Genomic DNA, 57,671 nt, shown 5'->3' with positions numbered 1-57,671 from the left:
TGGGCACAAATACGCGCGATGCGTGGTAGGTCTTTTTAACGACCGGTCGTTTGCGGAAAAGGGGCGACTTGCGCGAATTCAGCGCCCGCAAACGTTTGCGGATCCGATAATGTGATGGAAGCCGGGCGGGGTCAATCTAGGGAAAACCGCAGGACGGGAGGGCGGGAGTGGGGGGCGGTCGTCATGCCATCGCGTAAAGCGAGGGGAATACACCGCCCGGCCCAGCGTCGTGCCTTTATTGCAGACGCGCCTTCAACTGCGCGGCCATCTGCGCGATCGCCGTCTTCGTGGTCGGGTCGTTCGCGAGGAAATTCAGCAAACCGAAGTCGTGGATCGTGCCATCGTAACGGACCGTTGTCGCGTCGTTGCCGGCTGCTTCCAGCTTATGACCGTATGCTTCGCCTTCGTCACGCAGCACGTCGTATTGCGCGACCTGGATCAGCGCGGGCGGCAAGCCCTGCAACGCTGCCGAGGATGCCTGCAACGGTGACGCGTAACGTTGCTTGCGTTGCACCGGATCCTTCGTATAAGCATCCCAGAACCACTTCATCATGTCGCGCGACAGGAAATACCCATTCGGGTAGCGCGAATAGGAACCGTCCTTGAAGTTGCTGTCCGTCACCGGCCACATCAAGCCCTGGAAGCGAATCGTCGGCCCTTGCTTGTCCTTCGCCATCAAGCTCACCACCGCGGCCATATTGCCGCCGACACTATTGCCGACGACCGCCAAGCGATTTCCGTCGACACCGATCTCCTGGCCATGGGCGGCAACCCATTGCGTTGCGGCATACGCCTGATTGATCGCCACCGGATAACGGGCTTCCGGCGACGGCGTGTAGTTCACGAACACGGCCACGGCGCCGGATTGCACGACGAGATCGCGCACCAGACGCGCATGCGTTTGATAATCGCCCAGTATCCAGCCGCCACCGTGGAAGAACATGAATACCGGCAAGGTGCCACTGACGCCTTGCGGCCGTACGATCGTTAACGGCACGCTGATGCCGTCTTGCTCGATGGTCTTCGTCGATACGTCGATGCCGGACATATCCACCTTGACGCTGTTCTGCGCATCGATCAACACCTGCCGTGCCTTTTCCGGCGACAAGGTGTTGATGGCCGGTCCCTTACTGCTGTTCAGCGCGTGCAACAGTTCCGTAACGGCACGATCCGTGTTCGCCTGCTCCGGTCGTACGACGGGGTAGGCGGCCGCGGCATTCGCCGTACCGACGATTGCGGCGTTGGCGAGCAGGAGTGCGATGACGGAGAGGGTTTTGACGTTTTTCATGATGTACGGCTCCTTCGATAAGGTTGATGTTTCGGTTTGTAAATCTACTACTAGATAGATAATCGGACGCCGTAAGGCGCGTCGTCCTTTCCTGCTCCGCATTGTCTATCTATGTATAGATAGACAATGCGGTAAAAAAAAGTTCTGTTATGCCGCGCCCGCCATGCTGGACGTCGGCACCCATGTTCACGTGTTCAGCGCGGCGCTTTCACCGACGCTTCCACGTCTCCCAGTCGCGTCTTCGTCTGAAACAGGCGGCTGGCTAATACGCTGCCTTGATAGGCGGCGTAAAGGGAGCGCGCAGCGGCCTCCGGCTTGCCGTTGACGATCAGGGATTTCTCCTTCGCCCCTTGTGCCAGCACCTTCGCCAGCCAAGCTTCGTTCGATTTGAAGAAAGCCTGAACGGCTGCTCGGATCTCGGGCGGCAATGTTTCGATATCGGCCGCCAACATGCCGCATAGGCAGATCTGATCGCCGTTACCGAGAATCTTGCCGAACAACTTCGTATAGCTCGCCAGCTTGACGTCCGCCGGCAAGTCGCTATCGATGGCCTGTACCGCGCCCAGCGTATCGCGACTATATTCATGCACCGCTTCGAGCACCAAGTCGTCCTTCGCCGGGAAGTAGTAGTGGATGCTCGATGTCTTCACGCCCACCAGCGTCGATAAGTCGCGATAGCTGAAGGCGTTATAGCCCTTCAGCATGATCAGCGTGATCGCATGCTGGAGAATCTGGTCGCGGACGGGTGATGTCGTGTTCATGTGTCTAACTTTATCTACTCATAGATAGACTGTCAAGCGCAATTCTGAGAAATATCGAAAACATCGCAGGCGCCGCGTAAAGAGGCGGCATGCGGTGATCGAGGTGGGCTCGACGTCGCATCATGGCGAGCTTTTTATCGGCACCGACAATCGCCGCTCGGCGCAGCTCGGCGTCGGCGCATTCATCGGCTGGTCGCTGGCGGGCGGCAAAGTGCTGGCGAGCGGCTATGGGTCGGCGCTGGCCGGGTGTGATTCGGGCAGTCCGCGCGGCCTGGTCATTCGCACCCCCTTCGACCACACGGCCGATCCCGACCTGTCCATCGGCTGGGTCGATAACCATTCTCGAACGAATTATGGCGCTTTATCGGCATCCGGCGGCGCACGGTATGTCACGCCTGCGAACGTGAAATTCGGACCGCTGGTTTCCGCGGAAGCGGTCGTCGGTTTCTCGAAAGTGCACGCCGAGGATAAAAGCGGGTCGCGCACCGTCGATAAAATAAGCCGTAGTTTCCGCGCGGCGGTGAATGGCAGCGCGACATTGGTGGCCAGCCCCTTGCCGGTCCCGATCGGAAGTCAAGGGCCGTTCAATTCGATTTCGTTTTCAAGTGCACCCGTGGTGGGCGTCGGTACGACCTTGATGCAAACCGGGACCGGTTCGACGTTACGGCTCTACGAAGTCGATGGGCAGATCGTGCCAGAAAGAACGTTTCGCGACACCGAGTTCACCAAGATAAAAAATACCTGAAGTACCTCGACAAGCACACGGCGCAATGGGTAAAGGCGCTGGGCGGCGATGCCGCGGCGTTGAAGCTGTATCAAACCAAGGTCAAGCTGAATGCGACGCGAGGGAATCAATTTCACGGGGAGCGGCAACGTATGACGCCAGAGGCGGCAGCCGAGATCAATGCCTACCGTGGCGCCTTGCGCCTGATGGAGCGTGCCGCACAGGCGCCGAGCGACGCGGAACGACAGGAAATGCTACGCATCCGCGGCAAGATCGGGGCCTTGTTGCAGGCGCCAAAAAGTTGGCGAAGCCATGCGTTGTACTCGTACGAGACGAATGCTTCGCAACGCACGAATGGATTGTCGTATGTCTTCGCGGCGCAATCGGTGAAGCAGATCAGCGCGCAGCGCGAGCTTAGCGCCTTGCCGGCGCGTGTCTGAGGTCTTTCCCTTACTAGGCGGCGCATGGATTCGCGTCGGTCACGCGCAACGTCATTTCCACGGTCGAGGTATGCTTTATCGAGCATGTTCACGGATGGCATCAGGGTAAGCCCGGAAGCTGCCGCGCCATCGAGAAAGATCGACTCCAAAGAAGACGCTATGAAATCGCCTATCCGCATGACCGAAAGAAACGGTGTCGCCATCGCGTCGACCCCATTGCATCCCTTGCGTCGAAGCGCATTGGCGCTCGGCTTGATCGCGATGCTGTCCGGCACGACTGCCTTCGCGCAAGGTGCCGACGTGCCCAACGCTGTTGCCGGCGCTGCCGCAGGGACGTTCGATATGCTGGTGGGCACCTATACGACGACCAATACGAAAAGCAAAGGCATCTATGTTTATCGCTTTGATACGGCAACCGGGAACACCGCATTATTGAGCGTCACCGATGCGGTGAATCCGTCGTATCTGGCAGTGAGTAACGATCGACGTCATGTCTACACGGTCAGTGAGATTCCGGGCGATGCGAAGCCGGGGAGCAAAGGCGGATTCATTGCCGCCTACGACTTCGATGCGGCCAGCGGCAGCTTGCAATTCAAGAATCAGGTGTCGTCCGAAGGGAACGATCCGACTTATCTGGCCCTTGCGCCAGATGGGCGCTATATCGCTACCGCCAATTACTCGGTGGCGGCGGATCCCGGTGGCAGTTTATCGGTTTTCCCGATTGCCGCGGACGGTAGCGTTGGCCCCGCTGCGATCAATATCCATCATGAGGGAAGGGGTCCTGTGACGGGCCGTCAGGATAGCTCGCACGTGCACTCGACGGTGTTCTCGCCGGACGGCCGCTACCTGTTCGCATCGGACCTGGGGGTCGACAAGGTTTATCAATACGCGTACCAGCCGCAGCGGCAATCCGACGCCCCGGGCGATAATGGGATGGGGCCGCTGCGGCCGACGGGCAACGGCTATATCGCGATTCCAGCCGGCTCCGGTCCGCGACACCTGGTCTTCGATGCCGCGCAACGCCATGCCTATCTGACGACCGAGCTGAATGCTGCAGTGACCGTTTTCGATTACAACGACGGCGCATTGAAGCAAGTTCAAGTGGTGCCGATGACGGCACCTGGGTTCAAGGGCGCGATCGGCGGGGGCGCCATCCACTTGTCCGACGATGGTCGCTTCCTCTATACGACGAATCGCGGCGACGTCAATCAGATCGTGATCTATGCGGTGAATCGGCAATCGGGTACGTTGACTTTAGTCGACCGGGTGTCTTCGCAAGGCAAGATCCCGCGTGAATTTGCCATCGACCCGTCGGGCCGCTGGATGATCGTCGGCAATCAGGACAGCGACGACGCATTTTGGTATAGACGAGATCCGGAGACCGGAAAGCTGACGCCGACGACGATGCGCATGGATATCGGCTCACCGGTATTCTTTAAATTCCTGCCGGCGCACTAGCCTGTTTGCGGCGCTTGAACGCGCGATGCACGCCGTCTGCGTCGCGCGTTTCGATACTGGCTTAGCGCGTCGTCGCCGCGTCGCCACCGAGATGCGCCTCGCGCGACGATTCTTTGGCGTCGAGACCCGCGGGAATGTGCAAGGGCGTCGCCGGCTCGGTGATGGCCTGCCATACCGCCTCGGCCACATCCCGCGAGTAGGTTACCGGTCCCGTCCTGTTCAGGAGCGTGTCGAAGATCTGTTGAATCAAGGGCCCATACGCCGCGTCATCCATCCCCTGGATCCGATTTTTGCCATTGTCGAGGAAGCGCGTCTCGGGCGCGCGGCCCGGCAAGACGATATGCATGCGGATCCCGAATGAGGCGACTTCCAACGCCGCGGCTTCCGTGAAAGCGTTAACGGCTGCCTTGCTGGCCCGATAACTGGCCGCAAAGGGAGTGGCCTTATAGGTGATGCTCGATGTCACATTGACGACGACGCCGGATCGACGTTGCCGAAACTGCGGCAACACCGCTTGCATCATCGCGATCGTGCCGAAGGTATTCGTCTCGAAAATATCGCGAATCGTTGCCATCGGTGTCAATTCGGACGGCGAGCCGGCCCCCACGCCGGCATTGTTGACCAGTGCATCAAGCGGCCCAGCGTCTGCGACGGCCTGACGAATGCTGTCGGCGTCGGTGACATCCAGCGGGAGAATGCGAAGTCGGTCTGACTTCGGCAGCACATCGTCGCGCGGCGTTCGCATGGTGGCGACGACGTGCCATTCCTGCGCGAGGAAATGACGCGCAATCTCGAGGCCGAAGCCCGAGGAACATCCGGTGATTAAAACGGTAGGCATCTGACATCCTGAAGGTGGTGAACAGTCCCCCTACGATAGGCGTGCGGAGTTGAACTTGCTACAATCTGGAATCCGGATTTCATTAGCAGGAGTACGCCGTGGTTGATCCGCTCGCCGAGGTGGTGACGTTGCTGCAACCGCGGACGCAATTCGCAAAGGTGGTGCTCGGCGCCAGTCCCTGGCGGATTTATTCCGCTGAATTGAACGATCCGTTTTATTGCGCCATGCTCGAGGGCGGCTGCCATGTGACGGTGGAGGGGACGGAGTCCATTACGCTGATGGCGGGCGATTTCATGCTGGTGCCATCGCGGGTCAACATTTATCTGTCGAGCCTCGATGCGCTGCCCTCGGGTGTTGAATCGGCGCCGCCCTGCGCCATTGGTAGTGGTGAATATCGTCTGGGCGACGCGGACCGCTCGATCGATGCGCGCATCGCCGTGGGCCATTGCCAATTCGGATCACCGGATGCGAATCTGCTGGTGTCGCTTCTACCGAAGCTCGTACACGTACGAAACGAGCCGCGCTTGGCAACGCTCGTGCAGTTTATTCGAGATGAAACGCGCGAGAAGCGGCCGGCGCGAGAGGTGGTCCTGGCGCGCCTGATCGAGCTGTTGTTGATCGAGGCTTTGCGCTCGGGAGGCCGTAGCGCGGCTTCGCCCGGCCTGGTGCGCGGGCTGGCCGATGCCCGTCTTGCAGCGGCCATTCGCGGCATCCACGCCCGTCCGACGCACGCTTGGACGGTGGCGGCGCTCGCCAAGGAGGCGGCACTGTCCCGCACGACGTTCTTCGAACGGTTTCAGCAGGCGTTGGGCGTGACGCCGATGGATTATCTGCTGGGCTGGCGTATGGCACTGGCAAAGGACATGCTGCGCCGTCGCGAGGGGCGTGTCGCGGAGATTGCGACACGCGTCGGCTATGGCTCGGCCAGCACGTTCAGCGTGGCTTTTACGCGCTATGTCGGCGTGCCGCCTTCGCATTTCGCTCGCGACGTCGAATCGGCATCCCACGCGCTCTTGGAAGAAGCGGGGTGAACGCCTGGTTCGATGCGCCTAGCCGAACGATCAGGGCCGGGGCGGCGGCGCGCTGAATGGCCGGCGAGGCAGCGCTCTCAATACAGCTCGGGTACGATCATCGATGCGGGCACGGGCTGGCGGATGTAGTCGTCGTGATGCTCGCGCGGCGGCAGGTCGATCGTCGGATGTTCGACGCCATGATAGGGCACTTGATTCAGCAGATGCTGGATGCAATTCAACCGCGCCCGTTTTTTGTCCACCGCCTGCACCACCCACCACGGCGCCTCCGGAATATGGGAGCGCTGCAGCATCACTTCCTTCGCTTGCGTATACGCTTCCCAGCGGCGTCGGCTTTCCAAATCCATCGGACTGAGCTTCCACTGTTTCAGCGGATCGTGGATGCGCGTCTGGAAGCGAACCTCCTGCTCCTCGTCGGTGATCGAGAACCAGTATTTGACGATCTGGATGCCGCTGCGGACCAGCATCTTTTCAAATTCCGGCACCGAGCGGAAGAACTCCTCGTACTCGTCATCGGTGCAGAATCCCATGACGCGTTCGACGCCGGCGCGGTTGTACCAGCTGCGATCGAAGAGCACCATTTCGCCGCCGGCGGGCAGGTGGGTGGCATAACGTTGGAAATACCACTGCGTGCGCTCGCGGTTATTCGGCGCGGGGAGGGCCGCCACGCGGCACACGCGCGGATTCAGGCGCTGCGTGATCCGCTTGATCGCGCCGCCCTTACCGGCCGCGTCACGGCCTTCGAAAATTACGACGAGACGATGCCCAGTGGCGACGATCCAGTCTTGCAGCTTTACCAGCTCGCCTTGCAAACGGTACAGCTCGCGGAAGTAGACTTTGCGTGCCTGCCGCGTGTCGGGATCGAGGTGGGCATCGCCGTCAAGGATACGATCGTCGATTTCCATCTCGAGTTCTTCGTCGTACGCGTCGATCAAATCTTCATGAAAACGGCTGAGCCGTTCACGAAAGAAATCCGATTCGCCGGACCGGTCGCTCATGCCGTGTCTCCAAAAAGTATTTAGGTCGATTCTACGATTTTCCGCGCGCTATATGGCAGGGGCATGTACTAGCCGTCAAGTCAGGCGTATTTTCGACCACCTCGATTGCGCGGCGTCGCCTAAAAGCGCCTGGGAACGATCCCGTCCCTTCATTTTCGTTGGAATCCGCCGTTATAGTCGGTAAGCCGCTATTGTCGGCGCCTTATCTCAGAAAGATCGCATGTCGACTCCCGTTCTCTATAAGTGGATCTGCAGCCGAGGCAAGGTGACGCTTCGGGACAGTAGCGGTGCGGCGCTCCGCATGGTCGGGACGACCACGGACATCACGGCATTGCGCGAATTGGCCGCTCAGTTGCAGCAGACCAATGATCTGACGACCAATTTGACCGATCAGGTAGGGGGTCTCGTATTTCAATACCGGGAGACGGCAGCGGGTCAGGGCCGCTTTACCTACGCTAGCGCCGGTATTCGGGAGATCTACGAGCTGATGCCCAGCGACGTCTCCGACAATGTCGATGCTATCGATGCGCTGATCGATCCGCGAGACCTGCCGACGCTCCGGCGATCGTGGCGGAAATCGGCCGAAAAATTGACGCCTTGGCGTCTCGAATATCGCGTCAGGCTGCCGAAGGAAGGGTTGCGGTGGCGCACCGGCGATGCCCGTCCGCAGCGGCTGCCGGATGGGGAACCGTGCGATCATCGGGCGCCATCCGCACGACCTGCATAACACACTTTTTCTTAACAAAAGCTTAAATATTTCAGTTGGTATCTCAAACTTTCATCATTACAATTGCGAACAATTCTTGTCTTTATTCGCATTCGTAACCGTCGAAAGAAAAAATGTCTAATCGGATCACGCAGTCGGGGGCGCGGTTGCAGCGCACAGCAGTTTCCAAGGCCATCGGCCGTCTTTTGATCGGTGCGGCCGCGGTTGCCGCGGCCCCGATCCTTGCACAGGCGCAGACAGTCGATACGTCTCAAAATACCGCCACGGCGGCAAAAGTGGATTCGCAAAGTCTCCCGGCCGTGACCGTCAAAGCCGCTGCGTTGCCCGGGGAATTGCCGCGGGCCTATGCGGGCGGCCAAGTCGCGCGCGGCGGCAGCATCGGCGTGCTCGGTACGGCAAACGTGATGGACCAGCCGTTCGCCGTGACCAACTACACGTCGGACTTCATTCGCGATACGCAGGCCCGGACGATCGGCGACGTCGTCATCAACAATGCGTCGGTCCGCACCGAGCAAAGCAGCGGCGGGTTTGGCGATGCGTTCCAAATTCGCGGTTTCGATGTGTCGGCCACGGACGTTGCATTGAATGGTCTGTACGGCATGGTGTCCACGGCACGGGTGCCGGTAAACCTGCTGGAGCGTGTCGAAGTGCTGCAGGGCCCCGGCTCGCTGATGTACGGGATGGGTCCGTCGGGGAGCGTGGGCGGCGCGATCAATATCGTCACCAAGCAAGCGGACGACGTGCCATTGACCCGGCTCACCGGTTTGTATCAAAGCAAAGGCCAATTCGGAACGGAAGTCGACGTAGGACGCCGTTTCGGCAGCGATGGGCAGTGGGGCGTCCGCGTCAATGGCATGTATAAGGACGGCCAGACCGGTATCGCGCACGGCAACCAGAGCCAAGGCGATGGTTCGGTGGCCTTGGATTACCGAGGCCAGAAACTGCGGTGGTCGTTCGATGCCTATAATGCGTCGGAAAACGACGACGAGTTCCGCTCGCAGATCGGGTTCGGCAATGCCACGGCGTTGCCCAGCGCGCCGTCGGCGTACAACAATCTGTATCCGGGCAGCAAGATGCGTTTGCGTGACACGGCGGCGATGACGCGGGCCGAGTACGATGTCAACCAGTACGTGACCTTGTATGGCGCGGCGGGCGAGCATTACGGCACATCGACGCAATCCTTCCCGTCCGGATCCGTGGACAATGCGGGGAATTTCACCGTCTACAACGGGTATTACGATCAATACAATCGGACGCGAACCGTTGACGTCGGCGCGCGCTTCCACTTCAACACGTTTGGCGTCAAGCACACCTTGGTGGCGGGGCTGACCTCGTTAAATGAGGAACAAGGCTATTTCTACGCAGGTGGCAGTACCGGCGTGGCATCGAGCATCTATCAGCCGGCTTCGCTGCCGGCAGTGGGCGTAGACCGCGGTGATGCCCAGCGTAACGCCCATTTGCGCTTGTTCAGCCAGCAATTGATCGACACGCTGTCCCTCTGGGATGACCGGCTGTTGATCACTGGCGGCTTCCGTCGTCAGACGATCGGCTCCGATGCCTACGATCCGACCTCCGGAGAACGGACCGCGAGCTATTCCGAGACAGCGATCTCGCCGCTTGCCGGTATCGTCTTCAAGCCCTTGATGAACATCTCGGTGTACGGCAATTTCACGTCCGGCTTGACCGATGGGGGCAGCGCGCCGGTAGGCAGCGCCAATTTCGGTCAGGCTTTCGCGCCATACAAGTCGAATCAGTATGAAGCAGGGGTGAAAGCCGACTGGGGCCGTGTGACGACGTCTGTCTCGATATTCCAGATCACGCAGCCGAACTACGTGAAAAATCTCGTCACGAATGTCTATGGCCCGGAAGGCAATAAGCGCGTGCGTGGCTTGGAATTGTCGGCGTATGGCGAAGCGGTCCATAACCTGCGCCTGATGGCCAGCGCCACGTTCTACAACGCTAAGTTGAACGATATCAACGATGGCAGCGTGCCGAGCACGCATGCCACGAATGTGCCGTCGTACACGTTCAATTTGGGTGCGGACTACACGCTGCCGTGGGTGCAAGGTCTGGCTGTCAATGCGCGCGTCATCCACAATGGCGCGCAATACTTCAATGGCGTCTCACAGTTCCGCGTGCCGTCCTGGACGCGTTACGATATCGGCGCACGCTACAGCACGCAGATCTTGCGAAAAAACGTCGTGTTCCGCGCCAATATCGAAAACCTGTTCGGCAGCCGTTACTGGTTGCAGCAGGGCACGTATCTGACGACGGCGGCCCCGCGAACCCTGTTCCTGTCGGCGCAGGTGGATTTCTAAGCTAAGGCTCGGAGTCAGGCGCGCGACATGAGGGATGTCGCGCGGACCCGTGTCGATGCTTTATCGCTTGACGGTCGTCCACGCCGCGGCATCCTGTCCAAGCGGTCGCGCCGGTAGCGACCAATGCATCGGCGCCCCCTCGATCGCGAGCGGCGGCAACAGGCGGCGCGCCGAACCCCATTGGGTCTTCTCCAGCGATCTTGAAAAATCGCTTGGCCGCGCATTGGCTTTCGCCACCGCGGGATCATATGGCGCCGCCGCGCCCGGCGCCGATGCACCTGTCAACAGGTGCGCCGTCCGAGCGAGCGATAAGGTGGCGATGCCGCCATGACCATGCTGCTGGCGCAACGCCAATCCGCGAAGCGCGGCGGCGGCAATGAGATAGCCGGTTGCATGATCGAGTGCCTGAACCGGTAGCGGGTAGGGGCTGTCGCTGTTGCGCCAGCGCATGCCGGCATCGGCGATGCCACTGCTCATCTGCACGAGACTGTCGAAGCCGCGTCGCATCGCCCAGGGTCCGCTATGGCCATAGGCGCTTAAAGAGACATCGACGAGTCCGGGACACAGCGCCGCGTGACGCGACGCGTCATAGCCCAATGCCTCCAAGGCACCAGGGCGATAACCATGAATCAGGACATCGGCGCTCGCAAGCAGCGTTTCAAAGGTGCGCCGGTCTGCGGCACGCTGCAAGTTCAAGCGCGCGCAGTGCTTGCCGAGCGTGACGTCGGGCGCCAACGATGGCTCGTCCCAATCGGGCGGATCGATGCGCAACACGTCGGCACCGAAGCCGGCAAGAAACCGCGTTGCGACGGGGCCCGCAAGAATGCGCGTGAGGTCCAGCACGCGCAGCCCCGCGAGAGGCCGTGCCGGTGCGGTCGCCTGTGAATTGCCATGCCAGCGGCCGCGCGCACCGCCATCGACGGCAACGTCGTTCCACTGAATCAAGGATTCGCCGGCCACGGCGCGTCCCTGCGGATGGGCTGTCCATTGCGCTTGCGTCAGCATTTGCGCCGCACAGCCGCCCGCGGCGATGACATCTTCCTCCAGCGCCGCGGCGTGCCATTGCGCGACGCGCTCCTGCACCGCGTTGCGTGCCGCAGCCGGCGACGTGGCATTCGGCAGCGTGTCAGGCAATTGCAAGACATCGAGCGCGGCTCGTCGATGCGCCGGCGCATTCGTGTGAAGACGAATCCATCCGTCGGCAGTGCGGTAATCGCCGGCGATCGCGTCCCAGGCTCCTGGCAATACCCAATCGATCGGGGATATCGAGACGCCGAACCAGAGCGCGGCCAGTCGCGTATCGATCGACACCGGCAGCGGGGAGCCAGGCGTCCGCGACGCCGATAGCAATGACGACAGCGCCGCTCCGGCCGCGCCGATAGACGCCGTCGCTAAGGCCGTTACCGGAAAACGCGAAGGCAAAGGATCGGTCTCGCCGCGCGCCATTGTGTCGTCCACCGGGCGAGGATTTTCGACGTCGCGGTCTTTTGAGGCGTCTGGCACCGCGAACTGCAGCGGCGTCGACGATGGCGCGTTCGCGGCAGCGATGCCGCCGCCCATCGCGTCCAGGCTGGCCAGTATGTCGCGGCACAGCGTGTCGGCATCGCGGGACACGGTTGTAACGGTCATGGCGGCGTCCTATCGGTAGCGAATAGATGCATCTTATATTACGCGCGACAAGCGTCTTCTTGCGAATGAATCGCCGGGCTTTATGCCGCCGATCGTATCCGGGATAAATAAAACAGGCGATTACGGCGGTAACACGCCATTCTTAAGATTCCGTTAACATCCGGCCAAAAATACGCCAGCCCAGGGGAATTTATGCGGTCGCTTCGTACCATTTTCATGGCCGGTACGGTCTTGTTCACGCCGATTCTCGCGCAGGCGCAGGAGGTTAGTGCGGATCTCGGCGCGCTTCGCGGATCCGCCGGCGGTGAGAGTACCTACACCTGGAGCTTTGGATACCGACAGTCGATCTATAAGAATCTATCGCTCGGTGCGACCTGGCTCAACGAAGGGCATGTGCCCGATCATCATCGCGATGGTTCGGCATTTCAAATTTGGTACGATCAAGCGCTTTTTTCACCGCGCTTTACCGTGGGCCTTGGCGCCGGACCTTATCGTTATTACGATACATCGACGTCGCCGAATCGCTTGTACGTCAATCAGCACGGCTGGGGCGTGCTCTATTCGGTAACCGCGAATTGGGCGGCAACAGAGCATCTCCGTTTGCAATTGCGCTTCAACGAAGTGCAGGCACCGGGCAGCATACAGTCCTCTTCATTGCTCTTCGGCTTATCGTATAGCCTGCCGAAAAGTGCGCTGATACCCGATCCGAGCGATACGCGTCTACGCTTCCCGCACGGTGACGAGTTGACGGTGATGGCGGGCAAGACCGTCGTCAACAGTTTAAGTTCGCAATCGACGTTTTCGAAGAGCGTCGAATATCGCCACACCTTCAGTCAGCATATCGAAGGGACCGTGGCGTGGATCGATGAAGGCAACACGCGCTTGACGGAGCGCAACGGCGTTGCAACGCAGATCTGGCTGACCGAGCCTTTGTATCACGACAAGCTGACGATCGGGATGGGCGTGGGTCCTTATCTGGCGGCCGATACCTATCGCGTCAGTCGCGACAGCGACCGGACCGGCGCCAAACTCTCGGGGCTGTTCACGATGTCGGCCTCGTACCGCGTGACGCCGCACGTCGTCGTTCGTTTTTCATGGGATCGCGTCTTGACGACCTACAATCGCGATACGGACATCTTCCTCATCGGCGCCGGATATCGCTTCTGAAATCGAGGGAAGCTGTGCACGTTATCCAAGCGTATTGCTTGAATCATCCGGGTGCTCAGCAATAGGCAAAAGCATTAAGGTGCGCCATCCAGTAAGACGCGCCGAGTCGCAAGTCCTGTTTCAAGCAAGCGCTGCTGCGCGATCCTGCCTTGCGGCGATCCAGCGATCGACCAGCCAGGCAAGCAGTAACGTCACACCGAGCATCGGGAACACGATGCCGAGCACGCCCAGACCGATGCACCACGCGCGCATCGCCGGGGCATTGACAGGGCGCGCCGGCGCGGCGAGCCGGCCCTTTGGTCGGCGCTTGATCCACAGCCAGGCGCCGCTCGCCGCCAACAGCAGAATCGCCAGCGAGATCGCGGTACACGCCAACTGATTGGCGAGGCCGAAGACGCGCCCCATATGCAGGTCCGTGCCAAACGCGACGGCCGCACCGATGAAGCCGTACTCATGAAAACCAATGTCCTTCAGCACGCGCCCGCTGTATTGGTCGATATGCAAGGTGCGTTCCGCGCGCGGATCCGGGGCGAAATAGCTGACGGTATAGACGTCGGTCGGGCGGCGCGGCAGGACGATCTGATAGCCACTGACGACATGGCGTTCCGCGGCCAGGCCGACGACACGATCGATAGGAATAGTCGGCGCCAATTCCGCCGACGTCTCCGGCAGCGGTAAGGCGCCAACGGCCCACGGGACTTGCTTGATCGGCAGATCGTCCATGATCATGCCGGGCATCGCGTCGGCGTGGTGCGCCGGGCGTGCGGCCGCTATCGGTGCAGGGGCCCCCGGTGGAAGCGACTGCACGGTTTGCGCCGCATAGGTATCGGGCGGGAGGCCGGCGCCGGTCGTCGTCACGAGCTGTTTGAACCATTGGCCCCAGGTACTGCTCCACGGCAGGCCCGACAGAACGAAGGCCAGCGCGCCGAACACGACCCAGATGCCAAGCACGCGATGGGCATCGCGCCACCAGGCACGACCGCGTTGCCGTTTGTCCGGCCAGAAACGCGCCGGCTGTCGCTGCACGGGCCACCACATCGCGATGCCGGTGCCCAACATGACCAGTGTCCAGCAGCCGGCCAGTTCCATGACGATCTCGCCAAGCTTGCCGATAAGCAAACCGCGATGGATCATCCGCACCTGTTCCGTAAAACGATTCTCGACGCTGAGACGTCCCAATATCGCGCCGGTATAGGGATTCAGGTAGACGCTCTCATTGCCGCCGCGCGAGAGCTTGAAACGGTATTCGACCGATCGCGTTGGCGCGGATTCGATGGATACCGTTGTCGCGATGGCATCGCGCGGCTCCGCCGCCACCGCTCGCGTGAGCAGGGCCTGGTAACTGAGCCGTGGCGCCGAGGATGACGCCACGTCCAATAAAGGGCGATACAGCAGATGGTCGATCTGCGGCTGGAAACAATACAGGATGCCGGTGATCGCCAAGACGATCAGGAAGGGCATCACGAAGAGTCCTGCATAGAAGTGCCAGCGCCACAGCATCCGATAGCGGGCGGCGGCACCGACATTCGCTTCGCGCTGCAGCGGCGCGATATGGTTTGTCTGCATGTCCTTCATCTCTCAAAAAAGTCGGAGCGCTTGCGTCGCAAAAAAGACATCAGAACCGATAGTCGAGCAACAACTCGAAACGGCGGTCGTTTCCGAGCAGATATTGGGTCTCGTTGTAATACGCGCTTTGCACATAGCGTCGATTCAGCACGTTGTAGGCGCGGAACGTGATCGTGGTATCGCGTCTTGCCCGCCAGGCCAAACCGAGATCGAGCGTCGTATACGAGGCCATGCCGTCTCGATTCGCGCTATCGGCATAGCGTTTGCCGACAAACTTCAGGCCGGCAATCGCGGTCCAGGCGGGCTGAAAACGATAGCGAACCCAAACGTTGGCGAGACGCTGCGGGACGCCAGCGGGGACGTTGCCAGCCTCCGATACGAGCGCGCCATCGATATTCGCCGCGTAGTCGTCGTATTTCGCCCGCAGCAGCGAGACATTGGCGTCGATATGGAGGTCGCGGGTAAGGTCGGCGGCGACAGTCGCCTCGACGCCGCGCGATGATTGCTGGCCGATTTGTATCGTATTGTCTGGATTCGAAGGGTCCGGCGAGGTGAGGTTGTTCTTGACGATCCGATACGCGGCGAGGGTCGCTTCCGCACGACCATCGAGAAAGACCTGCTTGATCCCGACTTCGATCTGCTTGCCGGTGGCGAGCGTGTATCGCGCACTGTTCGCATTGAGCATCAGCAGCGAACTCACCGGGTCCGCCGCCTCCGCGTATTGGGCATAGAGGGCGGTTTGCGCGCTCAGATCGAAAACCGAACCCAGACGCCATCCGGTATTGGCGACTGTTTTCGAGAAACCGCCGCCATTGACGAGATCGATGCGATTGATGGCGGCATGGTCATAGCGCACGCCGCCGACGACGGACCAGCGCGACGTCAGATCCAGGCGGTCTTCGGCAAACAAGGCGTAGGCATTCGCCTGGGATCGATACTTCGGAAAAGTGCCGGGGAGATTGATGAACACGCCGGGATCGAAGTCGAGCGGATCGACGCTCGAACTACCGGAGTAGGGCGAATTGTTATCGTGCTGAAACGTCGTGTGGCTGATGTCGAAGCCGACGGACACCCGATTCGTCAATCCGCCGATGCGATGCGTCAGGCTGGCCGATGTCGTGTCGCCGATCTGCTCCTGATCGTGGCGGATCTCGGTGTAATCGCCGCGCGCGATCTGGCCGGTGGCGGGCGTGTAGCTGTAGTCCTCGACGTCGTACCAATGCCGGTTGCTTTTCATCCTGTAAAGAGTGCTGGAGACGCGCAGCGCGTCGCTGGGGCGCCATTCGGCCGCGAGCGTCGCCCAACTGTCGCGATAGGAGATCAGCGCATCGGAGACGTTGTAGTTCTTGTCGTACAGCGCACGATCCAGGCCGCCGTTGACCAACGGTATCCCGAAATACCGCATCGGATGCTGATAGCCCTGGGCATAAGAGGCGGTGATATTCAGCGTCGGCGTGATGTCGTAGCGCAGCGCGCCCGAGAACGACAAATCCTTGCTGTCGCCGCGGTCCACCCAGTTGTCCGAGCGATTGCCGCTGACGTCGAAGCGGTAGGACAGTTTGCTGTTGATCGCGCCCCCGCTGCCGAAGGCAACGCGTGCCGTTTTTTCGGTACCCACGCCTAGGCGTATCTCGTTTTGGATCGGTCCCTGCGTCGGCTTCTTTGGCACGACGTTGACGATACCGCCAATCGCCCCTTCACCGTAGATGACCGACGCCGGCCCGCGCAAGACGTCGATATGATCGACGGACCAGGTATCGAACGGGTAGGTGACGCCGATCGCGCCGTAAGGCTTCACGCCATCGAACAGTTGCGTGACCGAGCTGCTGCCGATAAAACCACGCGCGGCAAGCTCGCTGCCGCCATTGCCGGGGTGCGGCGATTCGCTGATGCCGGCGGCACGACTGACGGCGTCGGTGAGGTTCGCGTCGCCCTGCATGTTGAGCGTGCGCCGGTCGATGCGATCGATGCTGGCGGGCGTCTCGAATAGCGAGAGGCCCAGATTCGACCCGGTGTTCGTCGTCTGGTCCAGCATCGTTTGACGCGCCGCCTGCACCGCGACCGCAGGCAGCGCCGCGGTAGTCTGTTCGCGTGCGCCGCGGCTGTCGCGCGCTGTGCGGGCCGGTGCGTCTTTCGGCGTTGGTGAATCTTGAAGCGGGATGTCCTGCGCGAAGACGCCTTGCGTCGCACACAGCGCCGTGAACATGCCGACGGTGATCGGACGCAACGGGTGGCAGCGTCGCGGAAAGTGCGCCGCAGGGGACGGCGTCGTACGTCTTAAAAACATGGCATGAAAAAGGAAAGGGATGGCGCCGCTTCGTCCTCGCATCGAGTCGTCGATACGACGGGCAGCCGCGTCCGAAGCCTGTTGGAAACAGGCGATCCCATTGTCGTGTCGAGCGTTCGTGCCGACGCCGCCTTGCAAAGGCGCGAGCCGGTGCCTCCCACGCAAAAGGGTGGGCGCGCCGTTATCGCTGAAACGTCAGGACGAGCGCGAACATGCCGGGTGGATGACACACCGGCCAGGCACTGCAACGGGGGGAATTAAGCAGGAAGGCAGCCCGAAGGCGGTGCGCGGCTGAGTGGCAGCGCGAAGGGAGAGGGCGCGCCGGCGACGATCCGAACGTATCGGATGCGCAGACGCCGCACCGTCGACAGTGCGCCGACGAGCAGCAGGACCACGAACAGCGCCCCGATACCCAGCAGCAAGGCGGCACTGAATGCACAGATGTCGTTCGCATCCGCCGTCGCATGCATCGGCATGCCGTCGGGCATGACACTGGAAACGGCGCCGGTTTTGTCCTGATCGATCGTGGCGTGATCCGTCATCGGCATGGGCATGGGCATCGACATATCCATCGACATACCGGCGTCGGCCTGGCGCTCGGCGCGGCTTCCATCGGCGGCAGGAAACATCGGACCGTAGCCGGAACACATGACCAGCCCGAAATCCCCCGCCGGCGCGTCCATGTCGAACATGACGGCGCCGGACAGCAACCCGCGGCATAACAAGATCATCAGCGCGCCCATGCGAAACAGGCGCGCCCAATGACTTGTGCCACGGAGAAGGGATAGAACAGGGAACATAGCCCCGCATTCTATCCTTTTTGGGAAAGCGATTACTGACTATTTCCGGGATTACAAAGAAGGCGTGCCGCGCTCTTCGTCGGGGCGTCGGGAGAACATGCCGCGCGCGGCAATGCGTTGCAGGGCGAGCCATTGCTGCGCAATGACACCCTGTCCGTAGGATCGGCCCGGCATGCCGCCGTCCGGCAGTTGGTCGCGAATGCCGGTGGGTTCGACGGTCCGGGTCCAGACCGCGGTGCGGAATAACATGTCCCACCACGGCAGCAGCACGCCGAAATTGCAGCCGTAGTGCAGGCCTTCATGGCCATATCCGATGGCATGATGCCGCCGATGGAAAGCCGGACTGACGAGCAGGCGTTCGAGCACGCGGCCGTAAGGCAGGCGGGCATTGACGTGCTGCACGCTCTGGAAGAAATTGCTCACGGCCACCAGTACGACGAACTGCGTCGGCTCGACACCGATGAACAAGGAAATCAGCGCGAAGAAGGCCGTCTGCAACAGCGTATCGACAAAATGATTCCGATCGTCGTTCCAGAGCGACATCTGGCGCTGGCTGTGGTGCACTGCATGGAGTTCCCACCAGACGCCGAACTTATGCTGCCAGCGGTGATACCAATAACCGGCAAAATCGAGGATCACCAGGTAAAGGCAGAACGACACCAGCGGCTTGTCGGTGACGCCGGGCCACAACGTGTCGATCTCGAAATTCGGAATGCCGTACAGCGCGATCAGCGTTTGCCAATGGAAGAACAGCGGCTGAAAGATCAGGAAGAACGCCAGATTGAGCAGGCCGAGCTTCGCGATCCAGGTGTAGGCGACGTCGGCGCGTACGGACTTGCGCTCAGTCCAGCGTTCGAGCGGGCGCCAGGCTTCCAGCGGACGCAATAGCGCGAAGGTCAGCAGCACTTGAATCGCACCGACGATGACCATATACAAGGCATCGTAGGTGTCTTCGTCATAACCCATCAGCCCGAAGCGGAAGAACAGCGGCTGCACCACGTGTTCGTACAGCTCGGTCTGCAGGAAGGCGACGCCGGCATCCGCGAGGTTCAAGATCTGATCGATCATGGTGGCGGCTCTCTCAGTCCGGGTTCGGCGACAAAACCGGCGCGCGATCGGCCATGAAAATGCCGTGCGGGGAGCGGCCCACGCGGATCGTCGCGATCAGTTGCTTTGTTGCAAGATCGATGATGCCGACGTGCTTGGCGAAGCGGAACGTCACCCACAGATAGCGTCGATCCGATGTCAGATCCATATCGTCCGGCCCCGGCAGCAGGCCCGTGACGTCGCCATCGTTGGTCAAGGTGTTGTAGTCGATCACGGTGATCGTATTGGCGACGCGATTCGAGACGGCGACATGGGCGCCGTCGTCGAGATTGCGGAAATTATGCGCGCCGCGTCCGGTATGAATGCGTTTGACGACCTGCCGATTACGCCAGTCCACCACCGCCACGTCGTCTTCGCCGGTCATGCCGATCAGGAGATAACGGTCCTGCGGCGTCATCCACAGTCCGGCCGGTTGCGTGCCGACCGGCATCCGCCACAGAATGGTTTGCGTGGGCAAGTCGATCGCCGCCAGTTCGCCGGAATCCTGCAGCGTGACGAAAACGGTCTTGTTGTCGGACGCGAACGTCAAATGGCTCGGCGTGATCCCGATCGGAATGCGCTTCGCCAACGTGACGTTGCTGCCGTCATAGTGATAGATGTCGACCCGGTTCATGCGCAAGGCGGCGGTGACGAACCACTGCCGATCGGGCGAAAAACCGAGTTGGTATGGATCCTCGATATCGGGGATCGTCCGTTGCAGATCGCCGCTGTGCGGATCCACCAGCATCACGCTGTTCGACACCGAATTCGCCACCATCAGCGATTTGCCGTCCGGTGTCACCATCAAGTGGTGCGGCTCTTTGCCGGTGGGCGCCGTGCCGACGACGGTACGGGTCAGCGGGTCGATCAGCGTCAACTGTGCCTGCGCCGAGTCGAGGACGATGACGCGGTCGGCGGCACGGGCCTGTCCGGCCAGGCATACGCCGGCAACTGTCATGGCAAGGAAAGCACGGCTAACACGGTTCAGCATGGGAAATCGCATAAGGTACGGCAAGCGGTCCGGTTGACCGCTATCGAAAGATAAAACGTTGCAGGCGCGGCGGTGGTTGACGTCGCTTTTTTAATTCGAGAAAAATCGCAGCGGGATGGCCTCCGCCATGGCGCGGTAGCCGGCATCGCTTGGGTGGATATGGTCGCCGCTGTCGTAATGTCGCTGCAAGGCGGCCGGGTGCGCCGGATCCCGCAGCACGCGGTCGAAGTCGACGACACCGTCGAATCCGGGGGCCTCCCGCATCCAGTGATTGACGGCCAGGCGGATCGCCTCGCGATCGGCTGGCAGCGAGGCCGGTGTCAGCGTCGCGCCAAAAATGCGCTTGCCGGCGTGATGCGCGCGTTCGATGAGTCGGCGATATCCGGCGATCAGATCCGCCGCCGAGACCGCCGTGTGCGGGAAGTCGCAGTCGAGTCCGGCGCGCGGCGGCATCGCCTGGAAGTTGATATCGTTGATGCCGATCAGCACGATGATGTCGCGGGAGCCGGGCAGCGTCAGCGCATCGTGGTCGAAGCGGCTGGTCAACGATTCGCCGTAGCAGGCCGAGTTGCTGAGCAGGCGATTGCCGCTGATGCCTTGATTCACGACGGCGCGGCCGGCCGTCGCGGGATCGGCTTCGATCCGCTCGGCCAGTCGATCGGGCCAGCGTGCGTTCGCATTGAGCGTCGAGCGCATGCCATCGGTGATCGAGTCGCCGATCGCCACGATGACGCCCGCGGGAGGGCGCGCATCGACGAGCAACGCGTCGATGAACAGCCAGGATGTCGGCCCAACCTTGAACGGCGCGGCGTCGCGATCCATCGTCTTGTCGTCCGACGATACGTAGGACAGCTGGCTCGCGAGCTTGTGCCAGGTGTTGGGCGCGGCCGTTTTGTCGTCGATGGCGAGGCTGATGGCGAGCGGGCCAGGCCGCAACGGGGTGGTTAGCGGATCGCTCAGGCGACTTTCGCCCGGCGCCAGGCTGATCGATCTGGCACCGCCGAAGGTCAGCGCGAGCGGGGCGCCGGCCAGCGCGGCGCCCCGGCCCGCCGGCGCGAGCGAGGCGGCATCGATCGACACGGGGCGATCGCCATACCGGTTCGACAGACGAAGGCGCCACTGCGCGCCGGCGACCTGTACGCGAATGACTTGCCGGAGCGTACGGCCGCCGAGCGCGGGCGCCAGATTATAGGACGGTGCATGGGCGACGCGCGGCACCGGCTGCAAGGCGGTTGCCCATGCGGTCTGCCAGCCGTCCGTCGGTGTCGCCTGCTGTGCGGCCTGCGCCCCTTGCGATACGGCCGCCGCGAGCCCGAGGATCAAGGCGGCGCGTCGGCCGAGCCTGGCAAGACGGCAGCGGTCCGTGCGCGTGGCATGCGACGCGATGGCGTCGTTGGCGCGAATAGTGGCATCGTCGATCGGGAACGCAGACGGCAAGGCGAGGGGAACGGAGCGCATCGATGAAGTAAAGGAAAAAGGCATGCGGCGCCGCATGGCATTGTCGCGAGCGAAAGGGACGCGCCGGCGCGCGTCGGCGACAGTGTAGCGATATGACGGCGCGCTGTCTCGGATGAAAGCCCTGTGATCCGGAACAAGGGAGGGCACGCCGGAGAAAGCCGACGCCGATGGGGGACGGGACGGAAACGCGCAGACGAGGCTCGGCCCCGTCCGGCCGCCTCCCCAAAAGGCTCAGTGCCTCCGGCAGCGGCTCAGTGCGCCCGATCTCGAAAACCGTGCCGGCGCGATCGGCCGACGATCAGGAGCGCGCCGAGTACCAAGATATCGGCCGCGATCGCGAAAGCGGACGCGCCGAAACGATCGAGGAGGACGCCACCCAGCAGGCCGCCGCCCGCGATCGCACTGTTCCAGATCACGACGTTCATCGACAGCGCGACATCGGCGCCGTCCGCCGCCGCATCGGCCAGCGCGGTTTGCAACAGTGTGGCGGCACCGCCGAAGGCCAGTCCCCACAAGGCAACCGCCAGATAGACGACGGCGGGCGCGGCACGACCGAAACCCAATAACGCAATCGCAACCGCGAAGCCGGCGAGGCTGACAAGCGTCGCACGGCGCAGATGTCGATCGACGATGCGGCCGACCAGACCGATCGATACGAGCGAGGCGCCGCCGAATACCAGCAGGATCGCATCGAGGTGCGTGCCGAGCCCCGATGGCGCGATCATCGGCGCGATATAGGTGTACAGCAAGTTATGCGCGAGCATCCAGGTCAGCACGACCATCAGCACCGCGCGGACGCCCGGCGTGCGCCAGACGTGCTGCAGCGGTGCGGCTTGACGATGCGTCGTGCCGGGAAAATCGGGGACGCAGGCTCGCACCCAGGCGAGCAGCAGCACGGTAACGGCCGACATCGCCGTGAACGTGAGTCGCCATCCCATCCCGTCTCCCAGCCAAGTGCCCAGCGGCACGCCCACCGACAGTGCGACGGGCGTGCCCGCCATCGCCACGGCCAGCGCGCGTCCTTGCTGCCGCGGCGCCACCATTCTGCGTGCATAGCCTGCCAGCAGACTCCAGGCGAGGCCCGCTGCCGCGCCGGCACCGAAGCGTGCCATCATGATCAGCGGCACATTTTCGAGATAGGCCGTGGCGGCATTGCACAGCAGAAAGCCGCACAAAGTCAGCAACAATACGCGACGTCGGGGCCAGCGCTGCGTCGCGATCGTCAGCGGAATCGCCGCGAGCACGGAGCCCAGCGCGTAAGCGGTCACGGTTTGGCCGGCCAGCGAGAGCGTCAAATGGAGGTCCGCGGCCATTTGGGGCAACAAGCCGGCCGGCATCGTCTCGGTCATGATGCAAAGGAAGCCGGTCAGCGCAAGGCCGATCAAGGCCGCCATCGGCAAGGGCGCGTCGACGGTGGGCGTGCCGGGTCGAACGGGTGACGTGGCCAGTTCATTATCGGATAGGGCCGTGCTTGCAACGTCGGCACGACCTGCGGCGGACGAACGATTCGGTTCAGGATTGGCTGACAGTAGAGGCATCGGGAAAGGGCGTCCAGGCAAATAGCTCATGTTATGTATCGATTGATACATTAATGATCGTGGATTGCGGTCGCGCTGTCAAACGGCAAGGGGCAAGTGGGATTCGGGCGCCTGATCGACATCCGACGCCTGTGCTTAAGCAGTAATCAGCAGCCGGGTAAAACCATCGTCCGTATTATTTTTTTTTACAAAGCGGCACGCGTCGATAATCCGTTGCAATAATCGACATGCGCGAATTTTTCACAGTCCCGGCCTGAAACCGCTTAGAATACGAGCTGTTCCCGTAGCTCGGCCAAGGTTTCGACACTAAGGCCAATAGTACGTTTCGGCGTGTCATCCAAAACGACGTCGGCCGAAAAGGCGAGTTCCGCATAGCCGGGCGCATATTTTGCTAAAATATCGTTTCGATAAGACCGTTCATGCAAATCGGTCCGGTACGGGCAATCCGTGCCGTTGTAGTGCAATCGGAGAGTAAATCCATAATGAAGGACACGCGCTTACCCACCGACAAGGTCGCGATGCGCAGGAACGACGACGCCATTGCGCGTTTCAATGCGCTATTCAAGTCGAAAGGCGAAGTTGAACGCGATGCGGAAGAAGCCGAACGGGCGCAACGCGCCGCGGAAACCGCCGTCAAATGGCGTGCTCAGCGCGAACAGGCCTTATTGACCATTCGCGCCGCGATTTCTGCCCACGATTTTTCGGAAGTCGATCTGTTCAATAGCTGAACGATATAAGGCACTGCCGCGTTGCATTGCCGCCGAGTGGCGAGTGCCGAGTATCGGGCGCGACAGCCGCCCGAAAGTCGTATATCTGGAATTATCCCAATCGGATTATGCGCGGGTTTCCGGCTCGGGGACGCGTGCGCTTGCCGCAATGACGGTCGCTTCGCGACGATATTTGTGCGCTTCGATCCGTTGGGCATGATAGATCCCGGCATGGCCTGAAAACAGGTAAGCGGTAATGCACGCCAGTGCCGCCATCGGGCCGATTCCCGCGCCGAAAAGTTCGACTGCCATCAGAATGCAGGCCATCGGCGTATTGGCGGCGCCGGCAAAGACGGCGACGAAACCAAGCGCCGCGAGCATCGATACGGGCAAGTGCAGCAGCGGTCCGAGCGCATTGCCGAGCGTGGCGCCGATATAGAAAAGCGGCGTCACCTCACCGCCCTTGAAGCCGCTGCCGAGCGAGGCGACGGTATAAACGAACTTGCCGAGAAAATCCCACGGGCGCATCGGTGCATCGAACGCGCGGACGATATCCGGGATGCCGAGGCCGATATAGTGATAGGCATCGAACCACCAGACGGCCGTCGCGATCAGGGCGCCGCCGATCAGCGGACGGAGCGGCGCAAACGGCACTAGCCGTTTGATCCAGGCACCCGCCGCATGCGTCGCACGCGCAAAGGCCATCCCGACCGGTCCGAACAATACGCCGGCGAGCAGCACGGCAATGACCGTGTGGACGCCGAGCGGTGCCAACTGACCCACCGCATAGTGCGTGTGAATGGCGCCCCATGCGCGACAGACGCTGTCCGCGACGAGGCTGGCGATCAGGCAGGGCAGCAGCGCGTCGTAGCGCATCCGGCCGATTGCCAGCACTTCCAAGCCAAAGACCGTTCCTGCCAACGGCGTGCCGAAGACCGATGCAAAACCGGCACTGATGCCGCTCATCAGCAGAATGCGTCGATCCGCGTGTTCGAGTTTGAACAGATGCGTCAGTTGGTCGGCGAGGGCACCGCCCATCTGCACGGCGGTGCCCTCGCGACCGACCGATGCACCGAAGCAATGAGAGACAAGCGTGCCGAACATCACCAGCGGGGCCATCCGTAGCGGCACGACGCGTTGCGGGTCATGAATCTCGTCGATCAGCAGATTATTGCCGCGCTCGACCGATTTGCCGTACCGATGATAGAGCCATCCGACGCCGCATCCTGCAAACGGCAACAACCAGACGATGCCGTGATGCTGTTCACGCAACGCGGTGACATGCTCCAACGCGATCAGGAACCAGGCGGACGCCGTGCCCGACAAGAGGGCGACGAGCCCTGAAAGTAAAAACCACTTTGCAAAATACGGCAGCGACGCCAGCGGCTCCGATAGACGACGGGAGCGATGCGGAAAGCGGAAAAAAGACGGCATGACGGCTCAGGCAAAAGAAGGATGGCCTGACAAATGCGGGGGGGCAAAAACGGGACGCGGCATCGAAGCGCGAGCGCCTACAGCCCCGACGCGAGTCAGGTTGGCTGTAGGCGCCATCGGCCCGGTCTTCTTCCCCTTTTGATTATCGGGGGAGGAGCGGGCGGTTTGTCGAAACCAGGAGGAGCACCATCTCCTGTGCCGCTTCCGTCGATCCACCGGGCCGATCTCTTGCGAGACAAGGGGGCGCGGATATCTTGAAAAGCGGCAAGACCGCATTATTCCCCAGGCACCGCGATGTTGTCCAGCGCGCTCGGCGGGCCGGGCTGGCGAAGTCCGTCCGCCATGCAGATGTCGCGAATGCACGGCAGCGCGTAAACGCGCCTGGCCAGTGCGGTCCACGCGGGGGTGCGATCGTCGTCAGTAATGGGCACCGATGCCGGTAAGGCGTACGACGCGCCAGGACGGAAGAGCCAGAAGAAAGCGAGATAGAAATCGGCGACCGTGAAGCGCTCGACGGCATCGTTGGATGCGATGCCCCGCTGCGCTACCTTGCGCGCCGCGTCCCACGCCGCAATACGCCGCTCGATCACCATCGTCAACGACGCAAGCGTCTCGCGTGCGACCGCCGCCACGTCGATCCGGCTCTCTGGTGCATGGGCATAGCGTTGTGGCTTTCTTTCATGCGCCATGGTTGGATGCAGCGCCGTTGCACACAGCGCCATCAACTCCAGGCAGCGCGCCTCTTCCTTGGGATCGTCGGGCCACAATGCCGCCTGCGGAAAGCGTCGCGCGATGTAGCGCAGGATTGCGAGATTCTCGGTCAGGACGAAGTCGTCGTCGACGAGCACCGGGACGCGCCCGAGCGGATTGCGTGCCAGATGTTCCGGGCGCTGCTGTTCGCCATCGCCCAGATTCATGCGGATCAGCGTATAGTCCGCGCCCGCATAGGCCAGCGCGAAACGTGGCGCCATGGCACAGGAGCCGGGCGCGAAGTAAAGTGTCAGCATGAACGGGTTGTTTGCGATGGTGGCCGGGAACGTTCAGAAATAATGCTGTACGCCGATGCGCAGCGTGGTTTGGCGTGTATTGGACGAGGCGGTCAGCGAAGGCATCGCCGCCTCCGTGCCATGCGATGCGAATTGTGTCGTTGCTTCGGCGTACACCATCGTGGTGGCGGAGAAGTGGTACAGATCGGCCAGCCCGACCGAAGTGTACTGGCGTCCGACCACGCCGGCCCGGAAGCCACCCAGGCTGATCGAGTTGAACGGTGTGACGAGCCAGTCAAGACCCAGTTCCACGTTATAGATATTGCCCGACGGACCGGCCGTCTCCAGATGCACATGATCCGCGAGACCGTGCAGCGTCCATGCCGGACTGAATCGATACTGGCCGCCGACGCCTAGCACCGTCGTGTTCGTTGCACGGAAGACGTTGCCGTTGGTCAGCGTCTGACCGAGAAACTGCGTGTAACCCAGCAGCGTGTTGAGCGCATAGGTGCGATTATTGATGCTGCTATAGACGGCGCCGATGCTCAACGGTCCCGCCGCATAGCGCAACGTGGCGCCAGCGTAGCGCCCCTGTCCACTGCTGTGATCGCTGAATCCGTACATCCCCTGTACAAACCAACCGCCCCATTTGGGCGACGTGTAGCGCAAGGAATTGTTGACGTCGTTGACGGCGGAATTATCGAAATTCGCCGGATGATAAAGATAATTGTTGTACTGCACGGCCCCATTGGCATTGGGTGTGAAGACATCGTTCGTCAGATCCCACTGCCGCCCCAACGTCAGGGTCCCGGATCGCACGCTGCTCAAGCCCACCCAGGCGTAGCGACTGAAAGCGTCGGCAGCAATCGCGGACGTGCCGGTATTCGAGAAATAGCCGTTCTCCAACTGAAAGATCGCCGACAAGCCGCCCCCCAGATCCTCCGTGCCTTTCAAGCCGAATTTATCCGGCACGGCAACGACACCCATCGTCCATGCGCGCTTCCCGGCTTGATTCGAGATATACGTAATGCCTTCATCGATGCTGCCATACAGCGTAACGGTACTGTCGGCGGCGCGAGCCGTCCCGACGGCGGACAGGCCGACAAAAGACAGTGCCAGCGCTGCGGACCACAGGGCGGGGCGGACGGCGGATCGTTTGCAGTAGTTCATATGATCTTTAGGACTGCGTTATATGGGTGTGGAGGGAGCCGAGGACATATCGGCCGATGCGCTGCCTTGCATCGGCCTGCACGCTGCATGCGCTTCGTCAGTGCGTACCGGCATGCACCGGCGGCGTATCGCCTGTCGCGGCGGCGGCGGCGGCGGTCTGCGGACGGGGTGTCAGCGCGATGGCAGCGCCGGCGATCAATGCCGATGCCGAAAAGGTATAGAAATTCCACGCAACGTCGATGTTCTGCGCTGCCAGATAGCCCCCGATAAGCGGGCCGCCCATGGCACCGACGCGACCGATGCCCACGGCCCATCCCGTCGCGCTGGCGCGTGCGCCGGCGGCATAGTAGTTGGCGATGAATCCCAACTGCACCATCGCGACGCCGATGCTGCCGCAGCCCGCCAGCGCGACCAGAAGGTAGTTTTGCAACAGACCGCCGCCCCGAATCGCGAGACAGGCAATGGCGATGGCTCCGATCACATACCCGCCGGCGATCGTCTTGCGCGTGCCGAGCCGGTCGCTGATGCGCCCGATCAGGATGCCGCCGATCGCGGAAGACAACATGAACACCGCCAGAAACGACAGGCTGGATCCAAGGTCGTAACCGAGCTTGCGCATCGTTTGCGGCAACCATGTGCCGAGGCCATAGATCACGGTCACCGCCGCCACCTGGGCCACCCACATGCAAATCGTCCCCATCGCATTCTGGCGGGAGAACACTTCGGCGAAGACGCTGCGCAGCGAGCGCTGTTCGGCCGGGGCCTTTTGCAGATGCGCCAGATCGACGATCGGTACCGAGAGGCGCCGGGCCAATGCGATGGCCTTGTCATGCCGGCCGCGTGCGATCAGCAACTCGAGCGATTCGGGGAGCAAGCGAATCAGAAATGGCACCAGCACCAGCGGGATCGCGCCTGCGGCCACGACGAAGCGCCAGCCATGACTCGCCAGAAAGCCCATGCCGACGAGCGCGGACACCAGCGCGCCAATCGAATAGCCGGCATACATGATGGCGAAATTGCGATTGCGCTGTTCGGGCGGGGAATATTCGACGGTCAGCGCACAGGCCGTCGAGATGACGCCGCCCAAGCCGATGCCGCCGATAAAACGGGCGATCCAGAATCCGGTCGGCGTTTGCAGCGTCGCGGCCGCCAGCATCGAGATGGAAAACAGCGTGACGCAGCCAATGATCAACGGCTTGCGCCCCATCATGTCACTGACGACGCTGAGCAGGTAGGAGCCGAACAATGTCCCGATCAACGCTGCACTGCCCATCTCGCCGATCTGCATCGGCGTCAGATGCCATTGCGCGTCGTGGAGCAGGGCGGGCACGATGACGCCCATCACGCCGACGTCATACCCCTCGGAGACGATGGTCAGGAAACAAAGGAGGAGGACCGTATAAGTGGTGCGAGCGGGCGGACGAAGGCCTGCCGCCAGGCCGGAGCCGGACACGTTTTCCATGATCGGTAATCAGTTAGTATGACTGAAAGGTGTCTCTGCCGTGTCGTTCGAGCCATGGCTGCGATCGATGCCGTCGCGGAAAACGGATCGGTGTAGACCCTGATAAGACGTCGGGCAAAGCGTTTGTGGGAACCGTCTGTCGCCGAGAAATGTCGAGAGCCTGCTAGGCCGGATTCCCTGCGAACGAATAGAGAATGCCATTCTTTATTCGGCGACGTCAAAGCATTTCAAAAAAGCCGCGTATCAAAAATGCGGCGGCGCCGGCACGACGGCCGGCGCGCCGCCAATGGCGGTGCTGGCGGAAATTGGAAGGGGGAAACGGGGAGAAGAGGCGGGAAGCGGACGCGGGACCATTGCCCTGCCGCATCGAGACGACGTGCGTCAGTGCAACGCTTCGCCGAGCAACAGCGTGGTGGTCAGGCTGGCGATGCGGTCGATGTCGCGCAAGTCGCCGATGCGTTGATTGATGACGAAGCCATCGAAGGCCATCCAGACGATATGCGCGAGCGTCCCGTCCTCGACGGCACTGCGCCGCCTTGCCGGCACCGCGTCGATCAACACCGTCGTCAGGAATTGCTCGACTTCGGCCAGCAGGCTGTCGGGCTTGCCCGATTCCGCGGGGACGTTCGCCAACGCCTCGATCAGCGCATTCGCAAACGAATGATCGGCGGCGGGGATATCGCGCCACAAACCGACCAGCAGACGCTCGAGCTTTTCCCTCGGCGTGCCGAGCGCCGCGACGTCGGTCTTCAACGTCTCCAATTGGCGATATAGCCAGGGCCGATAGATCTCGTACAGGATCAGCAGCTTGGAATCGAAGTAGACGTACAGATTGGCTACGGTCATCTGCGCGGCTCGGGCGATGGCCGACATCGTGGTGCTCGTATAGCCGCTACTACTGAACAACGCGAACGCGGCCGCGACGATGGCATCGCGGCGATCCGCTTTCTTGACCTGCGGCACGGCATCCTCGACTGAGAAAAAAGGCAAACGGGCGCTCATTTTAGCAAATGGCCGGGCGTGCCCCCTGTCGGCGGTGAGGAAATCCGTTCGAAAAAACGATCGCGGGGCTTTTTCACCGCGTCCGTGGCGCGCGCGTCCTTGCCACTGACAGTTTATGGCGGCGACGGAGCCATGCTGCGGCACGGAATAAATTCCTTCTTGACAGCGGCAATTGTTCAAAACAGAATGGCATTCATTATTAAATGATGTTCGTTTTTGAGGTGACGTCATCGTGTCCAAGTCCCCCTTTTCCGCCGAAGCCGGCTTTATCGATACGCCCGCGCCCCTCGGCACGCTGACCGGTCGCTATCCCGAATTGGGCTCCGGTCCGATTCCGGTAGAGCCGTATATCTCGCCTGACTACTATCTCCGCGAGAAAGCGCATATTTTCAAGAAAACCTGGCTGCACGTCGGGCGTGTGGAGGAGATCCCGAAGGCCGGCGACTATTTCGTCAAAGACCTGGCGGCGTGCGACACCTCGATCATCGTCGTGCGCAACCGCCAGGGCGAGATTCGCGCGATGCACAACGTCTGCGCGCACCGGATGAACGAGATCGTCTACGACAAGTGCGGGAACACGCGAAAGTTCTTCTGCAAGTTTCACGGCTGGGCGTATGACCTCGATGGCAATCTGACCGGCGTGCCCGACGAGAAATGTTTCTTCGGTCTCGATCGCGAGCAGTTCGGCCTCAGTCGCGTGGCCTGCGAAGTGTGGCAGGGCTTCATCTTCGTCAACATGGATCCGAATCCGGCACTGTCGCTGACCGATTTCATGAAGCCGATGTTCGCCGGCATCGAGGGCTATCCCTTCGAGAAGCTGACCGCGGGATTCGCCTGGTCGACGGTGGTGAACTGCAACTGGAAATTGGCGCTGGACGCCTTCCAGGAGGCGTATCACGTGGCCTATGTGCACGGCAATTCGATCGCCGATGCCATCGACAAGTCCGAGGACGAAGGGATGCCGCCCCTGGACGCCTTGTGTGGCGAGTTCCATCGTCGCCTGTCGCTTGGCGGCAATCAGAAATCGGTCTACGGCAATCCGAAGGCCGTGACGGAAGGGGGCGCCGCAGCCGCCGAGGCGCTTGCCGGCGCGGCGCAGAAGCGGCCGATTGCCGCCGCCGCCTTGCGTGCAGGCATCGGTAGCGCCAAGCATGCGTTTCCGATGGATGCCTTGCCTTCCGGCATGAACTGGACCAAGAGCCCGAATTGGTTGTTCGACATCAATGTCGTCTTCCCGGACTTCTATTTGTCGCTTCGTCCCAATTACTGTCAGGCATACAACTTCCGTCCGGTGGCGCATAACAAGACGCTGGTCGAGGCGCGCGTGTTCTATCCCGAAATGACGACGCCGGGCGGCCGCTTCTTTCTCGAATACATGAAGGTGGCGTTGCGCGATGTGTTGCTGGAGGACTTCAGCACGCTCGAGCGCACGCAACGCGCGGCCGAGACGGGGGCCAAGACGCACATGATCCTGCAGGATCAAGAGCTGCTCGTGCGGCACAGTTATCACGTCGTCGAACGGATGCTGGCGAACGGCGCCGCACAGGCCCAATGAACAAGGAGAGCGGTGGAATGAATGCGATCGAACAACGGCCCATCACGTTTATAACGAAAGCGACTGGCGCTGACGCGCCGACGGCGATCAGCCGTCCGGTACCGCCGGCTTTCGACGCACTGGCGCCGTTCGTGCCGATGTGGGCCCTGGCGACGGAAACGGAGCGAAGCATCCAGCGTCATACGGCAGGGATGCCGCAGATCCTCGCGTTTCGCGATGCGATCCTGCCGCAGGTCAACGACATCGTCGATTGGTTGAATGGCTTTGCCTTATCGACATTGGATGCGCATCCGGAGGCGATGACGATGATGTATCTGTTGTTGTCGCTGGCGGAGATCGCGCCTGCGATCGAGTTCTATAACCAGCCCGACGTCATCGACGGATACGATGCGCGCCGGTTTCAGGCCGATGAGCAGTTTGTCATGCGGCCGACGCCCTGAATAACCGCCCTTGGGAGAGCGTCATGGCGAAATGCCGCGTATTTGGTATCGACGACAGTCTGAAGACCGTCGTCGAGGATGGCTTGTATATGAAGACGATGATCGGCAAGACGATGAGCGTGGCCGTCATCAAGTTCGTCGAAGCGCGTGGCGTCGGGCTGCCGGCGAAAGCGCACGACCATGGCGAGGAAGCGTCGTTTCAATGGACCGGCGCCTGTTCGATCTTCGAAGTGCCACCGAACGGCGAGGAAGTCGAGCAAGCACTCGCGGAAGGCGACGCGATGATCATTCCCGCCGGACTGAGCCATTACGGCGTCAATCATTACGGTCACGAAGGCGTGAGCATGCGGCTCAATGTGGTATCCCCGCCGCGCGCGGAGTATAGCGCCGACGACGATACGCCGTACTACCCGCTGGCCAGTCGCTGAACGCGACGCGTCAAACCGATAAGCCGCTGTACCGATCACGTTGACCTTTTTGTTTATGGATACGCACACACAATCGCTCGCCGCGGACGGGAACGCGTCCTCGCATTGCACGACGCTCCCCGCCGCCACGCTCTGGCGCGATGCCGAGGTCCGGCATGCGCAAGTCGACAAGGCCGGCAAGCATCTGTCCACGCAGGTGGACGTCATGACGGAAGGCCAGGACTATGCCGTACCGGCAGGACGCGATGGCGAGACCGTATTCGCCGTCCTGGAGGGCGCGTTCGCGATCGATGCGGCGGGCGAGTCCTATCAGCTAGGGGTCGGAGAGGCGATCCTGATCCCGCCCGGCGAGCCGCGGCGCATCGTGTGCCTGACGCCGCGCGGTGCGCTGTATCGCGTGGGCACGTCGCTGGCGCTGGCTGTCGAGATGGGCGTCGTCCCTGCGGCGTTATCGGTCGACGGTGAAGGGCCGACGCGATGAACGGGAGCACGCAATCCGTTCTCGTTGAGCGGGAGCGTCCGACCTTGACGTCCGACGTGACACCGATCCTCGCTGACGACGCATCGCTCGCGCACGTCTGCATCGTCGGTGCCGGTCATGCGGGTGGACGCACCGCGCAACAGCTCAGAGCGCTGGGCCATCGCGGCAGGATCACATTGATCGGCGACGAGGCGCATGCCCCTTACGAGCGGCCTGAACTGTCGAAGGGCTGGTTGACCATGGAAGACCTGCCGTGGTCGCCACCGGTGTCGCGGGCAACGTCGGCATTTGCGATGTCGTCGCTGGCGTTGGGACCGGGTGATTTTTGGGACGGAGCGGCGCTGCGCGATAACGCGATCGATCGGATCCACGGTCGCGTCGTGTCGCTGGATACCGTTCGCCGCGTGTTGACGCTCGCGAACGGCACCACGCTTGCCTTCGATCGACTGGTGGTCTGTACCGGCGGCGCGCCACGCAATGGCGCCGTTCCGGGGGCGGATCTCGCGGGCGTGCATCTGCTTCGAACGATCGACGACAGTCTGGCGTTGCGCGAGGCACTGGCAACGAGCAGGGGCCTTGTCGTCATCGGCGCCGGCGTGATCGGGATGGAAGTCGCGGCGTCGGCTCGCACGCGTGGCGTGCCCGTCACCGTGATCGAGTCCGGTTCCCACGTGATGGCACGGTGCCTGCCACCGTCATTGAGCGAATGGCTGGCGACACTGCATCGGCGGCATGGCGTGCATCTCGAAATGGGCGTCTCCGTGTCCGGCATCACGCGAGGGGATGCCGGAGAAGCTGCAACGCCGGCGAGGAATGCGGACTCGACATTGCGACTGCGCGTCACGGGCCGGCGCGATGGGAAGGATGTCGCGATTGCCGCCGATACCGTATTGATTGCGATCGGCGTGGACTGCGCGCCGGCCTTTCTTGCCGACACCGGTCTTGCCGGCCCGGGCGGCGTCGTGGTCGACGAATACTGTCGCAGCCCGCGGGCGCCTTGGCTTTATGCCGCTGGCGACACGGCCTTTGTCACGCGGGGCATCGCGGGTGACAACGTGACCGCGCCGGACGGGACGCGCCAGGAAACGTGGCGCAATGCGGAGAACCAGGCCCTTGCGGTTGCGGAGATGCTGCTCGGACGCACCACCCCGTATCGCGAGATGCCGTGGATGTGGTCCGATCAATTCGGCCGCAATGTGCAAGTGGTGGGGACGCCTGCGGCGGATGCGGAAGTGATCGTTCGCGGCGAGATCGACGCCGGCCCGGCGTCGGTGTTGTTGGTGCGGGACGGGGCGGTATGCGGCGGGGTGCTGATCGACGCGGGCCGCGATCGTCGTGCGCTGGAGCGCCTGGCGGCTGCTGGCGTCGACGTCGATCTTGAAAAAGTACGCGATACCGCCGTGCCGTTGAAGGCCGTGTGATGGGTGACATGCGATGCCGCGGCCGGTGCATGGTGTGCGGGCGACGGCATCTGGAAGGAGAAGGCAATGCAGCGTAATGACGAACACATCCCCGTCCGGACAACCGGTTGGCCGCGTCGACCGACGGCGGGTGCCGCGTATCGCGCGGGCGACGCGAAGATCGCCCCGCAGCGTGAAAACGGCATTGGCATGGAAGGACTCGCCGCGCGAGTGCTCACGCTCGAGGCCTTGGAGGCAATTCGGGCTTTGAAAGCGCGCTATAGCGCCTTGGCCGATGCGAAGTATACACAGGACTACGAACGGGTGGATGCGGAGACGATGGGTCGCGTTGCCGCCGCGCAAGCGGCCTGCTTTTCCGAGGATGCGGTCTGGGCGGCCGGCGATGGTTTCGGCGGGGATCTGATCGGACGCGCGGCGCTGCACCAGTGGTTCAAGCGGGCGCCATGGCGTTTTGCGATCCATTACTACACGAGCGAATCGATCGACGTCGATGCCGCGGCCGGGACCGCGGAGGCGTATTGGCGGCTGATGCAAGTGGCGGTACGTGACGACACGGCGCGCGCCGTGTGGCTGGGTGCGGTGACCCATGAGCGATATGTGCTGGATCCCGACTCCGGCGAATGGCTGACGTCGTTCATGCGATTTACAGATCTGCACATGATGGAACTGGCCGATACGGCGCTGCCGATCGCCCGCGATTTTGCGGGACTGGACGCGCGACGCCGCGCGTTCCCTTAAGGTGATGAACAAGATGACAACGACGATACCCCTCCATGCGGCATGCGCGAACGGCATGGCGGATGACTGTAACGCGTCGGCACCGCCGCACGCCGGCAGCGATAGCGCGGCTTGCCGTGGCGCCCAGGCCGATTTCCCCATCGCCGAGCATGCCTGCCGGGTGCTGTCGAACGCTTCGGTCAATGCCGAGTATCGGCATCTGGTGTTGGCGGTGTCCGACGATGCCGCCAGCGCCACGCCGGGACAGTTTTTCCATTTGGCCTGTCCGCCCGGCCCGGACGGCACGGCCTTTTTAAGACGGCCGATGAGCGTCTACGGCGCCGATCGCGGCACGCGCCGTCTCGAGTTTCTGTACAAGGTGCAGGGCATGGGGACGAAGGGTCTTGCGACGCTGCGCGAGGACGACATTCTGGACGCCCTGGGACCGCTCGGGGTCGGTTTCACCGTGCCCGAAGGCGCGCGCCATGTGTTGCTGCTGGCGCGCGGCGTGGGGCTGGCAACGCTGGGACCGTTGGCCGCGCATGCGGTATCGCTGGGCGCGAAGGTCACCGCCGTGCTGAGCGCGCGCTCGCGCGATTTGCTGATGTCGCGTGATCGATTGGAAGCGGCAGGCGCGCGTGTACATACGGTGACGGATGAAGAGGGAAGCAGTGACATCGTGCAACTCGAAGGGCTGCTTCGAACCCTGCATGGGACGGCGCCGTTCGATTATATGGCGACGTGCGGATCGAATCGGATGCTGACGTTGCTGCAGCGACTCGGCACGGAGTGGTGCGTTCCGGGGCAAACGGCGATCGAACAGCATATGGGGTGCGGTATCGGCTCCTGCTACGCCTGCGTCCGGCCGTTCCGCACCGAGGCAGGCGCGGAACAATTGACCTATCGGCGCGTGTGCTGGGATGGGCCGGTCTTTGATTTGCAGGAAACCACATCATGGTAGATATGCGTGTCGCCGTCGGCGACCTGGAGTTGATCAATCCGGTGATGCCGGCATCGGGGACCTTTGCCGATGGCCTCGCCCGCGTTTTCGATCTGAATGTGCTGGGTGCCATCGTCACCAAAACCTTCACCGACGATATCCGTGAAGGCGTGCCGCCGCCGCGCGTGGCGGAGTTTACCGATGCAACGTTGTTCTCGATCGGTATCCCGAGCAAGGGCACCGCGTATTACCTCGAGCATACGGTGCCCTTTTATCGTCGCTTCACCGCACCGCTGGTCGCGAGTATCTCGGCCGGATCCGTCGAGGAATTCGGTGCGGTGGCGGCCAAGCTGGCCGGAAGCGGCATTGCCGCGATCGAGGCGAACGTCTCCTGCCCGAACTTGAAAAAGGACGGCAAGGCGTTCGGCATGGATCCCGAGGCAACGTACCAGGTCGTGCGCGCGATGAAAGCGACGGCGGGCGTGCCCGTGTGGGCGAAGATGACGCCCAATGCGGGGAACGTCGTCGAGGTCGCCAAGGCGGCCGAAGAAGCCGGCGCCGATGCGCTGGTCGTCAGCAATGCGATTCTGGCCATGGTGATCGACGTGGAGACGTTCCTACCGCGGGTGGCGAACGTCATGGGCGGCATTACCGGCGCGGCCACCAAACCGATCATGCTGCGGATTGCCCACCAATGCGCGCAGGCGGTGTCGATTCCGGTGATCGGTTGCGGCGGTATCACCACGGGCGCCGATGCCATCGAATTTCTGCTGGCCGGCTGTACCGCGATTCAGGTGGGCACGGCGAATTTTCAATCACCTACCGCGATGCCGCGCGTGATCGACGAGATCCGTGCGTTTTGTGAAAGGAAGGGCATTGCCAGCGTGCGCGATCTGATCGGCGCGATGCGGATGCACGATACCGTCGATTTGCAACGCGCCTTGAGCGAGACGCAGCAACGGGGAGCCGCGTAATGAAGATCATCCCGATAATGTCGGCCGCGATGACGGATCACGAGGCGGACTGTGCGACGCCGGTGACCGAAGACGCCGTCTGTGGCGCGGCGATCGATGGCGATCGACCGTGGCACGACATCGGTCTCTATGACAGTGTCTTTGGCGCGCAGGACTGTCATGGCACCACGCTGGAGGGTATCAAGGTCGGTGTATTCCGCGTGGCGGGCGACCTCTTTGCGTTAGACGATATCTGCACGCATGGCGCCGCGCTATTGAGCGACGGTTTTCTGGAAGGGCATGAAGTGGAATGTCCCTTGCATGCCGGCCTCGTCGATGTGCGGACCGGCAAGCCGTGTTCGTCGCCGATCACGCGCGCGGCGCGTTGCCACGATGTGCGTGTCGAAGACGGCCGGATCTATGTCCGGATCAATCCGTGAGTGCCGCGCCGATGGAAACGAACGGTGGCATCGGTGAAGCGGCGGCGTCGCCCGCGACGTCGATGACGTCGGTAACGCGGCCTCGTATCGCGGTGATCGGCACCGGCGGCACCTTTGCAATGCACGCACGGCATCGCTTCGATTGGGTGGAGTATGCCGATAGCGGCATCGTGCATCCGATCGATGCATTGCTGGAAACGATGGGTGAACTGGCGCCCGACGTCGACTTGGTGCCGGTGCCGTTTCGCAGCCTGGGAAGCGTGGCGATCACGCCGGACGATTGGCTGGCGTTGGCGCAGCTGATTGCGCGGTATGCCTCGCAGGATCCCGGCATCACCGGTTTCGTCGTCACGCACGGCACGGCCACGCTGGAAGAAACGGCCTGGTTCCTCGACCTCGTGCTGGCGCTGCCGCAGCCTGTCGTGCTAACCGGCGCGCAGCGTCCGGCGAATACCGCCGGCAGCGATGCGCCGGCCAATTTGCGGGCGGCAATTGCGACGGCATGCGCGCCGCAGGCGCGGCATAGCGGTGTCTTGGTCGTGATGGATGGCTGGGTCTTCACGGCGCGCGACGTGACCAAGGCGGCGAGCTTCGAGTTGCAGGCGTTCGAAGCGCCGCCGTTCGGCCCGGTAGCGCGCATCGAAGCCGATGCCGGTATCGCGTGGCGCAGGCAAGCGCCGCGGCGAATGCGGGATGCGGGCACAGGCGCGGGACGCTCGCGGGAGTATGGCATCGACCTGTCCGCGATCCTGCACGCCGCGACGCCGGTGTCCTTTCCGCGCGTCGATATCGTGCTCTCCTATGCCGGTGCGGATAGCGTGGCAATCGATGCCTACGTTGCGGCGGGGGCCCGCGCGATTATCGGCGCGGGCCTGGCACCGGGCAGGCCGTCGGCAGGGGAATGGCCGGCCTATCGTGCCGCGGTAGCGGCCGGCGTCGTCGTGGTGCAGTCGAGCCGGGCGGCGCGGGGCACGGTGCCCCCGCAACGCTTCCTGCAGGAGGCGGGCATCCTCGCGGGAGGCGATCTTTCGCCGCAAAAACTGCGGATCGCGATGATGCTGGTGCTGCAGTGTCGCGCCTTGCGCGGCGCGGCATCCGAGTGGGATCCTGCTGAGAAAGCGGCGATACAAGGCTGGTTGTTGACGCTCTGAGCACGGTGCTCGAACCTGGAGATGCACGATGCGGTTTTCCTATCTTGTCACTTTCCGGCATCCCGATGCGGCGCTCCGTATCGACGCCGCCGCCGTCCAGCAGCTCATATCGATGGTGAACGCCACGCCGGGCCTGGGGCGGGCACGGTATTACACGCCGGAGTCGGCTTCGGATTTCTACACCGATGACGGTCCATCGCCGACGTTCGCGATGCAATTGGATTTCGAGAAAATCGAGATGCTCGAAGCGGCGATCGCGGAGGCGGGCCATCTGCATGTCGCCGCGCAGGCGCTGCCGCCGATATTCGCCGCGTGCGATGTCGAACAGCAGGTGATGCTGCGTCGTCCGTTTCCGGTCGCCGATCCGACGCCCGCCGTGGCGGAGGGTGCGCTTCCCTGTCAATTCCTCGTGCACTATCCGGGACACGCCGAGGACTTCGATGCGTGGATCAATTACTACCTCACGCATCATCCGCAAATCATGTTCGATTTCCCCGGCGTGCGGGAAATCGAGATCTTTACGCGGCTCGACTGGCTCGACGCCATGCCGTGGCGGCGCGTGCATTATATGCAGCGAAACAAGCTGATGTTCGACAGCGCGGTGGCCATTACCGAGGCGATGCATTCGCCGGTGCGCCATCGGATGCGCCAGGATTTCGAACAATTCCCGCCATTCGTCGGCAGTAATATTCACCATCCGATGTCCGCTCGCACCTTCCGGTTCGGCCCGTAGTCCGCGAAGCCTCCCGCGGTCGTGCGGCGATGCGCCGCATCCATTCGCACTTTCCCCTGCTTGCCCATTGCTCTGCGCGAGCGCCACTTGCTCTGGCGGCCCTTCGGCGCCGTGCGGTCCACGTGCGCGCGGCCAAAACAGTGCCGTTCCGGACGCGACGCCGCGTCGACGCCTGCCCCCTTAAGAGCACTTCCCAGGCAAATGTTTTATATTGATTTGCGGCATACGGCATCTCTGACGCCGAAAGCACCGCGTATCGCGCCGACTTTCCCCCTTTCATCCAGAAAAAAAACTTGATCCGTCCCGGGCGTCTACTGCTGTCCTGCAAACTGTATCTGGCCGCGATGCTGGCCTTATACATCGCTTTTTCGCGCAGTTTCGACTATCCGTATTGGACCATGATGACGGTCTACATCCTCGCGCTCGATTCCAGCGGAGCGATGCGGCAGAAATGGGCGTATATGTTGACCGGTTCGGTCTGCGGCGCCTTGATCGGCGTCTTCATCGCTTTCGAGATGGCCACGTCGCAACTGGCGATGTTGTTGTCGCTATTCGGCGCGATGGCGCTCGCCGGTTTTTTTGCCTTGCGCGACCGGTTGCCGAGCTTCTACGGCTTCATGATCGGCGGGGTGACCTGCCTGCTCGTCGCCTTGCCCGGCCTGACGACGCCCGATGCGGTGCTGTTGCGCGCGATGCATCGGATACAGGATATCGTCGTGGGCGCCTCCGCCTTGTTTCTGGTCGATTCGCTGATTTTCCCCACTAGCGGCGCGCAGGGCGTTCGCGCGGCGGTGTCCAACTGGTTGACGTCGTTGCGCGAGGTGACGGTGGCGGTGCTGCGTGGGATGCCGCCCGACGACAAGGCCTTTGCCGCCGTGCTGAAGACGATGGCGCAGATCGATCCGCTGGCATCCTATCTGCCTTTCGACTCGGTCAGCTTCGGCGCGCGTCGCCGTCGTGCCGCCGAAATCATTCGCACGCGCGGCCTGCGTACGCTGAGCATTCTCAGCACGTTGCGCGATATCGACACGCATCTGCGCGAGGGCCGGCTCGGCGGCAGCGCGCCCCTTGCTCCCCTCGATATGGCGACGCGAGAGGCACTGGCGGCGTGGATCGAAAACGGGACGCGGCGGGATCAGGCGCGTGCGGTTTATCATCATTTCCGTGGCGGCGAGACCGCACTCGCCGCGCTCGCCGCGTCGTCGGATGCGGAAAACGCCTTGCACGAAGGCACCGAACGCGCCGCTTGGTTGCAGACGCTGCATCATCTGCAGCAGCGCCAATTGCGGCGCTTGTTCGCGGCGTGGTGGCTTATCGGCATTGCGCAGCGCAGCCTGGCGGCGCTGCGCCCCGCGCGACTGCGTCTGCCGGACGGTTTTTCCGCGACGCCCAGCACGCTCGCCCCGTTGGATGTGGGATATAGCCTTCGCGTCGTCGCCGGATTGTTGTGTCATCTCGGAACCTTTGCTTTGTTGTGGCTGACGTTCGGCTGGGTGTCCGGCTACGCGGCGTTCGGCATGCTATTGAGTTCGGTGTTCTTCGTCGTCTCCGGCCGCGCGCCCGATCCCGTGGCCGTCATCTCGAAAGTCGCGCGCATCGTTGCCATCGCGATGGTGATCGTCGGCATCTATGTCTGCGTCGTGCTGCCTTTGACCAGCGCGTTTCCGGCGGTCGCGATCGCCTTGTTCCCCGCCTTGTTCGTACTCGGCATTTTCGTGCCGAATCCGCCGAATGTCCTGTTTGCCGTCTTGCCGATGGCCATGCTTCGCTTGGGCAATAACGGGCCGGGCGTGGATTTGCCGGCGCTGTTGAACAGCGTCATGGGTCTCGCGATCGGCTTGTGCACCGCGCTGATGTGGATGGTGCTGCTGGTGCGTCTGCCGTCGGGCGGCGTGGCGCGGCGCTTGATTCGCGAGGGCTGGTTGGATTTGTTGGATCTGCTGCGCGCGCTGAATCGGCCGCGCGCCGATGTCCGCCATGAAGAGGCCTGTTCCTATGGCTGGCGGATGCTGGATCGCCTGGTCGTGCTGTTCCCGCAGTTTGCCGCCACGACCCCCGCGCAGCAGCGGCTGATCGTCGTGGCCACGTTGCGCCAGGTACGCGTGGGGCAGGCCGCGTATGTCGCGGGGCTGGGGCCGAGCGCGCCTGATGCTCAGCGCGGGAGCGTTGCCCCGATGGCTCGCGCCGAAGCGCAGTCTGTCGAGGAAGCCGCGAAGCGTCCCTTATGGCGACAACGCGCCGGCGCGCGCGGCGTCGAGGCGGCTGCCCGTACGATCGAGCATGCCAATGTCTCGGCGACCGAACGCGCCGCTGCCTGGCTGACCGCTACGCAATCGGGCACCGGCGTGCCGACGCCCTGGGCCTGGATCGATGCACGTCTGGCGGCAAGCCGCGCGGTGCCCGACGCGGCCGAATGCGCGCTGGCCGATTTACGGCTGGCGCTGTATCCCGAGGCGATGGCGCCGGGCGCGACACCGTCGGGAGACAAAGCATGAACGGCGGCGGGGTGGACCAAGTCGATGTGCTCGGTATTTATCTACCGACCTTCGTGCTCCAGGTGATCCTGGTGTTTCTGTTGTTGTTCCTCGTGCGATGGCTGCTCGACCGGTTCGGCATCCTGGCGCTGTTCTGGCACCGCGGCCTCGTGGAAGTCGGCCTCTACATGATCTTGTTGGGCTTTGTCGTTTTATGGATGAGCGGTACGCCGCTAACTGCCGTGTGGGCCGCGGCGCAGTTGTCCCTTGCTTTGCACTAGCGCACCGGGCTTGTCTCGATAAAGCTGTCGATGGTCCATACCGGTCGAGACGTCGGCCTCTTGCCGACGTACTCGATCTACCCGATCTGTTTCACCTTTTTCCGCTTTCTGGACCGCCGTGCATCTGACCTCTCGACAGACCCGAGCCGTGACCATCGGCTTTCGCATCCTGCTCACCTGTTTTATCGTGGTGGCGGCATTGCTGATGGCCAATTATGTCTGGCACTACTACGAACTGGCGCCGCGCACCCGCGACGGTCATATTCGCGCCGACGTCATCGATGTCGCGACCGATGTCAGCGGCCTGCTGACCGAGGTCGATGTCCACGGCAATATGCCGGTGAAACGCGGACAGGTGCTCTTCAAAGTCGACCCGCAGCGTTTCGAGATCGCCTTGAGCAAGGCGCAGGCGACGCTCGATTCCGCGCGTGCGCAATGGGTGTATGCGCGCCAACAGGCGAGCCGGAACGCTGCCTTGCGCGGTCTCGTCGCGCAACAGAATGTCGATCAATCCGATAACGCCTTGCGTGCGGCACGTGCGCAGGTCGAGCAGGCAGAAGCCGGCCTGGCTTCTGCGCGCCTCGATCTGCAGCGCGCGACCGTGGTCGCGCCAGTGGACGGCATCGTCACCAATGTCACCTTGCATCCGGGCCGTTTCGTCGCGGCGGGAACAGGCATGCTGGCGCTGATCGATACGGCTTCTTTGCGCGTCGAGGGCTTCTTCCAGGAGACACGCTTGCGCGGCATCCATATCGGCGATCGCGCGCGGATTGTCTTGATGGGGGAGAAGACGCCGCTGTATGGCCATGTCACGAGCATCGTCGGCGGTATCAGCGATTCCGAAACCGCCACCGCGACGGACTTGCTGCCGAAGGTCGATCCGAATTTCGCCTGGGTGCGGCTGGCCCAACGCGTGCCGGTCTGGATCACGCTCGATGCGCTGCCCGATGGGCAACTGCTGCTCTCCGGTCGCTCCGCGACCGTCGAGATTCTGAGCGGCCAGCGGGGCGAGGATGGACGCATTGTTGCGTCGGGCGGCGTCGGCACCGAGCTGGCCCCGACGCCGTCGAGCAGCGCATTGGGGGCGTCCGACGCGGCTGGCACATTTGGCACGCGCGGCGCTTCGTTGATGCCGCCAGCGCAGCGGTCGCAGCCGCCTGAGCCGGCCAGCACCGGAGGGCGGCCATGAGGGCGGCATATCGCCGGCTGATGACGCGCTCGCCGTTGCGTTCATCGCGGCGTCCGCTGATGCATTCGTTGATGCGTCCGATCGTGTGGGCGTTGACGTGCGCGGCAAGCCTCGGAGTGGGTGCCTGCGGCTATTTCCATCCGGTCGGACCGGACTACCACGCGCCGACCGCGCCGGCCGATGCGCGCGATGCGGTCACGGCGCCCCAGGGGCAGCGCACCGCGTTTACACCGCAGGCGATGCCGGACGACTGGTGGCATCTATACGACGCGCCGGCGTTAAATGCGATCGTCGAGGAGGCGTTGACGGCCAACCGCACCTTGCGCAGCGCGGCCGCGCATCTCGATGCGGCGCAAGGCGCATTGGACCAGGCGCGCGCGGCGTGGTTGCCGACGACATCGCTGGGGGCGCAGTATGCGCGCGAGCGCGGCAACGTCTACGGCGCGAGCGGTTTATATCGGCATAACGTCGCGGAGTGGAATTTCAACGTCGCCTACGACGTCGACCTGGCGGGCCGCTTACATCGTGCGGTGGAAGCGGCCGATGCCACGGTCCAGGCGCAACAATACGCCTACGCCGCCAGCCAATTGACCGTCGTCGCCAAGACGGTCAGCGCCTATGCGCTCGTTTGCCAGGCGAATGCATCGCTTGCGAATGCGAAGCAGCAACTGCGCATCGCCCAGGATCAGGCGCGCGTGACGACGCAACTGGCGGCGCGTGGCGCGGCGTCGACGCTGGACCAATTGCGCGCCGAGGCGCAGGTGGATACGCAGCAGGCCGCGCTCCCGCCGATCGAAGCGCAGCGACAGACCGGCCTGTATGCCTTGGCGGTATTGCTGGGGCGCGATCCGACGCGCTTTCCGGCCGCCGCCGCCGATTGCCAGACCTTGCCGGTCTTGGCGCAGCCGATGCCGGTAGGCGATGGCATGCCGCTGCTGCGCCGTCGTCCCGATGTCGCCGAAGCCGAACGGACCTTGGCGGCGTCCACGGCCGACATCGGCGTGGCGGTGGCGCAGTTATATCCGTCGGTCAGTCTGGGCATCGGCGTTGGCGGCGAAGGCACGACGATCGGCTCGACGTTGCAGTCGAGCGGGCGGACCTGGAGCATCGGCCCGATGATGCATTGGACCTTCCCGAACATCGCGACGGCACGGGCGCAGATTCGCGCGCAACGGGCCAATACGGCGGGCGCACTGTCTGCCTACGACGCTACCGTGCTGAATGCCTTGAAGGAGGCCGACAGCGCGCTGGAGAACTACGCGCGCGCGCTCGATCGGCAGCAGGCGATCACGCAGTTGGACACGCACAGTCAGCTGGCGCTTGCGCAGGCCCAGCGTCTCTATCGGTTCGGCGCCACGCCGTTCCTCGATCTGCTCGAGGCGCAACGTACCGCAGCGTCCAGCGCGCAGCAACGTATCGCTGCCGCGGGCGAGGTGTTGAGCGATCAGGTGGCGGTGTTCCAAGCGCTCGGCGGCGGTTGGGGTGACGCGGCGAAACGGGCGGCGGCGCAATCGCAGGCGGCGGACGCGCGACTGGCGGAGACGCTGCATCCGACGCAACCGAAGACGACGGAATGATTCGGGGCCGGCCGCGATAGGGAGGGCCGACTACGACACGCTGCTCAGGCCGAGGACGTCGGCGCATAACGTCCCGGAGTCGTCCCCGTGGCACGCTTGAACATATCGATGAAGGCGCTGACGTTGTCGTAACCCAATTCGAGCGCGACCGCCGTGACGCTGACGCCATCGGCAAGCAATTCCAGCGCGCGCAGCAGGCGCGCCTGCTGCCGCCACTGCGCGAACCGCAGTCCCGTTTCCGCGAGGAAGCGTCGGCTCAAGGTGCGCGGCGATATGCCCGCCCATCTTGCCCATTCCTCGAGCCCGCGCGGATCCGATAGATCGCTGGCCAAGGCGGACGTGATGCGCACGAGCGTGGCGTCCCGCGGGCTCGGCAAATCGAGCGGCTCGGCTTGCGATGCCGCGATCTCGTCGAGGATGACTTCGGCGATCCGCACCTGCGCCGGCGCCATGTCGGCGCCTTGCCATTGCGCGGCGCGTCGGACTGCTTCCCGTAGCAGCGGCGTCGTACGTAAAGCGCGCGGTTCGCTCGGCAAACCCTGACAGCGCGGCTCCGCGATAAACACACTCCATCCCGAAAAAGGTCCGTAAGACCGAATCGAATGCGCGACGTGCGGCGGCAACCAGATCGCGTGGATTGCCGGCACGACCCATTGCTGGCGCTCGATACCCACCGAGACCAGGCCGTTCAGCGCCCCCATCAACTGCCCGCGCGCGTGGCTGTGCGCGTGCACCGTGCGCGATTCCGTCTGCGTCAATTCGGCCGCCGCGAGAAACGGGCCGTCCGACGAGAGAATCAGTTCGGGGCGAATCAAAGGCGTGGTCATGGCCGGAATCCGGTATCGATTGGCTTTTATAACGGAGTCGGGCCAGCCGCGCAAGCCTAGACTGGGCACCTTACCGGGCTCCAACAGACAGGGAGACGGCGACCTTACACGCAGCGAGGCAAGATCATGAAAGCAGCAGTGGTGGTGGAGGCGGGCGCCCTTCCGCGCTATCGGGACTTCGATGAACCGGTCGCGGCGGCGGGACAGGTGCTGATCGAGGTGCGCGCGTCGGCGCTGAGCCAATTGGCGAGGGGCAAGGCGGCGGGCACGCATTATTCTTCGACCGGGCGTTTCCCGTTTGTCGCCGGTGTCGACGGGGTGGGCTTGCGCGAGGACGGCAAGCCGGTGTATTTCTTCGGCGTACCGGCGCCGTTCGGCGCGATGGCGCAGCGCACGATCGTGCCGGAGTCGATGTGCGTCCCGCTGCCGGACGGCCTCGATGTCGCCGTCGCCGCGGCGCTGGCCATCCCGGGGATGTCGTCGTGGGCGGCATTGCAGGCGCGCGCCGGATTCGTCCGTGGCGAGGTCGTGCTGATCAACGGGGCGACCGGCGCATCGGGACGCCTGGCCGTGCAGATCGCCAAGCACCTTGGCGCGCGCAAGGTCATCGCTACGGGCCGGCATGCGCCCACGTTGGCCGCGCTGGCGCGGATCGGAGCCGACGTCGTCGTGTCGCTGGAGCAGGACGACGCGGCGCTCGCCGAGGCGCTGAAGCCGCATCTGGCCGAGGGTGTCGATGTCGTGCTCGACTACCTTTGGGGACCGAGCGCGCGGACGATACTGACCACCGCGGCGAAAGCGCTGCCGGAAAGCTATCCGATGCGTTTCGTGGAAATCGGATCCATCGGCGGCGGCGAGCTGTCCCTGCCGGGCGCGGTGTTGCGGGCATCGGCGATCACGTTGCTGGGCAGTGGTATCGGCAGCGTCCCGATGGCAGGCTTGCTGCGATCGATCCATGGCGTGTTGCACGCCGCCTTGCCGGCGAAATTGGAGATCGATATCGCCACGGCGCCCTTGTCGGCGCTGGCCGACCACTGGGCGTCGGAAGGACGCGCGCGGATTGTGTTTTTAACGGATCAGTGATAGATCGGCCTTGTGCAAAGGGCGCGTCGTCGCCAATCGACATTCGAATCCGTCGTACTCGCCCAAGGACATAACGCGCCTTGGGCTTCAGCGCCGTCTTGAACGCGTCGCTCAGGCGGCGCGGCAATGCGCGACCGCGCTTTCCAGAATTGCCAATGCTTCATCGGCGATCGCCAACGGCGTGTTGAGTGGTGCGAGCAGGCGCAGCGTGTTGCGATGCACGCCGCATTTGATCACCAGCAGACCTTGTTCGCGGCAACGATCGATCACCGCCTGATTGAAGTTCGCGTCCGGTTGAAACGGGTCGCCGTTCTTGACGAACTCCAGCGCGACCATCGGGCCGACGCCGCGCACGATGCCGACCTCCGGCGATGCGTCGGCAATCCGCTGCAAGCCGGTGCGCAGCCGTTCGCCCAATGCCTGCCCTTTTTCCAGGATGTTTTCCGTCTCGAAAACATTCAGCACCGCCAGCGCGGCGGCGCAGGCCAGCGGATTGCCCGCATAGGTGCCCCCCAGGCCGCCCGGCGTCGGCGCATCCATCAACTCGGCCCGACCCACCACGCCGGACAGCGGCAGGCCGCCGGCCAGGGACTTCGCCACCGTCACCAGATCCGGCTGAATGCCGAATTGCTGGAAGCCGAACATCGATCCGGTGCGGCCGAAACCGGCTTGCACTTCGTCGAGAATCAGCACGATGCCGTGTTCTTGCGTCAATGCGCGCAGCGACTGCATGAAAGCCTTGCCGGCGGACAGGAAGCCGCCGTCGCCTTGTACCGGCTCTAGAATGATTGCCGCCACGCGCTCCGGCGCGATCTGCGTCGCGAACAAGTCTTCCAGCGCACGAATGGCATCGGCGGCGCTGAAGCCGCGATAGTCGTCCGGATAGGGCGTGTGGAACACTTCACCGGCCAAGGGACCGAAGTTCTGCTTGTATGGCGTGCTCATGCCGGTCAGCGTCGAACCTAGCAAGGTGCGGCCATGGAAGCCGCCGCGGAAGGCGATGACGCCGGGTACGTTGCGGTGCGCGCGCGCGATCTTGATCGCGTTTTCCACGGCTTCGGCGCCGGTCGTCGAGAAGAACGTCTTGTACGGGGTATCGCCCCCCACGAGCTTATTGAGCTTGGCGGCCAGTTCGACGTAGACGTCATAGCCCACCACTTGGAAGGCCGCGTGCGTGACGCGCGTCAACTGTTCCTGGACCGCCGCGATCACCTTCGGATGCGAGTGACCGATATTCTGTACGCCGATGCCGCCGACGAAGTCGATATAGCGTCGGCCTTCGACATCCCACAATTCCGAACCGGCAGCCCTGTCGGCGAAGATCGGGTGAGCGGTGACCACTCCGCGCGGCACGTGTTGCTGGCGGAAGGCGGTGTAGGCGGCGTTATCGCGGGTCATGACGGAAAATCTCCAAAAAGGGTACGGCGTAGGCGGGTGAATGCCAGTCGTTACGGTAAGCGACGTGAAGTCAAAGCGTTGTTTCAGCAGGGGAGTCGATGGCTCCAGCGGTTTGGTCGATCGCGGTGGCCGCGTCGGCGTGGCCTGTCTTGGCGGTCTTGGCGGCGCTCGCCAGCGACTCGGCCAGCACTTCCGCCAGATGCCGCGCGGAACGACCGCTCAGGCGTTTGATCTGGGTACGGCAACTGAAGCCGTCGGCGACCACCGTGCTGTCTGCCGGGAGGGGCGTCAACTTCGGCAACAATTCGCGCTCGCCCACGGTCCGGGCCACCGCCGCGGTTTTTTCGTGGTAACCGAAAGCCCCGGCCATGCCGCAACATCCGGTATCGAGCACCTTCGCGCCAATCTGCTTTTCCGCACCCGCACCGCCGCAAGCGCGTTGATGGCAATGCGGATGCACATGCACGGCGTCATCGGCCGGCGTATCGACGCGCACGCCGTGCCGCTGCGCATACTCGGCCATCGTGATGCAGGCGGCCGCCAGTTTTTCCGCGCGGGGATCGTCGGCGATCAAGGCACGCATCTCGTCTCGAAAAACGGAGAGACAGCTGGGTTCGAGCACCAGGATCGGCACATTCGCCGCGAGCGGCGCCTGCATCATGTCGAGGATGTCGCGCAATTGCGTGCGCGCCTGATCGAGCAAGCCCACGTCATAGAGGGGACGGCCGCAGCACACATGCCGCGGCGTCAGGCGCGGCGTGCCGCCGGTGGCGTGCACGACCTGTACGGCGGCTTCCAGCACATGCGGCGTGAAACCGTTGTTGAAGGTATCGGTCCAGACGACGACATCGCCCGGCGCAAAGCCATCGGACCAATCGGCTTTCAGGCCCTTGGCCGTGCCGCCGTTACGGAAGGCCTTCGCGGCGATATCGGGAAAGCGGGCGTTTTCCGCGAGGCCGAAGCGCCGCGCCGCGCGTTTGACGACAGGGTTGCGCATTACGCCGTTCAGGACGCCGCTGACGCGCGTGGCCAAGGGCAGCCAATTGCCGATCCGACCGACCGCCGCATCCATCGGTGCGCGCCGGCGCGTCTGATAGTAGCGATGCAGGAATTCGGCGCGGTATTTCGGGATATCGACGTGGGTCGGGCAGTCGTTCTTGCAGCCCTTGCACGACAAGCAGAGGTCCATCGATTCCTTGACGGCCTCGGCATCGCGCGACTCGCTGATCACTTCGCCATTCAGCATCTCGAAAAACAGCCGCGCGCGGCCGCGCGTGGAATAGCGTTCCTCGCGCGTGGCTTTGAAGCTCGGGCACATTGTGCCGGCGTCGAGCGAGCGACATTTCCCCATGCCGATGCATCGTTCGGTTTCGCGTCCATAGCCGCGGTCCGTCGCTACGGCCGTCGCACGGTCCGTGCCGTCGTTGGCGGCGGGTTTCTCCGCCATCGGATAGGTGAAGGCACCGGCGATGTCGCCGCGCCGATAACCGGGACCCATGCGGAGATTCGCATCGGCCGGCATGGCGTCGATCAGCTTGCCGGGGTTCATCAAGTGTTGCGGATCCCACAGCGCCTTGAATTCGCGGAACGCTTGCATCAAGGTAGGCGTGTACATCAGCGGCAGGAATTCTCCCTTCGCTTGACCATCGCCATGCTCGCCGGACAGCGAGCCCTTGTATTTGACGACGAGGCGCGCCGCTTCTTCCAGGAAGCCGCGCCATTCCGTTACGCCGGTCTGCGAGCGCAGATCGAAGGTGATGCGGGAATGAATGCAGCCGTCGCCGAAATGACCGTAGAGATTGGTCTTGTAGCCATAGCGCGCGACCAGGGCGGTGAATTCGCGCAGATAGGGGCCGAGCAAGGACGGCTCGACGGCGGCATCCTCCCATCCCACGACCGGGTCCGGCGCGCCGGGAATTTGAGACAGCGCGGTGGCCGATGCGCCCGTCTCGCGAATCGTCCACAGGCGGTTCATCAAGGCGGGGTCGTCGACGAAGCGCACGCTCGGGCGCTGCGGGAAGTGCTGTGCCGCATCGGCCATCGCCTGGGCCTGCGCGATCGCTTCGGCACGGGTGGTCGCACCGAATTCGATCAGTAGCCAGGCATCGCCTGCCGGCAGTTCGGCGATGTCGTCGAGCTTCAGGCGCAGCGCTTTCAGGCCACCGATGATGCCTTGGTCGAGCCCTTCCATGGCGATCGCGCCCAGCGGCAGCAGATCCGGCACGCTGTCCGCGGCATCGAAAATCGTCTCGAAACCAAGCACGACGAGTACGCGCTCGGGCCGGCCTTCGACCAGCGTGGTCTGCGCGCGCAAGGTTGTGGCGAGCGTGCCTTCGCTGCCGACCAGTGCGCGGGCGATATTGAAACCGTTTTCCGGCAGCAACTGGTCGAGGTTATAGCCCGACACGCGGCGCTTGAGCTTCGGGAAGCCCGCGCGGATGTCGTCGGCATACCGTGTCGCCAGATCGCGCAGGCCGGCCACGATGCGCGCCTCTTCGCCGCCCGCGGCGATATGCGCCGCGTAGGCGGCTTCATCGGTCGGACCGACCCAGAAGCGCGCGCCGGTGGCCGTGAGAATTTCGAGACGTTCGATGTTCTCGACCGTCTTGCCCGCCATCACCGAATGCGCGCCGCAGGAATTGTTGCCGATCATGCCGCCCAGCGTGCAGCGGCTATGCGTGGCGGGGTCGGGGCCGAACGTCAGCCCGTGTTTGGCTGCGGCCTTCTTCAGCTGGTCGCAGATGACGCCCGGTTGCACGATGGCGTGCCGGGCGTCGGCATCGATCGATTCGATCGCATGCAGGTATTTGGAATGATCGATGCAGATGGCATCGTTGACGGCCTGGCCGCACATCGAGGTGCCGGCGCCGCGCGGTAGCATGGCGATACCCAGTTCCGCGCAGAGGCGTACCGTCGTCTCGAAATCCGCCGCCGTGCGGGGCACGACGACGCCGATCGGCGGCTGACGATAGTTCGATGCCTCCGACGCATAAATGGCCCGCGTGGCAGCGTCGAAACGGACCTCCGCGGTGGTTTCGGTCTGTAGCCGATGACGTAGCGTCATCATTTTGTTCAGATCGGCACTGCGCGGCGTGGGGGACGCATTCATCGTACGGCTCGGGCAAGGAAGGGCTATTGCGTGGAATCAGTATAGAAAGACCGCGCACCGGGAAACTATCGAAAACACCGTGGCGCACGGCAAGGCCTGCCGAATTTTGCGAATAGGCGGCAGATCCTTCGATCGCGCCGCTGCGCGAACGTCTCGCGGCGGCACGCGCAGTCCGAGATCAGCCCAGCGCGCCTTGGCAGACGTACTTGATATGCATGTACTCGCCGATGCCATGGCGCGAGCCTTCGCGGCCATAGCCCGAGTCCTTGACGCCGCCGAACGGCGCCGATTCGGCCGCGAGCGCACCTTCGTTGACGCCGATGATGCCGCTTTCCAGCGCATCGGCCAGGCGCCAGATCCGACGCACGTCGTTGGAGTAGAAGTAGGCGGCCAGACCGAATGGCGTCGCATTCGCTTCGGCGATGACATCGGCCTCGGTGCTGAAGCGCGTCACGGGCACCACCGGCCCGAACGTTTCCTCGCAGGCGCATTCCATCGACGGCGTGGCGTTGATCAGCACCGTCGGCGCGAAGTAGTTTTCGCTCCGGTACTGCGGACCGTTGACGCGCTCGCCGCCCACCACCACCTTGGCGCCCAGATCGATCGCGTTCCGAACATGGCGCGCGATCTTGTCCACCGCCCGCGCATTGATCATCGGACCGATCTGCGACGCCGGATCCGTTGCCGGACCGACTTTCAATGCCGCGACGCGCGCGACCAGCTTTTCGACGAAGGCATCGTGCACGCCGTCCTGCACGTAGACCCGGTTCGGGCACACACAGGTTTGGCCGCCGTTGCGGAATTTCGAGATCATCAGGCCTTCCACGGCCGCATCGAGATCGGCATCGTCGAAAACGATGAAAGGCGCATTGCCACCCAGCTCGAGCGACAGCTTCTTCAAGGTGTCGGCGCTACGGCGTGCCAGATGCTTGCCTACCGGCGTCGATCCGGTGAACGTGATCTTGCGCACGCGTGCGTCGTCGAGCCAGACGTCGACGACTTCGGGCGTATGCGCGCGCGAGGCGGTGACGATATTCAAGACGCCCTTCGGTACGCCGGCTTGCTCGGCCAGCTTTACCAGGGCCAGCGATGTCAGCGGCGTGTCCTCGGCGGGCTTGCAGACGACGGTACAGCCCGCGGCGAGCGCCGGCGCGATCTTGCGTGCGATCATCGCGGCAGGGAAATTCCATGGCGTGACCGCGGCGATGACCCCCACCGGCTCGCGCAGCGCGAACATCATGCGGCCTGCCGCCGGTGACGGAATGATCTCGCCATCGGTGCGCGTCGCTTCCTCGGCGAACCATTCGACATAGCTCGCCGCATAGACCACTTCGCCCTTGCCTTCGGCGAGCGGCTTGCCCTGTTCGCGCGAGATCAGCTTGCCGAGATCGTCGACATTCGCGAGGATCAGATCGTTCCAGCGCTTGATGATCGCCGCGCGTTGCTTTGCCGGCACCTTGCGCCACGTGGCAAAGGCGCGGTGTGCCGCATCGACGGCGCGACGCGCGTCTTCGGCGCCGCTGTCCGGGACCGTCGTAAAGATGTCGTCGGTTGCCGGATCGGCGACGCCGAACGTCGCGCCGTCGGCCGCGTCCACCCAGGCGCCATCGATATGATTTTGGCCCAGCAGCAGGCCGGTGTTTTGCATCGTCAAAGCCATGATGTCTTCCTTAATCGTTCAGTGAGTCAGCGCGCTGTCGCGCTGTGTGTGTGACGTATCCGTCGCAGCCGATTGCGCGTCGCGGGCGGCCTGTTCGGCCAGGGCGCGCACGCCGTGCAGATCGACTTCATCGATCCAGCCGCGCCGCAATTCCGGGACGGATTGCGACAGCAGCGCATAGTAGGGATGCGGCGCGGGCCTATCGAAATCGGGCCGCGCGATCTGCGTGACCTTGCGGCCATGCTGCATGACGACGATCTCGTCGCATATCGCCTTGACCGTGTGCAGGTCATGGCTGATGAAGAGATACGAGACGCCCAGTTCCTTGCGCAGTTCGGCCATCAGATCCAACACCGCCGCGGCGACGACGGTATCGAGTGCGGACGTGACTTCATCGCACAAGATCAGGTCGGGCTCCGCCGCCAGGGCGCGCGCCAGATTGATCCGTTGCTTCTGTCCGCCCGACAGTTCTGCCGGATGTCGATGCATGGTGTCGCGCGGCATGCGGACCATATCGAGCAGTTGCACGATGCGCGTCTGCAAGGCACGGCCTTTCAGCCCGTGATAGAACCGCAGCGGGCGCGCCAGAATGCGTTCTATCGTATGGGCCGGATTCAAAGCAGTATCCGCAATCTGGAACACGATTTGAATACGCCGGAGATCGTCCCGGCTGCGCTTGTCGAGTGAATGCGCCAACGCTTTGCCGTCGAACCGGATACGTCCGTCATAGGGCGCGATCAGCCCGGCGATGGCGCGCGCCAAGGTGGTTTTGCCGGAGCCCGATTCACCGATCACGCCGATCGATTGACCGCGATATAGCTTCAGATCGACGCGATCGAGAATCTTGATTTCGGGACGCCCCTGACTATCGAGTCGGCCATAGCCGGCGGATAGGACGTCCACTTGCAGAAGCGGCGTTTCAGGGGTCGTCGTCGGGCCCACGCCATTCGCGTCGGTATCGTTATCGTTGCGCCCGGAGGCAGCGTCGCGTTCGTCGAGCGTCGTTGCCGGCGTCCGTGCGGCCGCTGCCATGCCGCTGCGAGCGAGATTGCTTTCGTTGACGCGCACGGCCGGGCGCGCGGCGGCCAGCAGGCTGCGCGTGTAATCGTCGCCCGGCGCATGCAGGATCTGATCGGTCTCGCCGTTCTCCTGCATCCGACCATTGCGCAATACCAGAATACGGTCGGCCACCTGCGCTACGACGGCGAGATCATGGCTGACGTAGATCGCGGTGGTCTTGCGTTCCCGCACCGCGCGGCGGAACGCGCGTAGGACATCGACCTGCGTCGTGACGTCGAGCGCCGTGGTGGGCTCGTCGAGAATGACGACGTCCGGGTCCGTGATCAGCGCCATGGCCGCCATCAGGCGTTGCAATTGACCGCCGGAAACCTGGTGCGGATAGCGCGCGCCGATATGATCCGGATCGGGCAGCGACAGTTCGCGGAACAATGCGACGGCCTTGCGCTCGGCTTCCTCGCGCGTTGCCGTTCGATGGATCAGGGCCGGCTCGATAACTTGATCGATGATCGTGCGCGACGGATTGAACGAGGCCGAGGCGCTCTGCGCCACATACGTGATCTTGCGGCCGCGCAATGCGCGCTGCGCGTCGGCCGGCAGCGCCAGGATATCGGTGCCGCCGACTTCGATCGTGCTGTCGCGCGAAATCGTACAGCCTTCGCGCGCATAGCCCATCATGGCCAGCGCGGTCGTGGTCTTGCCCGACCCCGATTCGCCGATCAGCGCCAGCACTTCGCCCGGCACGATATCGAAATGAAGGCGGTCGACGAGCACCGCATCGCCAGCGGTAATCGTCAGGTTCTTGACGTGGATCGAGGCGCCCATTACATCTTCTCCGATTGCTTCGAGGCGGCTGCCCCGGCTGCCGCAGCCTTGCGCTTGCGCGACTTCGCGCCGCCGGCAACGTTATCGATCAACAGATTCATGGCGATCGTCAAACTCGCGATCGCGAGCGCCGGCGCGATGACGGCAAGGCTGCCTTCCGCGAGGCCGTCCAGGTTCTCGCGCACCAGCGAGCCCCAGTCCGCGTCGGGCGGCTGGATGCCCAATCCCAGAAAACTCAGGCTGGCCAGCAACAGCACGACGTAGACGAAACGCAAGCCGAGGTCGGCCAGCATCGGTCCGGCGATGTTCGGCAAGATCTCTTGCGTCATGATGTAGAACAGCCCTTCGCCCCGCGTGCGAGCGACGGCGATGTAGTCCATCGCATGAATGTTCACGGCCAGGGAGCGCGCGATCCGATAGGCACCCGGCAGATAAATGATGGCGGCGGTGGCGCCGAGCATCCAGGTGGAGGAGCCGAAGGCCGCCACCATGATCAAGGCGAACATCTTGCTGGGAATCGCGGTCAGCGTATCCAGCGCGCGGCTCATCGCCGTGTCGACAGCGGTACCGCCGACGGTTGCGACCAGCGCCAGCGTCGTGCCCAGACCGCTGGCGATAAAGGTGGCCACAAAGGCCAGGCCGACGGTGTAACGCGCGCCCATGACGACGCGGGCGAACATGTCGCGCCCGAGATAATCGGTGCCGAGCCAGTGCTTGGCGCTCGCGCCAGCAAAGATCTGGACGTCGCCGCTGCCATAGCTCGAGCCGGCGGCACCTCCGAAAGCCGCGCCGAACACGGCGGCACCGACCCATCCCAGAATGATGCACAAGCCGATCCATCCCGCCGGGCCGAGCCGGCCGGATGCGCGGCGAATCGCGGCAAGCGGCCCGGTCGCAGGCACGAAGGCCGGTTCGCCGGGCAGCGTTACGTCGATGCGACTTTGCGTGGCTTTGTTCATCGGTTCACACTCCATCGAAAATCATGAAAGGCTTGTCTTGCGTACGGCGTGGCCGTCGTGCAGCGCACGCGGCCCGTTGCGGCGTGCTATCGGTGCCGCAGGCGCGGATTGGCGACGATGCCGAAGATATCGGCCGTCGTGACCAGGATCAGATAGCCGGCGCAAAAGATCATCGCGCAGGCCTGCACGATCGGCATATCGCGTTGGCTGACGCTATCGACCATCAGCTTTGCGATGCCCGGATAGTTGAAAATCGTTTCGATGATGATGACGCCGCCGAGCAGGTAAGACAGGCTCAACGCCACGGCATTGGCGATCGGACCGACGGCATTGGGCAGCGCGTGACGCAGCACCAGGCGCACCGGCGTCGCGCCTTTCAGTCGAACCATCTCGATATAAGGCGCCTGCAATTGATCGATCAGCGCCGCGCGCGTCATCCGCACCATCTGTGCGACGATCACGCAGCACAGCGTCATCACCGGCATCGCCATCGATCGCAGCATCTTGCCGATAGGATCGCCATCGTTCATATATGCCAGCGCGGGCAACCAGTGCAGCTTGACCGCGAACAGCAACACCGCGAGGGTGGCGACCAGGAACTCGGGTACCGATACGACGCTCACGACGCCGACGCTGACGGTACGATCGAACGCGGATCCCCGTGCCACCGCGCACAGGATGCCGAGCGTCAACGCGATCGGCACCGAAATCAAAGTGGTCAAGCCGGCCAGCACCAGCGAATGCCCGAGGCGGTTGCCGACGACGCCGGCCACCGAGGTGTGCGTCATCAGCGACTCGCCGGGATGACCGGTCGCCAGGCCTTCGAGCCAGTGCCAGTAGCGCGTGGGGGCCGGCACGTCGAGGCCCATTTGCGCACGCAGCGCGGCGACTGCTTCCGGCGTTGCGTCCTGGCCCAATTGCGCTTGCGCGGCATCGCCCGGGAGCACCGCGGTGATGGCGAAAACGATGGCCGAAATTGCGAGAAGCGACAGCAGCGCAGCGCCGATACGACGTACGAGCAGGCGGATGATGGCGGTGTTCACGCGTGTTCTCCTTCGATAAGGCAAGCAGGACTGGCGGGGGGCGATGCCGCGCGACGGCGCGGCATCGGATGGCTGTCGATCAGGCAGCAAGCCACACGTGTTCGGCAAACGAATAGCCCATCAGCCCGCCCAACGGAATCGGCGACAAGCCCTTCAGCTTGTTGCTATGACCGTCCAGCGTTGCGAGGAACAAGGGAATGCCGATGCCGGCGTCGGTACGGATCATCGTTTGCATGTCGGCATATAGTTGCTTGCGCTTGGCCATGTCCGTCTCCGCGCGCGAGGCCAGCAGCAACTGGTCGAACTTCGGATCCTTCCAACGTGACTCGTTCCACGGCGCATCGGACTTGAAGAACTGCGTCAGCAAGGTATCGGCGTTCGGGCGCGGGTTCACGGTGCCGAAGCCGACCGGTGCCGTCAGCCAGTAGTTCGACCAGAAGCCGTCGGCCGGCATGCGCTTGACATCGAGGTTCAATCCCGCCTGGCGTGCGGTCTGTTGCAGAATCAAAGCCATGTCGACGGAATACATCGCCGCCGGCGAGGCGACCACCGGAATCGGCGTGCTGCCGAGGTTGGCCTTTTTAAGATGGAACTTCGCCTTGTCCAGATCCAGCATCGTTTGCGGTTGGCCGGGCGCGAAGAAGCGATTCGTCGGATCGATCGGCTGGTCGTTGCCGAGCACCGCATAGCCGAGCGCGATCGACTGCTTCATCAGATTACGGTCGAGCAGCAGCTTCATGGCCTGCACGAAGTCCGGATTGGCGCCCGGGCCGGCGTCGCGATGCATGATCAGGTCCGTGTACTGCCCGGACTGGGTCACGAACACGGTGTGATCGGACGAGCCTTTGACGCGCGCGACGGAGCGCGGATTGATCGTCGCGACCAGGTCCATATCGCCGGACAGCAGCGCATTGACGCGCGCGCTTTCGTCGCCGATGCCGACAAACTCGATTTCATCGAGATAGGGCAGGCCCGGCTTCCAGTAGTTCGGGTTACGCACGACGACGGAGCGCACGCCGGGCTGGAACGTCTGCAGTTTGAACGGACCGGTACCAATGCCGGAGGAGAAGTCCGTCGTGCCGTCCTTGACGATATGGAAATAGA

The 57,671-nt window shown here is 63.1% G+C and carries 49 protein-coding genes and 1 riboswitch (1 of these 50 running past the window's edge); of the genes, 24 read left to right on the top strand and 25 right to left on the bottom strand.

All coding sequences use genetic code 11. The annotated features are described in order from the left end of the window. Positions 1–235 precede the first annotated feature (235 nt). Both ABEG21_RS16075 and ABEG21_RS16070 read right to left on the bottom strand, forming a co-directional pair. Entirely contained in the window at positions 236–1,288 is a 1,053-nt protein-coding gene (locus ABEG21_RS16075; RefSeq protein ID WP_347557650.1) for an alpha/beta hydrolase, read from the bottom strand. A gap of 194 nt (positions 1,289–1,482) precedes the next feature. Continuing rightward, positions 1,483–2,049, bottom strand: a complete 567-nt coding sequence (locus tag ABEG21_RS16070; protein WP_347557649.1) for a TetR/AcrR family transcriptional regulator — start codon at positions 2,047–2,049, stop codon at positions 1,483–1,485. Positions 2,050–2,143: 94 nt separating this feature from the next. Here ABEG21_RS16070 and ABEG21_RS16065 point away from each other — a divergent pair, with 94 nt between their 5' ends. From ABEG21_RS16065 to ABEG21_RS16055, 3 genes are all read left to right on the top strand, one after another. After that, on the top strand, positions 2,144–2,794 hold the full coding sequence (locus tag ABEG21_RS16065; protein WP_347557648.1) for a hypothetical protein: 651 nt from the start codon (positions 2,144–2,146) through the stop codon (positions 2,792–2,794). Positions 2,795–2,853: 59 nt separating this feature from the next. Beyond that, positions 2,854–3,213 (top strand): hypothetical protein, encoded by a 360-nt coding sequence (locus ABEG21_RS16060; protein ID WP_347557647.1) that lies wholly within the window; start codon positions 2,854–2,856, stop codon positions 3,211–3,213. A 261-nt stretch (positions 3,214–3,474) separates the two neighbouring features. Further along, on the top strand, positions 3,475–4,671 hold the full coding sequence (locus ABEG21_RS16055; RefSeq protein WP_347558051.1) for a lactonase family protein: 1,197 nt from the start codon (positions 3,475–3,477) through the stop codon (positions 4,669–4,671). Between the two features lie 61 nt (positions 4,672–4,732). Here ABEG21_RS16055 and ABEG21_RS16050 read toward each other — a convergent pair whose 3' ends face one another. Continuing rightward, positions 4,733–5,509: an SDR family oxidoreductase gene (locus tag ABEG21_RS16050; RefSeq protein WP_347557646.1), complete on the bottom strand. Its 777-nt coding sequence runs from the start codon at positions 5,507–5,509 to the stop codon at positions 4,733–4,735. A 98-nt stretch (positions 5,510–5,607) separates the two neighbouring features. On the opposite strand from ABEG21_RS16050, the gene ABEG21_RS16045 reads away from it, so the two are divergent. Beyond that, entirely contained in the window at positions 5,608–6,540 is a 933-nt protein-coding gene (locus ABEG21_RS16045; protein WP_347557645.1) for an AraC family transcriptional regulator, read from the top strand. 77 nt (positions 6,541–6,617) lie between these two features. On the opposite strand, the gene ppk2 is transcribed toward ABEG21_RS16045, so the two are convergent. After that, positions 6,618–7,538: a polyphosphate kinase 2 gene (gene ppk2, locus ABEG21_RS16040; protein ID WP_347557644.1), complete on the bottom strand. Its 921-nt coding sequence runs from the start codon at positions 7,536–7,538 to the stop codon at positions 6,618–6,620. A 220-nt stretch (positions 7,539–7,758) separates the two neighbouring features. On the opposite strand from ppk2, the gene ABEG21_RS16035 reads away from it, so the two are divergent. Together ABEG21_RS16035 and ABEG21_RS16030 are read left to right on the top strand one after the other, a co-directional pair. Beyond that, entirely contained in the window at positions 7,759–8,265 is a 507-nt protein-coding gene (locus ABEG21_RS16035; protein ID WP_347557643.1) for a PAS domain-containing protein, read from the top strand. Between the two features lie 113 nt (positions 8,266–8,378). Beyond that, positions 8,379–10,583, top strand: coding sequence for a TonB-dependent receptor (locus ABEG21_RS16030; protein ID WP_347557642.1), 2,205 nt, complete (start codon positions 8,379–8,381; stop codon positions 10,581–10,583). 60 nt (positions 10,584–10,643) lie between these two features. On the opposite strand, the gene ABEG21_RS16025 is transcribed toward ABEG21_RS16030, so the two are convergent. After that, positions 10,644–12,212 carry a CoA transferase gene (locus ABEG21_RS16025; protein ID WP_347557641.1) on the bottom strand — a complete coding sequence of 523 codons (1,569 nt, stop codon included), beginning with the start codon at positions 12,210–12,212 and terminating at the stop codon, positions 10,644–10,646. 192 nt (positions 12,213–12,404) lie between these two features. Here ABEG21_RS16025 and ABEG21_RS16020 point away from each other — a divergent pair, with 192 nt between their 5' ends. Beyond that, a complete protein-coding gene (locus tag ABEG21_RS16020) occupies positions 12,405–13,379 on the top strand; it encodes a hypothetical protein (protein ID WP_347557640.1) in 975 nt (324 codons plus the stop codon). A gap of 120 nt (positions 13,380–13,499) precedes the next feature. On the opposite strand, the gene ABEG21_RS16015 is transcribed toward ABEG21_RS16020, so the two are convergent. The 7 genes from ABEG21_RS16015 to ABEG21_RS15985 all read right to left on the bottom strand — a co-directional run bounded on the left by ABEG21_RS16015 (position 13,500) and on the right by ABEG21_RS15985 (position 22,961). Next, positions 13,500–14,945 carry a PepSY domain-containing protein gene (locus tag ABEG21_RS16015; protein ID WP_347557639.1) on the bottom strand — a complete coding sequence of 482 codons (1,446 nt, stop codon included), beginning with the start codon at positions 14,943–14,945 and terminating at the stop codon, positions 13,500–13,502. 49 nt (positions 14,946–14,994) lie between these two features. After that, positions 14,995–17,172, bottom strand: coding sequence for a TonB-dependent receptor (locus ABEG21_RS16010; RefSeq protein ID WP_347557638.1), 2,178 nt, complete (start codon positions 17,170–17,172; stop codon positions 14,995–14,997). Between the two features lie 317 nt (positions 17,173–17,489). Beyond that, the gene (locus ABEG21_RS16005; protein ID WP_347557637.1) at positions 17,490–17,963 is read right to left on the bottom strand and encodes a hypothetical protein; all 474 of its coding nucleotides are present in this window, start codon (positions 17,961–17,963) and stop codon (positions 17,490–17,492) included. A gap of 120 nt (positions 17,964–18,083) precedes the next feature. Further along, positions 18,084–19,100 (bottom strand): sterol desaturase family protein, encoded by a 1,017-nt coding sequence (locus ABEG21_RS16000; protein WP_347557636.1) that lies wholly within the window; start codon positions 19,098–19,100, stop codon positions 18,084–18,086. A gap of 13 nt (positions 19,101–19,113) precedes the next feature. Then, a complete protein-coding gene (locus ABEG21_RS15995) occupies positions 19,114–20,076 on the bottom strand; it encodes a beta-propeller fold lactonase family protein (protein ID WP_347558050.1) in 963 nt (320 codons plus the stop codon). 123 nt (positions 20,077–20,199) lie between these two features. After that, complete coding sequence (locus ABEG21_RS15990) at positions 20,200–21,591, bottom strand: SGNH/GDSL hydrolase family protein (protein WP_347557635.1); 1,392 nt, start codon at positions 21,589–21,591, stop codon at positions 20,200–20,202. Between the two features lie 227 nt (positions 21,592–21,818). Further along, the gene (locus tag ABEG21_RS15985; protein ID WP_347558049.1) at positions 21,819–22,961 is read right to left on the bottom strand and encodes an MFS transporter; all 1,143 of its coding nucleotides are present in this window, start codon (positions 22,959–22,961) and stop codon (positions 21,819–21,821) included. A gap of 626 nt (positions 22,962–23,587) precedes the next feature. Here ABEG21_RS15985 and ABEG21_RS15980 point away from each other — a divergent pair. Next, positions 23,588–23,833 (top strand): hypothetical protein, encoded by a 246-nt coding sequence (locus ABEG21_RS15980; protein WP_347557634.1) that lies wholly within the window; start codon positions 23,588–23,590, stop codon positions 23,831–23,833. Between the two features lie 105 nt (positions 23,834–23,938). Here ABEG21_RS15980 and ABEG21_RS15975 read toward each other — a convergent pair whose 3' ends face one another. The 5 genes from ABEG21_RS15975 to ABEG21_RS15955 form a co-directional block, all read right to left on the bottom strand. Beyond that, on the bottom strand, positions 23,939–25,246 hold the full coding sequence (locus ABEG21_RS15975) for a voltage-gated chloride channel family protein (RefSeq protein WP_347557633.1): 1,308 nt from the start codon (positions 25,244–25,246) through the stop codon (positions 23,939–23,941). Between the two features lie 100 nt (positions 25,247–25,346). Continuing rightward, a riboswitch (Fluoride riboswitch) is annotated at positions 25,347–25,449 on the bottom strand. 72 nt (positions 25,450–25,521) lie between these two features. Further along, positions 25,522–26,253 (bottom strand): glutathione S-transferase family protein, encoded by a 732-nt coding sequence (locus ABEG21_RS15970; protein WP_347557632.1) that lies wholly within the window; start codon positions 26,251–26,253, stop codon positions 25,522–25,524. A 33-nt stretch (positions 26,254–26,286) separates the two neighbouring features. Continuing rightward, positions 26,287–27,402: a porin gene (locus tag ABEG21_RS15965; protein WP_347557631.1), complete on the bottom strand. Its 1,116-nt coding sequence runs from the start codon at positions 27,400–27,402 to the stop codon at positions 26,287–26,289. Between the two features lie 97 nt (positions 27,403–27,499). Continuing rightward, complete coding sequence (locus tag ABEG21_RS15960) at positions 27,500–28,864, bottom strand: MFS transporter (RefSeq protein ID WP_347557630.1); 1,365 nt, start codon at positions 28,862–28,864, stop codon at positions 27,500–27,502. A 381-nt stretch (positions 28,865–29,245) separates the two neighbouring features. Further along, on the bottom strand, positions 29,246–29,854 hold the full coding sequence (locus ABEG21_RS15955; RefSeq protein ID WP_347557629.1) for a TetR/AcrR family transcriptional regulator: 609 nt from the start codon (positions 29,852–29,854) through the stop codon (positions 29,246–29,248). A 280-nt stretch (positions 29,855–30,134) separates the two neighbouring features. Here ABEG21_RS15955 and ABEG21_RS15950 point away from each other — a divergent pair, with 280 nt between their 5' ends. The 15 genes from ABEG21_RS15950 to ABEG21_RS15880 all read left to right on the top strand — a co-directional run bounded on the left by ABEG21_RS15950 (position 30,135) and on the right by ABEG21_RS15880 (position 44,646). After that, positions 30,135–31,421, top strand: coding sequence for an SRPBCC family protein (locus ABEG21_RS15950; RefSeq protein ID WP_347558048.1), 1,287 nt, complete (start codon positions 30,135–30,137; stop codon positions 31,419–31,421). A gap of 17 nt (positions 31,422–31,438) precedes the next feature. Further along, a complete protein-coding gene (locus ABEG21_RS15945; protein WP_347557628.1) occupies positions 31,439–31,861 on the top strand; it encodes a hypothetical protein in 423 nt (140 codons plus the stop codon). Between the two features lie 23 nt (positions 31,862–31,884). Then, entirely contained in the window at positions 31,885–32,289 is a 405-nt protein-coding gene (locus ABEG21_RS15940; protein WP_347557627.1) for a cupin, read from the top strand. Between the two features lie 55 nt (positions 32,290–32,344). Beyond that, a complete protein-coding gene (locus ABEG21_RS15935; protein ID WP_347557626.1) occupies positions 32,345–32,770 on the top strand; it encodes a cupin domain-containing protein in 426 nt (141 codons plus the stop codon). After that, positions 32,767–34,191 (top strand): FAD-dependent oxidoreductase, encoded by a 1,425-nt coding sequence (locus tag ABEG21_RS15930; protein WP_347557625.1) that lies wholly within the window; start codon positions 32,767–32,769, stop codon positions 34,189–34,191. Before ABEG21_RS15935 ends, ABEG21_RS15930 begins: the two co-directional genes overlap by 4 nt. A gap of 66 nt (positions 34,192–34,257) precedes the next feature. Continuing rightward, positions 34,258–34,929, top strand: a complete 672-nt coding sequence (locus ABEG21_RS15925) for a nuclear transport factor 2 family protein (RefSeq protein ID WP_347557624.1) — start codon at positions 34,258–34,260, stop codon at positions 34,927–34,929. Between the two features lie 13 nt (positions 34,930–34,942). Next, on the top strand, positions 34,943–35,869 hold the full coding sequence (locus ABEG21_RS15920) for a dihydroorotate dehydrogenase electron transfer subunit (protein ID WP_347557623.1): 927 nt from the start codon (positions 34,943–34,945) through the stop codon (positions 35,867–35,869). Then, positions 35,863–36,822, top strand: coding sequence for a dihydroorotate dehydrogenase (locus ABEG21_RS15915; protein ID WP_347557622.1), 960 nt, complete (start codon positions 35,863–35,865; stop codon positions 36,820–36,822). Before ABEG21_RS15920 ends, ABEG21_RS15915 begins: the two co-directional genes overlap by 7 nt. Next, entirely contained in the window at positions 36,822–37,241 is a 420-nt protein-coding gene (locus ABEG21_RS15910; RefSeq protein WP_347557621.1) for a non-heme iron oxygenase ferredoxin subunit, read from the top strand. The genes ABEG21_RS15915 and ABEG21_RS15910 overlap by 1 nt, the downstream gene beginning before the upstream one ends. After that, entirely contained in the window at positions 37,238–38,392 is a 1,155-nt protein-coding gene (locus ABEG21_RS15905) for an asparaginase (protein ID WP_347557620.1), read from the top strand. Before ABEG21_RS15910 ends, ABEG21_RS15905 begins: the two co-directional genes overlap by 4 nt. A gap of 28 nt (positions 38,393–38,420) precedes the next feature. Further along, positions 38,421–39,125 (top strand): hypothetical protein, encoded by a 705-nt coding sequence (locus ABEG21_RS15900; protein WP_347557619.1) that lies wholly within the window; start codon positions 38,421–38,423, stop codon positions 39,123–39,125. A gap of 293 nt (positions 39,126–39,418) precedes the next feature. Next, complete coding sequence (locus ABEG21_RS15895; RefSeq protein WP_347557618.1) at positions 39,419–41,620, top strand: FUSC family protein; 2,202 nt, start codon at positions 39,419–39,421, stop codon at positions 41,618–41,620. After that, complete coding sequence (locus tag ABEG21_RS15890) at positions 41,617–41,880, top strand: DUF1656 domain-containing protein (protein WP_347557617.1); 264 nt, start codon at positions 41,617–41,619, stop codon at positions 41,878–41,880. The genes ABEG21_RS15895 and ABEG21_RS15890 overlap by 4 nt, the downstream gene beginning before the upstream one ends. 118 nt (positions 41,881–41,998) lie before the next feature. Then, positions 41,999–43,069: an HlyD family secretion protein gene (locus ABEG21_RS15885; protein ID WP_347557616.1), complete on the top strand. Its 1,071-nt coding sequence runs from the start codon at positions 41,999–42,001 to the stop codon at positions 43,067–43,069. Continuing rightward, positions 43,066–44,646, top strand: coding sequence for a TolC family protein (locus ABEG21_RS15880; RefSeq protein WP_347557615.1), 1,581 nt, complete (start codon positions 43,066–43,068; stop codon positions 44,644–44,646). The genes ABEG21_RS15885 and ABEG21_RS15880 overlap by 4 nt, the downstream gene beginning before the upstream one ends. 44 nt (positions 44,647–44,690) lie before the next feature. Here the strand turns inward: ABEG21_RS15880 and ABEG21_RS15875 are convergent, their stop codons facing one another. After that, entirely contained in the window at positions 44,691–45,473 is a 783-nt protein-coding gene (locus ABEG21_RS15875; RefSeq protein WP_347557614.1) for a helix-turn-helix transcriptional regulator, read from the bottom strand. 126 nt (positions 45,474–45,599) lie between these two features. Between ABEG21_RS15875 and ABEG21_RS15870 the strand changes: the two genes are divergently transcribed. After that, positions 45,600–46,556: a zinc-binding alcohol dehydrogenase family protein gene (locus tag ABEG21_RS15870; protein WP_347557613.1), complete on the top strand. Its 957-nt coding sequence runs from the start codon at positions 45,600–45,602 to the stop codon at positions 46,554–46,556. Between the two features lie 111 nt (positions 46,557–46,667). Here the strand turns inward: ABEG21_RS15870 and ABEG21_RS15865 are convergent, their stop codons facing one another. The 7 genes from ABEG21_RS15865 to ABEG21_RS15835 all read right to left on the bottom strand — a co-directional run. Further along, positions 46,668–47,954, bottom strand: a complete 1,287-nt coding sequence (locus ABEG21_RS15865) for an aspartate aminotransferase family protein (protein WP_347557612.1) — start codon at positions 47,952–47,954, stop codon at positions 46,668–46,670. Between the two features lie 70 nt (positions 47,955–48,024). Continuing rightward, positions 48,025–51,063 carry an FAD-binding and (Fe-S)-binding domain-containing protein gene (locus tag ABEG21_RS15860; RefSeq protein ID WP_347557611.1) on the bottom strand — a complete coding sequence of 1,013 codons (3,039 nt, stop codon included), beginning with the start codon at positions 51,061–51,063 and terminating at the stop codon, positions 48,025–48,027. Positions 51,064–51,241: 178 nt separating this feature from the next. Then, on the bottom strand, positions 51,242–52,723 hold the full coding sequence (locus ABEG21_RS15855; protein WP_347557610.1) for an NAD-dependent succinate-semialdehyde dehydrogenase: 1,482 nt from the start codon (positions 52,721–52,723) through the stop codon (positions 51,242–51,244). Positions 52,724–52,741: 18 nt separating this feature from the next. Beyond that, the gene (locus tag ABEG21_RS15850) at positions 52,742–54,565 is read right to left on the bottom strand and encodes an ABC transporter ATP-binding protein (protein ID WP_347557609.1); all 1,824 of its coding nucleotides are present in this window, start codon (positions 54,563–54,565) and stop codon (positions 52,742–52,744) included. Beyond that, entirely contained in the window at positions 54,565–55,524 is a 960-nt protein-coding gene (locus ABEG21_RS15845; RefSeq protein ID WP_347557608.1) for an ABC transporter permease, read from the bottom strand. The genes ABEG21_RS15850 and ABEG21_RS15845 overlap by 1 nt, the downstream gene beginning before the upstream one ends. 86 nt (positions 55,525–55,610) lie before the next feature. Beyond that, positions 55,611–56,567, bottom strand: a complete 957-nt coding sequence (locus ABEG21_RS15840) for an ABC transporter permease (protein WP_347557607.1) — start codon at positions 56,565–56,567, stop codon at positions 55,611–55,613. Between the two features lie 79 nt (positions 56,568–56,646). Then, positions 56,647–57,671 carry the 3' portion of an ABC transporter substrate-binding protein gene (locus ABEG21_RS15835; RefSeq protein WP_347557606.1) on the bottom strand. Its footprint extends 595 nt past the window's final position, so the window shows 1,025 of its 1,620 coding nt (coding positions 596–1,620); the start codon falls outside the window, past its right edge — the gene reads right to left on this strand; it ends in the stop codon at positions 56,647–56,649.

The organism is Robbsia sp. KACC 23696 (assembly GCF_039852015.1).
GTDB lineage: Bacteria > Pseudomonadota > Gammaproteobacteria > Burkholderiales > Burkholderiaceae > Robbsia.
The sequence above is the reverse complement of the archived record's forward strand: the minus strand, read 5'-3'. Positions and strand labels throughout refer to the sequence as shown.

Bases quoted from the DNA above. Each gene is read 5' to 3' on its own strand.
- ABEG21_RS16075 (WP_347557650.1), bottom strand. From the start codon at position 1,288: ATGAAAAACGTCAAAACCCTCTCCGTCATCGCACTCCTGCTCGCCAAC.
- ABEG21_RS16070 (WP_347557649.1), bottom strand. From the start codon at position 2,049: ATGAACACGACATCACCCGTCCGCGACCAGATTCTCCAGCATGCGATC.
- ABEG21_RS16055 (WP_347558051.1), top strand. From the start codon at position 3,475: ATGCTGTCCGGCACGACTGCCTTCGCGCAAGGTGCCGACGTGCCCAAC.
- ABEG21_RS16050 (WP_347557646.1), bottom strand. From the start codon at position 5,509: ATGCCTACCGTTTTAATCACCGGATGTTCCTCGGGCTTCGGCCTCGAG.
- ppk2 (WP_347557644.1), bottom strand. From the start codon at position 7,538: ATGAGCGACCGGTCCGGCGAATCGGATTTCTTTCGTGAACGGCTCAGC.
- ABEG21_RS16035 (WP_347557643.1), top strand. From the start codon at position 7,759: ATGTCGACTCCCGTTCTCTATAAGTGGATCTGCAGCCGAGGCAAGGTG.
- ABEG21_RS16030 (WP_347557642.1), top strand. From the start codon at position 8,379: ATGTCTAATCGGATCACGCAGTCGGGGGCGCGGTTGCAGCGCACAGCA.
- ABEG21_RS16025 (WP_347557641.1), bottom strand. From the start codon at position 12,212: ATGACCGTTACAACCGTGTCCCGCGATGCCGACACGCTGTGCCGCGAC.
- ABEG21_RS16020 (WP_347557640.1), top strand. From the start codon at position 12,405: ATGCGGTCGCTTCGTACCATTTTCATGGCCGGTACGGTCTTGTTCACG.
- ABEG21_RS16015 (WP_347557639.1), bottom strand. From the start codon at position 14,945: ATGCAGACAAACCATATCGCGCCGCTGCAGCGCGAAGCGAATGTCGGT.
- ABEG21_RS16005 (WP_347557637.1), bottom strand. From the start codon at position 17,963: ATGATCTTGTTATGCCGCGGGTTGCTGTCCGGCGCCGTCATGTTCGAC.
- ABEG21_RS16000 (WP_347557636.1), bottom strand. From the start codon at position 19,100: ATGATCGATCAGATCTTGAACCTCGCGGATGCCGGCGTCGCCTTCCTG.
- ABEG21_RS15995 (WP_347558050.1), bottom strand. From the start codon at position 20,076: ATGACAGTTGCCGGCGTATGCCTGGCCGGACAGGCCCGTGCCGCCGAC.
- ABEG21_RS15990 (WP_347557635.1), bottom strand. From the start codon at position 21,591: ATGCCTTTTTCCTTTACTTCATCGATGCGCTCCGTTCCCCTCGCCTTG.
- ABEG21_RS15985 (WP_347558049.1), bottom strand. From the start codon at position 22,961: ATGGCGGCCTTGATCGGCCTTGCGCTGACCGGCTTCCTTTGCATCATG.
- ABEG21_RS15980 (WP_347557634.1), top strand. From the start codon at position 23,588: ATGAAGGACACGCGCTTACCCACCGACAAGGTCGCGATGCGCAGGAAC.
- ABEG21_RS15975 (WP_347557633.1), bottom strand. From the start codon at position 25,246: ATGCCGTCTTTTTTCCGCTTTCCGCATCGCTCCCGTCGTCTATCGGAG.
- ABEG21_RS15970 (WP_347557632.1), bottom strand. From the start codon at position 26,253: ATGCTGACACTTTACTTCGCGCCCGGCTCCTGTGCCATGGCGCCACGT.
- ABEG21_RS15965 (WP_347557631.1), bottom strand. From the start codon at position 27,402: ATGAACTACTGCAAACGATCCGCCGTCCGCCCCGCCCTGTGGTCCGCA.
- ABEG21_RS15960 (WP_347557630.1), bottom strand. From the start codon at position 28,864: ATGGAAAACGTGTCCGGCTCCGGCCTGGCGGCAGGCCTTCGTCCGCCC.
- ABEG21_RS15945 (WP_347557628.1), top strand. From the start codon at position 31,439: ATGAATGCGATCGAACAACGGCCCATCACGTTTATAACGAAAGCGACT.
- ABEG21_RS15940 (WP_347557627.1), top strand. From the start codon at position 31,885: ATGGCGAAATGCCGCGTATTTGGTATCGACGACAGTCTGAAGACCGTC.
- ABEG21_RS15935 (WP_347557626.1), top strand. From the start codon at position 32,345: ATGGATACGCACACACAATCGCTCGCCGCGGACGGGAACGCGTCCTCG.
- ABEG21_RS15930 (WP_347557625.1), top strand. From the start codon at position 32,767: ATGAACGGGAGCACGCAATCCGTTCTCGTTGAGCGGGAGCGTCCGACC.
- ABEG21_RS15925 (WP_347557624.1), top strand. From the start codon at position 34,258: ATGCAGCGTAATGACGAACACATCCCCGTCCGGACAACCGGTTGGCCG.
- ABEG21_RS15920 (WP_347557623.1), top strand. From the start codon at position 34,943: ATGACAACGACGATACCCCTCCATGCGGCATGCGCGAACGGCATGGCG.
- ABEG21_RS15915 (WP_347557622.1), top strand. From the start codon at position 35,863: ATGGTAGATATGCGTGTCGCCGTCGGCGACCTGGAGTTGATCAATCCG.
- ABEG21_RS15910 (WP_347557621.1), top strand. From the start codon at position 36,822: ATGAAGATCATCCCGATAATGTCGGCCGCGATGACGGATCACGAGGCG.
- ABEG21_RS15900 (WP_347557619.1), top strand. From the start codon at position 38,421: ATGCGGTTTTCCTATCTTGTCACTTTCCGGCATCCCGATGCGGCGCTC.
- ABEG21_RS15890 (WP_347557617.1), top strand. From the start codon at position 41,617: ATGAACGGCGGCGGGGTGGACCAAGTCGATGTGCTCGGTATTTATCTA.
- ABEG21_RS15880 (WP_347557615.1), top strand. From the start codon at position 43,066: ATGAGGGCGGCATATCGCCGGCTGATGACGCGCTCGCCGTTGCGTTCA.
- ABEG21_RS15875 (WP_347557614.1), bottom strand. From the start codon at position 45,473: ATGACCACGCCTTTGATTCGCCCCGAACTGATTCTCTCGTCGGACGGC.
- ABEG21_RS15870 (WP_347557613.1), top strand. From the start codon at position 45,600: ATGAAAGCAGCAGTGGTGGTGGAGGCGGGCGCCCTTCCGCGCTATCGG.
- ABEG21_RS15865 (WP_347557612.1), bottom strand. From the start codon at position 47,954: ATGACCCGCGATAACGCCGCCTACACCGCCTTCCGCCAGCAACACGTG.
- ABEG21_RS15860 (WP_347557611.1), bottom strand. From the start codon at position 51,063: ATGAATGCGTCCCCCACGCCGCGCAGTGCCGATCTGAACAAAATGATG.
- ABEG21_RS15855 (WP_347557610.1), bottom strand. From the start codon at position 52,723: ATGGCTTTGACGATGCAAAACACCGGCCTGCTGCTGGGCCAAAATCAT.
- ABEG21_RS15850 (WP_347557609.1), bottom strand. From the start codon at position 54,565: ATGGGCGCCTCGATCCACGTCAAGAACCTGACGATTACCGCTGGCGAT.
- ABEG21_RS15845 (WP_347557608.1), bottom strand. From the start codon at position 55,524: ATGAACAAAGCCACGCAAAGTCGCATCGACGTAACGCTGCCCGGCGAA.